The 57,671-nt window shown below is 32.9% G+C and carries 50 protein-coding genes (2 of these 50 only partly in view); 30 read left to right on the top strand and 20 right to left on the bottom strand.

Going from position 1 to position 57,671, the window contains the following annotated elements:
- From AB3G39_RS11030 to recG, 7 genes are all read right to left on the bottom strand, one after another.
- A protein-coding gene (locus tag AB3G39_RS11030; RefSeq protein ID WP_369765159.1) for a DUF1853 family protein crosses the window boundary here: on the bottom strand, positions 1-214 show its 5' end (the start). The gene continues 584 nt to the left of window position 1, outside the view; only the first 214 of its 798 coding nucleotides appear in the window; the start codon lies at positions 212-214; the stop codon falls past the left edge of the window.
- Between the two features lie 65 nt (positions 215-279).
- Complete coding sequence (locus AB3G39_RS11025) at positions 280-1,737, bottom strand: FAD-dependent oxidoreductase (protein WP_369765158.1); 1,458 nt, start codon at positions 1,735-1,737, stop codon at positions 280-282.
- A 562-nt stretch (positions 1,738-2,299) separates the two neighbouring features.
- Positions 2,300-3,157 (bottom strand): bestrophin family protein, encoded by an 858-nt coding sequence (locus AB3G39_RS11020; protein WP_367752828.1) that lies wholly within the window; start codon positions 3,155-3,157, stop codon positions 2,300-2,302.
- Positions 3,158-3,313: 156 nt separating this feature from the next.
- On the bottom strand, positions 3,314-4,618 hold the full coding sequence (locus tag AB3G39_RS11015; protein WP_367769609.1) for a TolC family protein: 1,305 nt from the start codon (positions 4,616-4,618) through the stop codon (positions 3,314-3,316).
- Between the two features lie 10 nt (positions 4,619-4,628).
- Entirely contained in the window at positions 4,629-7,724 is a 3,096-nt protein-coding gene (locus tag AB3G39_RS11010) for an efflux RND transporter permease subunit (RefSeq protein ID WP_367769612.1), read from the bottom strand.
- A 69-nt stretch (positions 7,725-7,793) separates the two neighbouring features.
- Positions 7,794-8,852: an efflux RND transporter periplasmic adaptor subunit gene (locus AB3G39_RS11005; RefSeq protein WP_369765157.1), complete on the bottom strand. Its 1,059-nt coding sequence runs from the start codon at positions 8,850-8,852 to the stop codon at positions 7,794-7,796.
- 281 nt (positions 8,853-9,133) lie between these two features.
- Positions 9,134-11,239, bottom strand: coding sequence for an ATP-dependent DNA helicase RecG (gene recG / locus AB3G39_RS11000; protein WP_367769616.1), 2,106 nt, complete (start codon positions 11,237-11,239; stop codon positions 9,134-9,136).
- Between the two features lie 178 nt (positions 11,240-11,417).
- Between recG and AB3G39_RS10995 the strand changes: the two genes are divergently transcribed.
- The 8 genes from AB3G39_RS10995 to AB3G39_RS10960 all read left to right on the top strand — a co-directional run bounded on the left by AB3G39_RS10995 (position 11,418) and on the right by AB3G39_RS10960 (position 19,393).
- Positions 11,418-12,611, top strand: a complete 1,194-nt coding sequence (locus tag AB3G39_RS10995; protein WP_369765156.1) for a hypothetical protein — start codon at positions 11,418-11,420, stop codon at positions 12,609-12,611.
- 103 nt (positions 12,612-12,714) lie between these two features.
- Positions 12,715-13,344: a hypothetical protein gene (locus AB3G39_RS10990; protein ID WP_367769624.1), complete on the top strand. Its 630-nt coding sequence runs from the start codon at positions 12,715-12,717 to the stop codon at positions 13,342-13,344.
- Positions 13,345-13,437: 93 nt separating this feature from the next.
- Positions 13,438-15,156, top strand: a complete 1,719-nt coding sequence (locus tag AB3G39_RS10985) for a serine hydrolase (protein WP_369765155.1) — start codon at positions 13,438-13,440, stop codon at positions 15,154-15,156.
- A gap of 56 nt (positions 15,157-15,212) precedes the next feature.
- The gene (gene bla, locus AB3G39_RS10980; protein ID WP_369765154.1) at positions 15,213-15,950 is read left to right on the top strand and encodes a BlaB/IND/MUS family subclass B1 metallo-beta-lactamase; all 738 of its coding nucleotides are present in this window, start codon (positions 15,213-15,215) and stop codon (positions 15,948-15,950) included.
- Between the two features lie 148 nt (positions 15,951-16,098).
- Positions 16,099-16,545 carry a YhcH/YjgK/YiaL family protein gene (locus tag AB3G39_RS10975; RefSeq protein ID WP_369765153.1) on the top strand — a complete coding sequence of 149 codons (447 nt, stop codon included), beginning with the start codon at positions 16,099-16,101 and terminating at the stop codon, positions 16,543-16,545.
- A gap of 150 nt (positions 16,546-16,695) precedes the next feature.
- Positions 16,696-17,241, top strand: coding sequence for a DUF1697 domain-containing protein (locus AB3G39_RS10970; protein ID WP_367752849.1), 546 nt, complete (start codon positions 16,696-16,698; stop codon positions 17,239-17,241).
- A gap of 78 nt (positions 17,242-17,319) precedes the next feature.
- The gene (locus tag AB3G39_RS10965; protein WP_369765152.1) at positions 17,320-17,748 is read left to right on the top strand and encodes a hypothetical protein; all 429 of its coding nucleotides are present in this window, start codon (positions 17,320-17,322) and stop codon (positions 17,746-17,748) included.
- Between the two features lie 160 nt (positions 17,749-17,908).
- Positions 17,909-19,393, top strand: a complete 1,485-nt coding sequence (locus tag AB3G39_RS10960; protein WP_369765151.1) for an aminopeptidase P N-terminal domain-containing protein — start codon at positions 17,909-17,911, stop codon at positions 19,391-19,393.
- A 59-nt stretch (positions 19,394-19,452) separates the two neighbouring features.
- Here AB3G39_RS10960 and AB3G39_RS10955 read toward each other — a convergent pair whose 3' ends face one another.
- Positions 19,453-20,190 carry a diphthine--ammonia ligase gene (locus AB3G39_RS10955; RefSeq protein WP_369765150.1) on the bottom strand — a complete coding sequence of 246 codons (738 nt, stop codon included), beginning with the start codon at positions 20,188-20,190 and terminating at the stop codon, positions 19,453-19,455.
- A gap of 101 nt (positions 20,191-20,291) precedes the next feature.
- On the opposite strand from AB3G39_RS10955, the gene AB3G39_RS10950 reads away from it, so the two are divergent.
- The gene (locus AB3G39_RS10950; protein WP_369765149.1) at positions 20,292-22,358 is read left to right on the top strand and encodes a M1 family metallopeptidase; all 2,067 of its coding nucleotides are present in this window, start codon (positions 20,292-20,294) and stop codon (positions 22,356-22,358) included.
- Positions 22,359-22,376: 18 nt separating this feature from the next.
- Positions 22,377-23,273: a patatin family protein gene (locus AB3G39_RS10945; RefSeq protein ID WP_369765148.1), complete on the top strand. Its 897-nt coding sequence runs from the start codon at positions 22,377-22,379 to the stop codon at positions 23,271-23,273.
- A 4-nt stretch (positions 23,274-23,277) separates the two neighbouring features.
- Here AB3G39_RS10945 and AB3G39_RS10940 read toward each other — a convergent pair whose 3' ends face one another.
- On the bottom strand, positions 23,278-23,799 hold the full coding sequence (locus AB3G39_RS10940; RefSeq protein ID WP_367769644.1) for a hypothetical protein: 522 nt from the start codon (positions 23,797-23,799) through the stop codon (positions 23,278-23,280).
- A gap of 146 nt (positions 23,800-23,945) precedes the next feature.
- On the opposite strand from AB3G39_RS10940, the gene AB3G39_RS10935 reads away from it, so the two are divergent.
- The 5 genes from AB3G39_RS10935 (at position 23,946) to AB3G39_RS10915 (ending at position 29,010) form a co-directional block, all read left to right on the top strand.
- Positions 23,946-24,716, top strand: a complete 771-nt coding sequence (locus AB3G39_RS10935; protein WP_367769646.1) for a sulfite exporter TauE/SafE family protein — start codon at positions 23,946-23,948, stop codon at positions 24,714-24,716.
- A 118-nt stretch (positions 24,717-24,834) separates the two neighbouring features.
- On the top strand, positions 24,835-27,171 hold the full coding sequence (locus AB3G39_RS10930) for an ATP-dependent helicase (protein WP_369753726.1): 2,337 nt from the start codon (positions 24,835-24,837) through the stop codon (positions 27,169-27,171).
- Positions 27,172-27,243: 72 nt separating this feature from the next.
- Positions 27,244-27,864: an L-threonylcarbamoyladenylate synthase gene (locus tag AB3G39_RS10925; protein ID WP_369765147.1), complete on the top strand. Its 621-nt coding sequence runs from the start codon at positions 27,244-27,246 to the stop codon at positions 27,862-27,864.
- 84 nt (positions 27,865-27,948) lie between these two features.
- Entirely contained in the window at positions 27,949-28,191 is a 243-nt protein-coding gene (locus AB3G39_RS10920) for a carboxypeptidase-like regulatory domain-containing protein (protein WP_367769655.1), read from the top strand.
- A 33-nt stretch (positions 28,192-28,224) separates the two neighbouring features.
- Entirely contained in the window at positions 28,225-29,010 is a 786-nt protein-coding gene (locus AB3G39_RS10915; protein ID WP_369765146.1) for a hypothetical protein, read from the top strand.
- A gap of 370 nt (positions 29,011-29,380) precedes the next feature.
- Here the strand turns inward: AB3G39_RS10915 and AB3G39_RS10910 are convergent, their stop codons facing one another.
- The 3 genes from AB3G39_RS10910 to AB3G39_RS10900 all read right to left on the bottom strand — a co-directional run bounded on the left by AB3G39_RS10910 (position 29,381) and on the right by AB3G39_RS10900 (position 31,735).
- Positions 29,381-30,211, bottom strand: a complete 831-nt coding sequence (locus tag AB3G39_RS10910) for a flagellar motor protein MotB (protein ID WP_367769660.1) — start codon at positions 30,209-30,211, stop codon at positions 29,381-29,383.
- Positions 30,212-30,285: 74 nt separating this feature from the next.
- Positions 30,286-31,272 (bottom strand): glycosyltransferase family 2 protein, encoded by a 987-nt coding sequence (locus tag AB3G39_RS10905; RefSeq protein WP_369765145.1) that lies wholly within the window; start codon positions 31,270-31,272, stop codon positions 30,286-30,288.
- Between the two features lie 13 nt (positions 31,273-31,285).
- Positions 31,286-31,735 carry a type I restriction enzyme HsdR N-terminal domain-containing protein gene (locus tag AB3G39_RS10900; protein ID WP_369765144.1) on the bottom strand — a complete coding sequence of 150 codons (450 nt, stop codon included), beginning with the start codon at positions 31,733-31,735 and terminating at the stop codon, positions 31,286-31,288.
- Positions 31,736-31,829: 94 nt separating this feature from the next.
- On the opposite strand from AB3G39_RS10900, the gene holA reads away from it, so the two are divergent.
- From holA to ettA, 7 genes are all read left to right on the top strand, one after another.
- Positions 31,830-32,834, top strand: coding sequence for a DNA polymerase III subunit delta (gene holA, locus AB3G39_RS10895; protein WP_369765143.1), 1,005 nt, complete (start codon positions 31,830-31,832; stop codon positions 32,832-32,834).
- A 43-nt stretch (positions 32,835-32,877) separates the two neighbouring features.
- Positions 32,878-33,060, top strand: a complete 183-nt coding sequence (locus AB3G39_RS10890; RefSeq protein WP_367752879.1) for a CAL67264 family membrane protein — start codon at positions 32,878-32,880, stop codon at positions 33,058-33,060.
- 93 nt (positions 33,061-33,153) lie between these two features.
- A complete protein-coding gene (locus tag AB3G39_RS10885) occupies positions 33,154-37,209 on the top strand; it encodes a response regulator (protein WP_369769349.1) in 4,056 nt (1,351 codons plus the stop codon).
- Positions 37,210-38,022: a protein-glutamate O-methyltransferase CheR gene (locus tag AB3G39_RS10880; protein WP_369753732.1), complete on the top strand. Its 813-nt coding sequence runs from the start codon at positions 37,210-37,212 to the stop codon at positions 38,020-38,022.
- A 1-nt stretch (position 38,023) separates the two neighbouring features.
- A complete protein-coding gene (locus AB3G39_RS10875; protein ID WP_367769675.1) occupies positions 38,024-38,581 on the top strand; it encodes a chemotaxis protein CheB in 558 nt (185 codons plus the stop codon).
- Positions 38,571-39,674, top strand: a complete 1,104-nt coding sequence (locus AB3G39_RS10870) for a response regulator (protein ID WP_369765141.1) — start codon at positions 38,571-38,573, stop codon at positions 39,672-39,674. The genes AB3G39_RS10875 and AB3G39_RS10870 overlap by 11 nt, the downstream gene beginning before the upstream one ends.
- Before the next feature lie 197 nt (positions 39,675-39,871).
- Complete coding sequence (ettA, locus tag AB3G39_RS10865) at positions 39,872-41,566, top strand: energy-dependent translational throttle protein EttA (protein ID WP_367769681.1); 1,695 nt, start codon at positions 39,872-39,874, stop codon at positions 41,564-41,566.
- Positions 41,567-41,618: 52 nt separating this feature from the next.
- Here the strand turns inward: ettA and AB3G39_RS10860 are convergent, their stop codons facing one another.
- The 3 genes from AB3G39_RS10860 to AB3G39_RS10850 all read right to left on the bottom strand — a co-directional run bounded on the left by AB3G39_RS10860 (position 41,619) and on the right by AB3G39_RS10850 (position 44,657).
- Complete coding sequence (locus tag AB3G39_RS10860; protein WP_367752891.1) at positions 41,619-41,747, bottom strand: hypothetical protein; 129 nt, start codon at positions 41,745-41,747, stop codon at positions 41,619-41,621.
- A gap of 74 nt (positions 41,748-41,821) precedes the next feature.
- Complete coding sequence (locus AB3G39_RS10855; protein WP_367769683.1) at positions 41,822-42,235, bottom strand: thiol-disulfide oxidoreductase DCC family protein; 414 nt, start codon at positions 42,233-42,235, stop codon at positions 41,822-41,824.
- 253 nt (positions 42,236-42,488) lie between these two features.
- Complete coding sequence (locus AB3G39_RS10850) at positions 42,489-44,657, bottom strand: DNA mismatch repair protein MutS (RefSeq protein ID WP_369753736.1); 2,169 nt, start codon at positions 44,655-44,657, stop codon at positions 42,489-42,491.
- Between the two features lie 70 nt (positions 44,658-44,727).
- On the opposite strand from AB3G39_RS10850, the gene AB3G39_RS10845 reads away from it, so the two are divergent.
- From AB3G39_RS10845 to ung, 3 genes are read left to right on the top strand one after another with little or no spacing between them, the layout of a single operon-like run.
- Positions 44,728-45,018: a nucleotidyltransferase family protein gene (locus AB3G39_RS10845; RefSeq protein WP_367752899.1), complete on the top strand. Its 291-nt coding sequence runs from the start codon at positions 44,728-44,730 to the stop codon at positions 45,016-45,018.
- A complete protein-coding gene (locus AB3G39_RS10840; protein WP_367752901.1) occupies positions 45,011-45,376 on the top strand; it encodes a DUF86 domain-containing protein in 366 nt (121 codons plus the stop codon). Before AB3G39_RS10845 ends, AB3G39_RS10840 begins: the two co-directional genes overlap by 8 nt.
- A 1-nt stretch (position 45,377) precedes the next feature.
- Entirely contained in the window at positions 45,378-46,049 is a 672-nt protein-coding gene (ung, locus tag AB3G39_RS10835; protein ID WP_369765140.1) for a uracil-DNA glycosylase, read from the top strand.
- 151 nt (positions 46,050-46,200) lie between these two features.
- Here the strand turns inward: ung and AB3G39_RS10830 are convergent, their stop codons facing one another.
- From AB3G39_RS10830 to AB3G39_RS10810, 5 genes are all read right to left on the bottom strand, one after another.
- Entirely contained in the window at positions 46,201-46,575 is a 375-nt protein-coding gene (locus AB3G39_RS10830; protein ID WP_367769691.1) for a DUF4258 domain-containing protein, read from the bottom strand.
- 36 nt (positions 46,576-46,611) lie between these two features.
- Positions 46,612-47,811, bottom strand: a complete 1,200-nt coding sequence (locus tag AB3G39_RS10825; RefSeq protein ID WP_369765139.1) for an alanine dehydrogenase — start codon at positions 47,809-47,811, stop codon at positions 46,612-46,614.
- 96 nt (positions 47,812-47,907) lie between these two features.
- On the bottom strand, positions 47,908-48,381 hold the full coding sequence (locus AB3G39_RS10820; protein ID WP_369765138.1) for a GNAT family N-acetyltransferase: 474 nt from the start codon (positions 48,379-48,381) through the stop codon (positions 47,908-47,910).
- Positions 48,382-48,391: 10 nt separating this feature from the next.
- Positions 48,392-48,799 (bottom strand): tRNA (adenosine(37)-N6)-threonylcarbamoyltransferase complex ATPase subunit type 1 TsaE, encoded by a 408-nt coding sequence (gene tsaE / locus AB3G39_RS10815; protein ID WP_369765137.1) that lies wholly within the window; start codon positions 48,797-48,799, stop codon positions 48,392-48,394.
- 286 nt (positions 48,800-49,085) lie between these two features.
- Positions 49,086-50,639, bottom strand: coding sequence for a response regulator (locus AB3G39_RS10810; protein ID WP_369765136.1), 1,554 nt, complete (start codon positions 50,637-50,639; stop codon positions 49,086-49,088).
- A gap of 562 nt (positions 50,640-51,201) precedes the next feature.
- Between AB3G39_RS10810 and AB3G39_RS10805 the strand changes: the two genes are divergently transcribed.
- From AB3G39_RS10805 to AB3G39_RS10785, 5 genes are all read left to right on the top strand, one after another.
- Positions 51,202-53,676 (top strand): hypothetical protein, encoded by a 2,475-nt coding sequence (locus AB3G39_RS10805; protein WP_369765135.1) that lies wholly within the window; start codon positions 51,202-51,204, stop codon positions 53,674-53,676.
- A gap of 181 nt (positions 53,677-53,857) precedes the next feature.
- Positions 53,858-54,994, top strand: a complete 1,137-nt coding sequence (locus AB3G39_RS10800) for a hypothetical protein (protein WP_369765134.1) — start codon at positions 53,858-53,860, stop codon at positions 54,992-54,994.
- A gap of 262 nt (positions 54,995-55,256) precedes the next feature.
- On the top strand, positions 55,257-55,805 hold the full coding sequence (locus tag AB3G39_RS10795) for a transposase (protein ID WP_367752927.1): 549 nt from the start codon (positions 55,257-55,259) through the stop codon (positions 55,803-55,805).
- Between the two features lie 114 nt (positions 55,806-55,919).
- Entirely contained in the window at positions 55,920-56,759 is an 840-nt protein-coding gene (locus tag AB3G39_RS10790; RefSeq protein ID WP_369769348.1) for a prolyl oligopeptidase family serine peptidase, read from the top strand.
- 93 nt (positions 56,760-56,852) lie between these two features.
- Positions 56,853-57,671, top strand: partial view of a serine hydrolase gene (locus tag AB3G39_RS10785; RefSeq protein ID WP_369769347.1) — the 5' portion only. The gene runs 741 nt beyond the window's last position; 819 of the gene's 1,560 nt are visible here — the first part of the coding sequence; its start codon is at positions 56,853-56,855; the stop codon falls past the right edge of the window.

Here is a 57,671-nt window from a genome sequence, read left to right as displayed (position 1 = left end):
AATTTTCATATAATACCTTATAGTTTGTAGACAATTTTATTAATTCAGAAACAATTTTTTCGGCTAAATGGCCCAATCTCACATTGGTTGGTAATTGGAAATCTTGGTCGTTTTGAAGGATTAATTCTGACAAATAAAAAGTAGGCATACCAGTAACCGTACTGTCTAAACAATCTGCTTTTAGAATTGAAGCTATCCTAGATTTAGTTTTCATTAAAATGCATTCAAGTTTTTTATACTACAATGAGTCTCCCGCTAAAATATTGAGCAGCTTAATTGTTAACTATCTTTTTTCTTTAAAATTCTGCCTCTAGGCTCATCACCTTCATGGAGGACTATTTCAGAATGCAGGAACTCTGCAGCCGAGGCTGAATCTTTGACTTTGATGGAAGAACGTTCCAGCATTTCGAACTCGAATTCTTTTAATACACTTTCTCTCAATCCTACTTTTCTCCATTGAGAAAAAGGTTGACATCCACTATAGATTCTCTTAGCTAAAGAAAGCGCATCCAGTAGTGCTTGATTTGCTCCTTGTCCTTTGAATGGACTCATTGGGTGTGCTGCATCGCCTATCACGGTTACATTTCCTGCCTTTTCTAATAATACTGTTTCTAGTAATTTTCGGTCGTACACGGGATAGCCAGAAACATAACTTTCTGGAGTCGCCGCTAAAATCTGTGGAATAGGATCGTGCCATTGCGTCCTGCGACAGGCTTCTTCCTTCAGTGCTCGTGGTCCTTGAGAACTTAATTCCTTCGCCTCTTTTTCTGACATGGGGAAACTCAATTGCCACATTACCGAGTCTGTTTTATAAGGCATCATGTAAATTCGTTCATGGCCATTGGCAGTTTGAAATACGGTGGCCGAGTCCAGCAAAGAACTATTTAGTCCTTCAAGATCCGCCAAAGGACAAATACCCAAAATCACAATACAATCTAGATAACGCAAGGGAGTACTGTTTTCACCAATCAGCAACTTCCTAACGGAACTACGAATACCATCGGCACCAACCACAAGATCTGCTGTTACATTTTTCTTCTCTCCATTTACCTCAAAGGTGAGATGAACACCACTCTCTTTTGATTCTTTAATATGGACCAACTGATGTCCCCATTGTACCGAATCATTTCCGCCAAGTTGCTCCAAGAGCGCTAAGCGCAAAGATTGTCTTGCGATGTGTACGTTGGTCCGTTTCGAAGATGTTTTCTCATCATTCTGCATCCGTTTTCTAATTCCCCACTCTCCAATTACTTTTCCTTCTGGAGTATGAACGAGATGTCGTGTTGAAAGTACCCCTTCTTTTAATGAGAAAATCCCCAATCCTTCGATCGCTTTGCTAGCTTGCTGCAATGTAAGTCCATAACCCTGAGATCGAGCATCAAAGTTAGTATCGCGTTCATAAAGGATAAAAGGGATTCCGCGGTGCAAGCAAGCCACAGCTAGAGCAACTCCACCTATACCACCACCAATAATAGCAACGTGTGGAAAGTTTTCTTTATCAGCAATAGGAGGGCTGTCAGAAGCAATCAAGCCAGACCCATTGCAGTTCATGCAGGTATATAAGTGCCCTTTTGGAGGGATAGGCGCTACTCCTTTACCATTTGTTTTTTCAAATAGATCAATTGCTATCTGGTAACGGTCTCGCAATTTCTTAGATAGTCCCCGACTTTTTTTGCCCCGACCTCTACAATCGGGACACAAAGTCCAGCTTGTTGCTGTATTTTCTACCTTTTTCAATTTCTCTTTATTTCACTTGATTTTAACCCAAATGGGTATTTATTTTCAACTACTTACTCCAGCCTCTAGCCAATTTAGAACTTATGAAAACGAGTGTTTTCAGTGGTACGAAAATACGATTAAAAACGATATTTCCAATAAGTATGTTACTGGATAGGGACTGCTGTTGCCTTTTTATAAATCTATATGACGATAATCTAGTTGCACGGTTTTAGTACTTAGGCAGGAGAATTTTATACACTTTGTCACTGCGAGGAACGAAGCAATCTCATCTAGTATTTCCGTTGTAATAGTTTTTTAGTTTTATTGTCGATGTTTGAGTGAGATAGCTTCGTTCCTCGCTATGAATTTGATTAAGGGAAACCGTAAACGTCATTATTTAGCACAGGTTTATTAGCCCCGGTAGTAGTGAAAGGCTTTGCAGGGAGAAAACCACTTTTTTCTGGTTGAGGCAGAGCGACCAAAGGAAGCTCCTGCAACAGCCTAGAAAAAGGGTTTTATTACAAAAAGACTGCAACGAATGACGGGATAAGCTCCTAAAAAAAACTAAAATGTATTTAATTTACAGCAATTCCTCGACGTGGCGCTTGATGTTTTCGGCAATTTTTTTGGTAGGTAAATCATTGTCGTCATGGCCAAAAGGATCTTCGATTTCTTCGGCAATTAACTCTAAGCTTGCCAAAACGTAGAATATGAAAACTACTACAGGAATCACATAATACCCCAAATTAAATACGTACCCAAATGGTAAGGTCATCACGTAAAAGAAAATGAATTTCTTGATAAAAGCACTGTAAGAATAGGGGATGGGCGTATTCTTGATTCTTTCGCAAGCGCCACAAATATCAGTCAAAGACTGGATCTCGTGGTTCAAAATAATGAGTTGGTCACCCGTTATTTTCTTAGAATTATAAAGGTCATTGATCTTGTGAAATAAAATTTTGGCGACTTGATTGGGTCTGTGTTTGTGGTGCTCGATGATGATATCTTCAAAAAGTTGCTTGCTGGTTTCTTCGTCTTTTAAATGTTTGTTCAAGATAGAAGCATAGCTAGGAATTAATTTCCTGAAAAAAGCACGGTCCGATTCTTCCTGTAAAATAACGGACAGTTTTATAGCTAGATTTCGAGAGTTATTTACTAAACTTCCCCATATTTTACGTCCTTCCCACCAGCGATCGTAAGCGGTATTGGTCCTGAAAACGAGCAATAATGAAATCACAAATCCCAGCATGCCATGCATGATAGAAATGTTCTTGACATGACTGTTTTCTGGCAATTCCCAATATTCGATTTCAAGATAGGCAATCCCAGCTGAATAGGTACCTATGAAAATCATCATGGGAATCAGCTGCCGAAAAGTGTCGGCTTTGTGAAAACGAAAAATAAACGTAATCCAGTCTTTTGGGTTGTATGAAATCATTTTAGTAAGTCGAAAGTTAAAAAGTCCTAAAGTCGTAAAGTCTGAGGATTGCACTTAGAAGTTATTTACCGAAAACCAGATGATTACTTTATCTAATTTCAAGAATTCTTTTTATAATGTCTATGTTCTATTCCTCAGATTTGCTACAAATCTAATTTAAAATTGGATAGCTCCCGCTAATTCTTTCAACGCAATTTCGGATAATTTTGCCTGAAACTGGGCATCGCTATAACGGACTTTAGCATTGACATAATTCAATTGCGCCGTTCTAAATTCGAGTGTGGTAATAGTACCAATATGGAATTTATCTAAGGTTATATCTAAATTTTGTTTGGCAATCGCTTCATTTGTCTCTTCCAAATCAATCAATTCTAAATTGGTTAAATAGGTTTGGTAGGAAGTAGCCAATTGCGTGTTTAAGGCTTGATTTTGTTGCTCTATTTGCAGGGTTGAATTTTCAATTTCAATGTTGGCAATGGTCTCATTTCTTTTTTGCGCAAAGCCATCAAACAAGTTCAAAGAAGCACTAAAACCATAATTTAATCCACGTGCCGATGATTGCGTAGTAAAACCAAGACTGGAATGACTTTCGGCAAAATTATAACCAGTATTCACTTTTACAGTAGGGTAGCGCCCTGATTTTACTTGTTTTAATTCGAGTTCAGCTACTTTTTTACTGATGACTAAAGCTTCTATTTGTGGGTTTTGCTTTTCGGCTAATGCCTTTAATTCGGCAAATTCCAGTTTGCTTTCCATCGTAAAATCTGAAACGACTTTAAAATCAATTTGGGTATCTCTAGCCAAAAGCTGATTGAGTGCGATCTTAGAATTTTTATATAATTCTTGTTGTCTTAGCAAAGTCACTTTATCCGTATTAATGTCTACCTGCGCATTTAAAACCTCCAGTTTAGATGCTTTACCAATAGTAAACCGATTTTTGGCCAGATTCACTCTTTGATTCGAAATAACAATAGTAGTGTCTAAAGCTGCCAATTGTTGCTGTTGCTGTACCAAATTGTAATAAGCGGTTTGCACATCGCTTATTTTTGTAATAATGGTGAGTTTCAACTGGGTTTCACCTAGTTTTTGTAATTCTTGCAATTGATCTTTTCTAGCAAACATTTTAAAGCCATCAAAAATAGTCCAATCCAGACCCACGCCATAATTTAAACTGTTGCTTTTGGCATTATTCAAACTGGTTGAAGTACCATCAGTACGGGTTTGTGACAAATTTTGCAGGTTGTTGTTTTGCGTTATAGAGGCAGTGGCTTTGGGTAACATTCCCGCATTTCCTGCTGTCACATTCGTTTGATCTATTTTTAAATCGTTTTTGGCAATCTTAATTTCGTAATTGTTTTCTAAGGCTATTTTTACAGCATCTTCTAATGATAATACTTCCTGTGCATTTCCTTTAATGAAACAGAAGAACAGCAATAGTACACTTTTGAATATTATTTTCATGTTCGTCTTTTTATTTACTTTCGTTTTCATATTCCTCAATGTGTTCAAATTCTGGGTAATGCTTGCGGGCTTTAGACCACATAAAATAAAGTGCTGGAATTACAAATAAGGTTAATACCAATGAGAAAATAGTTCCTCCTACAATTACAACTCCCATTCCAATTCTACTTGTCGAAGCGGCACCAAGCGACATAGCGATTGGTAAAGCTCCCAAGGAAATCGCTAAACTTGTCATTAAAATAGGTCTCAATCGTGCCTCCGAAGCTTCTAGAATGGCTTGTAGTTTTGGTTTGCCTTGTTCCCGAAGCTGATTCGCAAATTCGACAATTAAGATTCCGTTTTTGGTTACTAAACCTATTAGCATTACAGTTCCAATTTGGCTAAAAATATTCCAAGTTTGGTCAAATAACCATAAGGAAAATAAGGCTCCTGCCACGGCCATAGGAACGGTAAGTATAATGATAAACGGATCAATAAAACTTTCAAATTGTGCCGCCAAGATTAAAAATATTAATAGTAAAGCCAATCCAAAAGCAAAAGAAGTATTCGAACTACTCTCTACAAAATCCCTAGATTCTCCACCTAAATCGGTAGTAAAAGTATCGTCAAGTACTTTGGCTCTAATTTGTTCCATAGCTTCAATTCCATCATTGATACTTTTGCCTGGAGCGAGCGCCGCAGAAACAGTAGCCGACATGAATCGATTGTTATGATACAACTGTGGCGGTTTACTTTGTTCCTCGATACTCACAATATTATCCATTTGGATTAAATCCCCTTTGTTGTTTTTAACATACATTGAGGTTAAATCCAATGGTTTCGAACGGTCTTTTTGGTCAAATTGTCCAATAACTTGGTATTGTTTTCCTTTTTTCATGAAATAGCCAAAACGCTGTCCGCTTAAGGATAATTGCAAAGTTTGTGCAATATCAATTACTGAAATACCTAAACTCTCCGCTTTTTCACGGTCAATAGTTACGTTGATTTCGGGTTTGTTGAATTTCAAATTCACATCGGTCATGGCAAAAGTAGGATTGTTGGCCGCTTCCTCCATAAATAATGGAATTTTCTCTTCTAACTTAGCAAAACTTTGGGTTTGAATGATGTATTGAATAGGCAAACCACCACGTCTATTTACGGCGATGGTAGGCTGTTGTGTCACTGATGTTTTGGCATCCGGATATTGTTTGGTCCATTTGGTTAATTTTTCGGCAATTTCATCTTGGGATAGTTTTCTTTCACTTGGTTCTTTTAACGAAAGACGCATAAAACCACTATTCACTGAGGAAGATCCAAAACCAGGGGAAGTCACGACCAAACTTACTTTTTTCTCTGGAATAGAGTCATCTACCAATTGGGCGATTTCTTGCATGAATCGGTCCGTATATTCATAACTCGCGCCTTCAGGAGCAGTCATTCTTAGAATTAAAGAACTACGGTCATCATAAGGTGCAGTTTCTTTTTGGATCAAATTATAAAAAACAAAAATCAAAGCAAAGCAAGCAAATAAGATGGGGAAACTCCACCATTTTTTAGCCATAAAACGACTTAGCGCATCGGCATAATTAGTGTTTAATTTTTGGAAATACGGTTCGGTTAAAACGTAGAATTTTGATTTTTTTTGTTCGCCACCTTTCATTAAATAGGCATTCAACATGGGTGTAAGAGTTAACGATACAAAGGCCGAAATTAAAACCGCCGCACCAATAACGACACCAAACTCTCGAAAGAGTCGGCCCACAAATCCTTCCAAAAAGATTACTGGTAAGAATACTGCAGCTAAGGTGATAGAAATAGAGATTACTGCAAAAAAGATTTCGTTAGACCCTTTAATAGCTGCCTCGATAGGCGTCATACCTTCTTCTACTTTTTTGAAAATATTTTCGGTGACAACAATTCCGTCATCGACTACTAATCCTGTTGCTAAAACAATGGCCAATAAAGTCAAAACATTGATTGAAAAACCAAACAACCACATGATGAAAAAGGTTGCAATCAAAGAAACTGGGATGTCAATTAAAGGTCTAAAAGCAATAGCCCAATCTCTAAAAAATAAGTAGATAATTAAAATCACCAAAAGAATAGAAATCCCTAAGGTTTCGGCCACTTCCAGTACTGATTTTTTTACAAAAATGGTATTGTCAAGCGCAATGTTTAATTTGATATCCTTTGGCAAATCCTTCTTTAACGCTTCGAATTGCTCATAAAAAGATTTCGAAATATCTAGATAATTTGCGCCTGGACGAGGAACAATCGCAAGACCAATCAATGGTAAACCCGACTGACTTAATTTGGTTTCGATATTTTCAGGACCTAATTCAGCTCTTCCCACATCACTTAAACGGACAATTTTATCACCATTCGTTCGGATGATGATGTTATTGAATTCTTCGGCTGTTGCTAAGTTTCCAACCGTTTTTACGGTCAACTCCGTATTATCACCCGTTAATTTTCCTGAAGGCAATTCGACATTTTGTGCATTCAATGCGGTGCGCACTTCGGCTACTGTCAATCCGTAGGAAGCTAGTTTTACAGGATCAATCCAAAGTCGCATGGCGTAGCGCTTTTGACCCCAAATTTGAACACCACTTACCCCAGGAATGGTTTCTAAACGTTGTGAAATTACATTCTCCGCATAATCACTTAATTCTAGTGGACTACGAGTGTCACTTTGTACGGTCATCGAAATAATTGCATCACTATTGGCATCAGCCTTAGAAACTACAGGTGGCGCATCAATATCTTGTGGTAAGCTTCGAATGGCTTGAGATACTTTGTCACGAACATCATTGGCGGCTTCTTCTAAGTCTTTATCCAAGTTAAATTCTACCGTGATATTGCTACTTCCTTGTGCACTGGAAGAAGTGATATTTCTAATTCCGTCAATCGAGTTGATTGCTTTTTCAAGTGGTTCCGTAATTTGTGACTCTATAATATCACTATTAGCACCAGTATAATTGGTACGAATAGAAACTTGAGCGGGATCTATAGAAGGAAATTCTCGAACGCCAAGGTAGGTATATCCTATAATCCCAAATAATACTATTGTTAAATTCATAACAATAGTCATCACGGGTCTTTTAATACTTAGTGTAGATAAACTCATTTAGATTTTTTATTTTTTTATTGCTGATTTGAAGGCTAAGATTTCGACTTTGAATCGGATACCCTAAATCTATTTAACGGTTACTTTAACAGGAGCATCATTTTTTAATGCCATTACACCAGTTGTAATTACAGTATCACCCGCTTTTAATCCCGATAAAATTAATAGAGAAGCATCCGTTCTAGTGGCAGTTTCAACCATGATTTCTTTGGCTTTTCCCATATCAGAAATGAACACTTTTTTACCGTTTTGCACTGGAATCACCGCTTGGCTAGGAACAACAATAGCATCTTTAATGACATCTAGTGGTAATTCGACATTAGCAAAAGTTCCAGGTAACAATTTCCCATCTTTATTATCTGTTATCGCACGAACTTGTAATGTTCTGGTATCAATTTCTACAGCCGGCTCTATAGCATATACTTTGGCTGAATACGTATCAGAAGATCCCGCCACTGTAAAATTCAGATTGGTGTTATTTTTTATTTGATTGGCATATTTTTCAGGAATCGAAAAGGTGATTTTTAATTGACCAATGTTCACGAGTTTGGCTACTAAAACTGTAGGAGTAATATAGGTTCCTTTGGAAATCGAACGCAAACCAATTCTACCTGAAAACGGAGCTCTTACTGCTGTTTTAGCAATTTGGGCTTTAATCAATTGGCTTTGCGCGCGAGTGGATGCATATTCAGCTCTTGCTACATCATACTCTTCCTGGCTGATGGCTTCTTTTTGTAATAAAAGTTTAGCTCTTCGCTCGTTTTCTGAGGCTAAACTTTCTTTGGTATTGGCTTGACTTAGTTGCGCTCTTAATTCGGTATCATTAACTTTAAAAAGCAATTGTCCTTTACTGACATTGGTTCCTTCTTGAAAATTTATACTTTCTACAATTCCAGACACTTCAGATCGAATCTCTACTTGCTCATTGGCTTCAATTGAACCCGAAAGGGATAAATTGTTATCAAAAGTTTGCGGTTGAACCACAATTCCTGACAAACGCATGGCTTTTGGTTTTCCTGATTTATCATTTCCTGCTTCCGATTTTTCTTTATTTTCCATAATTCGATACGTGATAAAAGCACCGAAACCAACAATTAACAAAGTGTATATAAAGTATTTTATTTTCATAGTTATTGAGTAAAGTAAGGATTAGGGTTTTATAATATTATGTTAAAAAATCAAATTTAGGTTTTCATTTCCGAATCAGCAATTTGTTAATTTTTATTTAACGTTTGTCTATACAAATATTTTTAATAAATGGAAAAAAATGAATGAATCCTCAGAAATAGTAATGGAGAGGCTCATTTTTAAAATTCAGAAAAACAATTGATATCATTCTTAAATGGTAGTAGGACGTTAAAATGGTTAAAAGGTTTAAAGGAAAAGGGAAAAATATTTTAAAAAAAATACTAACTGATATAGTTCCAAATATTTTTCTTTTTGGTCAATTCAATATAAACTGCTCTTAGGGAAGCATGTTCTGGTTTTTGCAACGGAGCATCTTCTTTTAATATTTTCATAGCATGGTTTCTGGCTAACGCCAAAATGTCTCTGTCTTTTACAATATCAGCAATTTGAAGATTAAGTACACCACTTTGCTGCGTTCCCATTAAGTTTCCAGGACCACGAAGTTTAAGGTCGACTTCGGCAATTTCAAAACCATCGTTAGTACTCACCATGGTTTCCATTCGGGTTTTACTATCCGAACTCAATTTATGACTCGTCATCAAGATGCAATAACTTTGGTCGGCACCACGCCCTACGCGACCTCGTAACTGGTGTAGTTGTGAAAGGCCAAAACGTTCCGCACTTTCTATAATCATTACTGAAGCATTGGGTACATTAACACCCACCTCTATTACAGTAGTTGCGACCATTATATTGGTTTTACCTTCGGAGAAGCGTTTCATTTCAGCATCTTTATCGGCAGGTTTCATTTTTCCGTGTAAAATTGAAATGGCATATTGGGGTAGCGGAAAATCACGAGAAATACTCTCATAACCGTCCATTAAATCTTTGAAATCCATTTTCTCCGATTCTTGAATCAGCGGATAAACAATGTAAATTTGGCGTCCTATCGCAATTTCATCGCGTATGAATTTCCAAACTTTTAAGCGGTTGCTATCAAAACGATGTACCGTTTGAATGGGTTTTCTTCCCGGAGGCAATTCATCAATCACAGAGATATCTAGATCGCCATACAAACTCATCGCCAGTGTTCTTGGAATAGGAGTTGCGGTCATCACTAAAACATGTGGTGGAATCACGTTTTTCTTCCACAATTTAGAGCGCTGCTCCACACCAAAACGGTGTTGCTCATCAATTACTGCTAATCCTAAATTTTTGAATTTCACCTTGTCTTCTAGCAATGCATGTGTGCCAATCAGGATTTGCAAAGTCCCATTTTCTAGTTCTTCGTGAATGATTCTTCGTGCTGCAGTCTTACTTGAACCAGTGAGTAGTTTAATGTTAATATTCAGTTCCTTAGCTAATTCTGATAATCCTATAAAATGCTGATTTGCCAAGATTTCGGTAGGTGCCATCAAGCAGGCTTGAAAACCATTATCAAGCGCCAATAACATCGTCATAAATGCCACAATCGTTTTTCCAGAACCTACGTCACCTTGTAATAATCGGTTCATTTGGGCATTGCTACCCATGTCCGTTCTTATTTCTTTAATCACTCTTTTTTGTGCTCCCGTGAGTTCAAAAGGCAGGTGATTTTGATAAAATTCATTGAAAAATTCACCTACAACAGTAAAAGGATGCCCTTTGATTTTATGTTTCTGAATCAGGTTTTTAGTAATTAACTGCAACTGAATAAAAAACAATTCTTCAAATTTTAATCGGAATTGGGCTTTCGCCAAAGCTTCGGTGCTTTTAGGAAAATGGATATTGATTAAAGCGTCTTTTTTAGAAATCAGCTTTAGTTCAGCAATGAGATAATCCGGAAGCGTTTCGGTAAACAAAGTATGCGTTTCAAGAAACAACTGTTGCATGATTTTGTTAATCGTACGGTTTGAAATACCTCGATTTGTGAGTGTTTCTGTCGAAGGATAAACGGGTTGCATGGCGGAGCGTAAACTTTTTTCATGTTCGCTCAATAATTCAATTTCAGGATGTGACATATTGTACATACCATTGAACGACGTGCATTTTCCAAAAATAACGCAAACCTCATTGATTTTGAGTGATTCACGAACCCATTTATGTCCTTGAAACCATACTAGTTCCATTTGTCCAGTATCGTCGACAAACGTTGCTACTAATCGTTTCCTGCCTTTACCAAACTCCACCGTTTTGACATTGATAATTTTACCAATGATTTGAACTTCGGCTACATTATTTTGCAATTCATTGATTTTGTAATAACGGGTGCGATCAATGTAACGGTTGGGGTAAAAATTGATTAAATCGGCATACTTATGAATCCCCAATTCCTTACGTAGCAATTCGCCCCGACTGGGACCAACGCCTTTCAAATATTCAATGGGAGTAAGTAGGAGGTTATTCATTTGACTGTATTGGACGCGGGTAACACGGATTTGCAAATGCAAAACACAGATTAATGCGGATTTTTATTTTGATGAAGCGAAGATAGTTTTTTGTTTGGAAATTTGGAAATGGGACGGATGGAATGTGATGTAGGAAAAAAGTGTATATTTGATTAATTGTTAAAAATGTAAAAAAGATATGAAACAGGTTTTTACCATTCTATTGTTAGTTCTTTCCTTCAGTTTTAAACTGAATGCTCAAACTAAAAAAGAAATATATAAATTTTCAGAGGATATAAGTACTAAGTTGAAAAAGGATACAGTTCCTTGGCGATTTCAATCGGCAGCCGTGGATTACTCCATAAGTGGAAATTATAAAAAAGCATTGCAAGCTTATGATATGCAGGGAGCTGAAAGACAATCGATTTCTACAAAGGATAGCTTGTATTTTGATAATTTTAAACCAACAAATGCAAAAGATTATATTATAAATCGTTCCAAAAAAGAAAGAGTAATAATTATTAATGAGGCGCATAACAATTCGATGCATAGAGTTTTTACGACATCTTTATTGAAAGGTCTTTATAAGAATGGGTATCGTTATTTTGGGCTTGAAGTTTTATATGATACACTTATTAACAAAAGTAAATTTGTAAATCTTGAAAGTGGAAATATTTATTTACACGAATCACAAAATTCTAATTTAATTAAAGAAGCCTTGAATATTGGTTTTGTTTTATTTGATTATGAATATGATTATGTGAAAGGGATGACTGCAAAGGACAGAGAAATTATACAAGCTGAAAAAATTGCTAAAATGATGGAGCAACATCCTAAAGATAAGTTTTTAATTCATTGTGGATACGATCATCTTAATGAGGGAATTCCCGAAATTAAAAGTTGGGAGAAAGCGATGGCAGGACGATTAAGTGATAGGACAGGGGTAAATCCTTTTACTATCAATCAAATTCCCTGTTCTGAGAAAGGTTCTCCAGAGTTTAGTAATCCATACATAAGAATTGCCAATCAAAAGAAACCTGTGATTATGGTTAATGGAAATGCAGAAACATTTAATGGTCCGGAGGGAAATGGTGTTGCTGATTGTAGAATTATTCATCCTGTAACAGTTTATAAAAAGGGCCGACCAGATTGGCTTTATTTAGATGGTAGAAGAAAAGCATACCGAATTAAAACAGATTCTATAATTAATTTTCCAGTATTGGTTTTGGCATATCGAAGCAATGAATTTGAAAAAGAAGGAGTTCCTGCAGATGTTATTGAAATAAACGATAAGAATCAAGAAGCCAATTTAATTTTGGATAAAGGAACGTATCGAATACTTATAAAAAACAGGGACTATAAAACAATATTTGATTATCAAACAAAAATTTAAAGTAGCCCTAAAATATTAATTTAGTAGACTCTGTGTTTAAGTCTACTTCAAATGTTTTATTATATAGTCCTTTATTAAACTAGTATAAATATCTTTTTATAGTATGATAAAAATTGTTACTTCTTTTATTTTGTTGATCTCAATTTCCGTTTACAGTCAGGATTTTGAAGGTAAAATTGAATATAAATTATCGTATTATCAAACGGATAGTAAAGCGATTATTGATTCTCCTGAAATTATAAAATTTCTGGGAGGTACATCTACATTTATAACCAAGAAAGGATTTTATAAACAAATTACGAACTCGCAATATATGGCTTTTCAACTGTATGATCCCAAGGAAAATAGGTTGTACATGAAGAGTAAAATAGATTCGGATACGTTATTTTATATCGTTGCTTCAAAAATTAAAAACACCAAGTTCGAGTATGAAATTATTAAAAATGCCGATACTATCTTGGGACATGTTTGTGATAAATTAAGTGTTCGAGACAGTGTAGGAAAACAAGACTATTATTTTGCAAATGATTTGAAAGTAAGTCCAGAATATTTTCAAAATTTCACCGCTTTTAATAAAAATAAAATTACTGATATTATGAAATCAGTATTTCTTAGAGTTGATTATTATTTTATCGATTTTATTGCAAGAATGGAAGCTACAGCTATTATCGAAACTAAAGAAAATAATGAAGAGTTTCTTTTACCTCCATATAAAATTTTACTTGAAAAATAAATACTTTTTATTTAAAGAAACTTATAAATTTACTACTTGAAAAAACTTTTCAACCTTCAAATTATTAAAATATAAATTCAGACAAGTCCCAAAATGAAGAAAACAACAACCCCATTTTTATTCAAATTAGTATTTCTAATTTTCACTATTCTATTGATTAGTTTACCACATGCTGTAGCGCAAAATAAAACGGCACAACTAGATAAATTAATGAATCAAGCTCATGCAAATGGTGTATTTAATGGAACTGTTTTAGTTGCTGAAAATGGAAAAGTGATTTATCGCAAAGCTTTTGGCTATGCCAATAAAGAAACAAAACAGTTATTAAAACCAGAATTTTGTTTTGATTTGGCATCTGTTTCTAAGCAATTCACTGCTATGGGAATAATGATTTTAAAAGAAAGAAATAAGCTTTCGTACGATGATAAAATCACCAAGTATTTCCCTGAATTCCCTGTTTATGGGAAGGATATTACAATACGGAATTTACTAAATCAAACATCGGGTATGCCATTATATCAGCCATTCGCTAAGAAATATAACCTGACGAATGCTGAAATTTTAAAAATAATAGAAGAAAGAGAAGCGTTGGACGCTGGCATTGGAGAGCGCTATGTGTATAATAATGCTGGTTACGTTATGTTGGGTTTAATTGTAGAAAAAGTTTCGAATAAGTCCTTAGCAGCATTTTTGAAAGAAAATATTTTTAAGCCATTAAAAATGAAAAATACTTTGGTTGGGGATACACCAAAAAATGATTTAAAAAATAGAGCTATTGGTTATACTGTTATTGGTGAACTTGACGATTATGTAGTTTCACACACGGGTTCTACAAGTATGTTTTCAAATGTTGATGATTTGTTTTTATGGGATCAAGCTTTATATACTGAAAAGTTAGTTTCTAAAAAAACTATGCAAGAAGCGTTTACTCCTGTTGTTTTAAATGATGGTTCAGTATCTAATTACGGATTTGGATGGTTTGTTACTCCAGAAAAAAAATCAGTTAACCACTCAGGAAGTGATTTTGGTTACCGTGCGTTTATCATGAGGGATTTAGAGAAAAAAAGCACTTATATCTGGCTTACGAATGCTGGAAATGCTATTAATAAAGATGAGATGAATGTGGCGATAGAAAACATATTAGCGTCTAAACCTTATGAAATTCCTAAGATTACCGTTTTTTCAGAATTACAAAAAGCATTAGAAGTAAACTCGGTAGATGATGCTATTGCAAAAACGACTAAATCTATACAATCGAAGCCAAATGAGTATGCAATGGACGATGCTGCTATTAATGAATTGGGTTACAAATTCCTTAACGAAAAGAAATTATCGGAAGCCTTTTCGATATTTAAATTTAATGTTCTAATAAATCCAAACTCTTCAAATGTTTATGATAGTTTAGGAGAGGCTTATCTATTGCAAAAAGACACCGTCAATGCTATCGAAAATTATAAAAAATCAGTGGCACTAAATCCAGATAATGCAAATGCAAAAAACGTTTTAAAAAAATTAGGGATTGCGACAACTGATTTAATTACTGATGTTACAGTTGCTCCAGAAGTTCTTAAAAGCTATTTGGGTAAATATCAGTTAAATGAAAATTATTCTTTTACAGTAACCGAGGATAAAGGGCAATTATATATTCAAGGAACTAACGAAAAAATTACAACTGTATATCCAATGGCGCAAAATAGATTTTATAGTAAAATAATTACAGCTCAGTTTACTTTTAATAGCGATAAAAATGGACATGTTGATAGCTTGACATTAAATATGGGAAAAGATATGAATGCTAAAAAAGTGGAATAAGTCCCTATTAAAATATTTGTCTTAGAACTTTTAATAAATCATCGATAGCAATACTAATGAAAAAACACATTCTTCTAACAACCTTATTTTTAATAGTCAGTTCTACTTTTTCTTTTGGGCAAACCGTAAAAAACGAATTAAAAATTAGCCCAATTACGACTAATTTTTATGTTTACACTACCTATAAAATGTTTGGCGCTAAAAAACAAGATGCCAATGCTATGTATGTGGTTACTCCAGCTGGTGTTATTCTTTTTGATTCCCCTTGGGATGATTTTCCATATCAATTGTTATTGGATAGTATTGAAGCAAAACATCATAAAAAAGTAGTTTTGGCACTATCCACACATTCTCATGAAGATAGAACTTCAGGAATTGATTTCTACAAACAACATGGAATAAAAACCTATACCACTAAGAAAACAGATAAAATTTCGAAAGAAAATAAAAGACCAAGGGCTAAATTCCTAATGACTAAAGATTCTGTTTTCAATATTGGTGGATTTAAGTTTGAAACCTTTTATGGCGGTGAAGGGCATACAAAAGATAATATTTTAGTTTGGTTTAATCAACAGAAAGTGCTTTATGGGGGATGCTTAGTAAAGAGCATAGATGCTACAGACTTAGAATATGTTGGAGAAGCTAATATAAAGCAATGGCCAAATACAATTAAACGGGTGCAAGCTAGATTCAAAAACCCAAAATACATTATTACAGGACATCATGATTGGACAAGTACAAATGCTTTAAGTCATACTTTAGATTTATTGGAAGAAAATAAAAAAACAAAGTGATCCATGATTGATCTTAATTATTTCGACAATTTCTAACCCTATTTTAGAAAAGCAATAAAATAAAAAAAAGTTGATTTTTGAATTAGAATATTATATTTCCTCAAATTTGCAAAAGCATTACTACAACGTAAAATATAAAATATAAAAAATGATAATTGATAAAATTGAAAATTATGGCCTTTACGCTAACCTTACCGAAAGATTAGCCAGAGGATTTAAATTTATTAAAAACACTGATTTGGATCAAATAGAGCCTGGGACTTATGAAATTGAGGATAAAGTCGTATTTGCTATTGTTCAGGAATACGATACAAAAGAAATCAAAGATTGTGTACTCGAAGGTCATACAAAATATATCGATATTCAATATGTGATTGAAGGGTCTGAATTAATTGGGGTAAGTACCAAAAATGATCAAAAAGTAGTGACTAGTGATTTAGATAAAGATTACACTTTTTATGAAGGGGAAACAACATATTTAAAACTGGAGGCAGGAATGTTTACGGTGTTTTTTCCAGATGATTTGCACAGACCAAGTGTAAAAGATGGAGAAAGCGCCAGAGTTAAAAAAGTAGTTGTTAAGGTTTTGATTTAAAAAGTAAAAATTAAAAGTTATTTATCCGAAAGTGCTATCACTTTCGGATTTTTTTTGTGCTTAAAACTAAACAGTATTTTCTAATTTAATAAAATTGTGAATTCTACTTTAAACACAATATCTTTGGAACAATAACAAAAACTGTAAAAAATGACAACGCATCTCGCACTCCTTCGTGGTATCAATGTTTCTGGACATAATATGATGAAAATGGATTTATTAAAAACGACTTTGGAGAAAATAGGCTTTACCAATGTGGCTACCTATATTCAATCAGGTAATGTTTTTGTAGATTCTGAAGAAGAAAGTGCTGCCAAAGTTGGTTTTATCATCAAACAAGAAATTTTTAAAGCATTTGGACATGATGTACCAACGATTGTAATAGGAATAGAAGATTTAAAAAAATGTTTTACCAACAATCCTTTTTTGAAAGAGAAAGAATTGGACATCAAAAAAATATATGTGGCTTTTGTTTCTAAAGAATTGCGTTCTGAAAACATCAATGATTTAAAAATTAGTCAGTTTAAACCTGATGAAGCCCAAATTGACGGCAACAGAATCTTTATTAAATATGCCGTAGGTGCAGGAAAAACTCGATTAGACCAAAAATACATTGAGAAAAAATTAAGTCTTACTGCAACGATTAGAAATTGGAATACAGTAACGCAGTTGTTGAAAATGTATGAAGAACGATAAAAGAATTTAAAAATGATTAAATTGAAGCAACCTTTACTATCAAATAGCATCTTGTAAGAAATTTAAACGTTGATAAAAATGAAAAAATCAATTATTTTTTGTGCTTTGCTAGCCCTTTTTTGTTCTTGTTCCAATGACAATATAAAAGCGATCACAACCGCGTATCATGGAAAATGGGAATTATACAAAATGTCTGGAAACTTGCCAAATTCTGAAACTACTGGTACAGGAATGGAGTGGCAAGAGAGTTACACTTTCAAAACTGATGGTAGCTTTACTAAATCCAGAACTAGAAATGGAGAAAAAACGGAACTGTCTGGAACCTATGTTTTTTTAAAAGTGCAAGAGGAGTCTTTTCTGGAATTAACCTATAAAATCGATAGTGATATAATAGGGAGTTGTTATGGAAATAATAAGGAAGAGCTTTATATCCTGCCCAATTCAATTTTGTCAAGTACTTGGAGAAATTGTGATGGTCCAGGATTAGAATATAAAAAAGTAAACTAGGAAGTTGTTTTAATACGAAGCTACTATTGTTTAAAGATAAAAAGAACTTCTCTTTTAATCTTTAAACAATATTTTTTTTGCAAAAATAAATCGGTTATATTTACTACTTAATACTAATTTTCATACCGTTTCTTTAAGCTCATTTTATATTATAAAAATTATGTCTTTAAAACTATCCGTTATTATCAGTTTGTTTTTTGCCTCATTTGCATTTGCACAAACAGGAACTCCCACAGATTATCTATCATCACAATTTCATAAAGAACGAAGAGTAGCACTACGTGCTAAAATGCCCAATAATAGTGTGGCGGTTTTTTTTGGAAATCCAGTTCGCAACCGCGCTAATGATGTTGATTATGTGTACCATCAAGATCCTGATTTTTATTACTTAACGGGATATAAAGAACCCAATTCAGTTTTAGTAATTTTTTCGAATGATCAGACCAATAAAGAGGGTAAAACCTACAACGAAATGTTATATGTGCAGGAAAAAAATCCAAAAGCAGAGCAGTGGACAGGTATTCGTTTGGGCACCGATGGAGCCAAAAAAGAACTGGGGTTTGATGTAGCTTTTAATGGAAAAGATTTTTTGAATTCAGGGATTGACTATGCTAGTTTTTCGACAGTGCAATTCAAGGAATTTAATGATGACTATAGAAATTCAAAAAAAGAAGAGGCCGATTTATACAAGTTGGTTGCGGCATTTAAAAGTCAGGTTGGATATGATGTGAAGACTGTACCACAAACAGATTCTAAATTACAAACAGAATTGGGCTTAAAGAAAAATATAACCACTAAAAAGGCTGTTTTAGATACAGAATCTATTAAAACGTATATGGCTAGTTTGCGAGAGAAAAAAACCAAGGAAGAAATGGTTTTACTTACGAAGGCAGTGCGTATTTCAGCTATGGGACAGCGTGAAGTTATGAAAGCCATGCATCCTGGAATGTCAGAAACTGAGATTCAGGGACTTCATGAGTTTGTCTATAAAAAATACGGAAGTGAGTTTGAAGGATATCCTTCTATCGTGGGTGCTGGAAACAATGGATGTGTGTTGCATTATATTGAAAACAGCAAAACAAAAGTGGAAAACGAGTTAATTTTAATGGATTTAGGAGCGGAGTATCACGGCTACAGTGCCGATGTAACGCGAACTATTCCAGCAAATGGTAAATTCTCTCCTGAGCAAAGAGTGATATACGACTTGGTTTATGATGCACAAGAAGCGGGTATTGCTACAGCTGTGATTGGAAATAGTATTAGTGCTCCAGATGGTGCAGCTCGTAAAATTATAAGTCAAGGTTTAGTAAAATTAGGAATTATAAAAACAGAAGGAGATTCCAGAAAATATTTTCCACATGGTACTTCGCATCATATTGGTTTAGATGTTCATGATCCAGGATTGTATAATAATTTTGAGGAAGATATGGTTCTTACAGTTGAGCCAGGAATTTATATCCCTGTTGGTAGTAACTGTGATAAAAAATGGTGGGGAATTGCAGTTCGTATTGAAGATGATATTTTAATTACAACAAATGGTCCTGTAATATTATCGGCTGAAGCGCCTAGAAAATCTTCAGAAATTGAAGCATTAATGAAAGAGAAAAGTGTTTTTGATACCTTATCACTGCCTAATCTAGATTGATATTTTATTTTTAGAATATAAAAAGCTCCGAAATGATAATTTCGGAGCTTTTTGTTTTATTATTTGCTGAGTAAATCACAGTACCAAAAACCAAAATCAAATGCATCTGGTGCACTTGTATCGCAGGCTGTGTCAGAGGACTCTTCTTTTTCGGGTCTTTCATATTTACGGTACACAATTTCACCAATTTCAAAATCAATAGGTTTACTAAATAAGGGACCATCAAAAGTAAAAGTATGAAATTCTCCATTTTCACCACATACATCCACATTTTCAGGCAAATCATTGATGAAATCTTGGTCAATTACCCGACCTACAAAGCTTTTATCTAAATAGCGTTCGTTCACGCAAACTACAATCGTTTTAAAACCTAAATGGATGAATTCTTGAATCAAATCTTGTGTTGGGACTTTCCATAGCGGAAAAGCACCTTTAAAGCCTATTTCGGCTAATTTATCTTCCCGGTATTTACGCAAATCTTCTAGAAATATGTCTCCAAAAACAGAATGGGTTACTCCTTGACTTTTCAATTTCTCCAATGTTTCCTGCATTACCTTTTCGTACACTTCCATAGTTGGCATTTCGGGAATTTGCATTATTTCTAATGGTAATCCCATGCTACTTGCTTGTTGTTGTAGTAATTCCACTCGAACACCATGCATCGAGATACGTTGGAATTGTTGATTAACACTAGTGAGCAAGCAACTAATTTCAAAATTAGGATCTTGCAGTATTTTGTATAAGGCCAAAGCAGAATCTTTACCGCTGCTCCAGTTAAATAGGGCTTTCTTTTTCAATGAGATTGTATTGTTTTTTCAGGTAGTAAACTTACAAAATTAGTTCTATTAGTTCGAGAAACCTTCGTAACTTTGAAAGATAGATGCATTAATTTTTTAAAATGAAATACCTTTTATTATTTATATCCACATTTGCTTTTGCACAACAAACTAAATCCGTTGACTTTAAAATAGTTCAAGGTCAAATTACGGTTAATCCTATTGAAAAATCAGTTTCAGGTGCAGTCAGTTACTGGTTTGAGGTTTTAAAACCTATTGATACCATTAAAATTGATGCACAAAATATGGAATTTTATGAAGTAGAATTAAATCAAAAAGGAATCCAATTTATTAATACCAAAAAACAAATTGTATTGATTTCCGATTTCAAAAAAGGAAAAAATAACATTAGTTTTAATTATACAGCTAAGCCAAAGCAGGCGTTGTATTTTATAGGTTCAGAAGAAAAAGATAATGTGCAAATTTGGACACAAGGGCAAGGAAGATACACCAGTAATTGGTTTCCAAGTTTTGATGATGTAAGCGAGAAAGTTATTTTTAATCTGGAAGTGGTTGTGGATTCTAAATATCAAGTAGTCGCTAACGGAGTTTTGACCAGTAAAATCAATAACGATTCAATGACCTATTGGAGATTCAACATGCAAAAACCAATGAGTTCCTATTTGCTAATGATGGCTATAGGTAAATTTGAAAAGCAAACCCTATATTCCAATTCAGGAATCCCTTTAGATTTGTATTTTGAGTCCAAAGACAAATCTAAGTGGGAACCAACTTATCCTTATTCGAAGGAACTATTTGATTTTTTAGAAAATGAAATAGGAGTGAAGTACCCTTGGAGAATATACAGGCAAATTCCTGTTCGAGATTTCTTGTATGCAGGTATGGAGAATACATCGGCTACTTTGTTTTCCAGCAGGTATGTAGTAGATTCTATCGGTTTTTCAGATCGTTCCTATACCAATGTCAATGCACATGAACTAGCACATCAATGGTTCGGAGATTTGATAACTGCCGAAAGTGGAAAGCATCATTGGTTACAGGAAGGATTTGCGACTTATTATGCGTTATTAGCGGAACGAAAAATATATGGCGACGATTATTTCTATTCCAAATTATATGAATCAGCCCAACAAATAAAATATGCGTCCAGAACAGATACGATTCCGGTTTTGAATGCCAAAGCAAGTTCTTTGAGTTTTTATCAAAAAGGAGCTTGGGCACTTTTTGTTTTGCATGAATCTGTTGGGGATAAAGCCTTCAAAAAAGCAGTTTGCAGTTATTTAAATACCTATAGATATAAGACGGTAACAACCGAAAATTTCTTTGATCAAATTCATAAATTTTCACATTTCGACACAACTAAATTTAGTAAAGTATGGCTAGAATCAACTGTTTTTAACACTAAAGAAGCTAATGAGTTACTGTTAAAAAACAAAACAGTTCAGTTGTTGTTTGAAGTCGAAAAAGTAAAGAAAAATGTATTGGCAGATAAAATAGAATTCTTTGCTAAAACACTTCAATCAGATGCCTATTATACGGTAAAAGCAGCAATTGTCAACCAATTGAAAAATGAAATTTTTGAAAATAAAAAAGGATTATTGGAAATGGCTTTAGCTACAAATAATGTTCAAGTTCGACAAGAAGTTGCTGTTTCATTGCCTAAAATTCCTGAAGAATTTAGAGAAGAATATGAAACACTATTAAATGATAAATCCTATCAGACTCAAGAAATTGCATTGTATTATTTATGGAATTCCTTCCCTGAATATCGTATTAAATATTTAGATTTATCAAAGGATTGGATTGGTTTTAATGACTATAATTTAAGAACATTATGGTTGTCATTGGCTTTGTCAACTCCAGATTATTCAGTCGATAAAAAGGCTTTAATTGAGGAATTAATCAATTATTCTTCTACCAATTATGAAGCCATTACAAGGCAAAATGCATTGGAAAAACTGATTGCTTTTCAATTATTAAATGATGATGATGTATTAAAAAATTTAATCAATTCAACAACACATCATATGTGGCAATTTTCTAAATTTGGAAGAGATAATATTCGATTACTACTTAAAAACCCAAAAATGAGAGCTTCATTTGAAAAGGTTTTACCAAGTTTAAATGAAAGCGAGTATTTTCAGTTGAACAGGTTGTTAATAGAGTAAAATATAAAACAGTTTCCTATGAGAGCATTAGTAATTTCAGGAGGAGGAAGTAAAGGCGCATTCGCAGGTGGTGTTGCTGAGTATTTATTGGATAAAGAAAAAAATAAATATGACATTTTTATTGGAACATCTACCGGAAGTTTGCTGGTTACTCATTTGGCTTTAGATAAAATTGATGCAATAAAAAAGGTATATACATCAGTTACGGAGGAGAATATATTTAACAGATGCCCATTTAAAATAAAAAATAAAAATGGCGTTGATATTATAAAAATAAACCATTTTAATGTTTTAATTAATTTTCTAAGAGGTTCAAATACATTTGGAGAAAGTTTTAACTTAAAAAAATTGATAAAAAAAACGATTACAAAAGAGGATTTTTATCAATTAAAAAGCGGAAATAAAATTGTTGTTGTTACCGTTACGAATTTAAGTAGTAATAAAGTAGAGTATAAAGCGCTTTCTGATTTTGATTATGATGATTTTTGTGATTGGATTTGGATTTCTTGTAATTATATTCCTTTTATGAGTCTTGTTATTAAAAACAATAGCGAATATGGTGATGGAGGTTTTACTAGTTTGGTACCTATTCGAGAAGCTATTAATCGTGGAGCAACTGAAATAGATGCCATTATTCTGGAGACAGAAGTTCATATTTCACCCAAATTCACTGGGAAAAACCCATTTTCATTATTAGTAAATCTTTTCGGAACATTACTCGAACAAGTTCAAAAAAACGATATTACTATCGGGAAATTAACTGCAATTAATGAAAATGTAAAACTCAATTTATATTATACACCCACACAGTTAACAAGTAATGCACTGGTATTCAATAAAATTCAAATGGAAAAATGGTGGAAACAAGGATACGAAACCGCTAAGGAACGGAATGGAACCAACAAAGAAAATTAACTTTTTACCATAACTGACTCACTTCATTTCTAAGATAAGCTAATGCAGTACTACTTGGAGAAGCTTTTTGTAATAAATCTGAGATTACTAATTCACGTAAACTATCGGCATTTGTTACTTTTTCATGTTGTGCTGCCAAGCGAATCATTTGGATAGTCGCATTTTTGGCGGTTACTATGACAGACCAACCTTCATTAGAAATATAAATTTGTTGTGCTAAATTGTGTTCAAACTCTTGTTCAATTTGGGCAATTACAAAATTTCTGTATTCATTTTTATCTTCAGAAATTGGATTGATACGAACCATTAACTGTGATGGATTGATGCGTTCCATAAACAAAGTCATACGTTCATAAGCTTGCAAACGAATTGGTAATGATGCTGATTGATTGTCTTTTTGCAATAACCATCGTCTGGTGTTTTGTTGGTCTTTGAAGTGCGCATCAAACAAATAGTAAGCCACCGCTCCAGTAATAAGTGAAGGAAGTGTAAAAGCAATTATTTCAGTGATTGTAGTCGAATCCATTATTAGTATTTTATGATACGCAAAAATATACTTTTTGATTATAATTACCCTTCAATTATGGTGTAATAAATCCAAGGTAGTAGTATTTTTACAAAAAATATTAAAAACGAAAGTACGATTGTCTTACCTATAACTACTGCTACTAAATGGAAACATACATTATTATTTTACTTTGTGTAGCTGCATTTGCTGCTGGGTTTATTGATGCAATTGTGGGTGGCGGTGGCTTGATTCAAACGCCAGCAGGATTAATATTATTGCCAAATTTACCGGTTTCAACTGTTATTGGAACCTTAAAAATACCTGCTTTTAGTGGAACCTCTTTTGCGGCTTATCAATATTTAAAAAAGGTAACTATGAACTGGAAGTTATTGCTGATAATGATGGGATTGGCTTTACCTTCGGCTTTTTTGGGTTCCACATTATTGACATATATGAGTAATGATTTTATGAAACCATTATTGCTTTTTATATTGTCATTATTAGCAATTTATACGTATGCTAAGAAAAATTTCGGGCAATTAGTCGAAAAAAATATTTCTGAAAGAACTCAAATTCTTAATGCAATGCTGATTAGTTTTATCGTTGGTTTCTATGATGGTTTTATAGGTCCTGGAACGGGTAGTTTTCTTGTAGTCGCTTTTATTGCATTAATGGGTTTTGATTTTCTTCATGCTTCCGCAAATGCTAAAATGGTCAATTTAGCAACTAATTTTGGTTCGATTTGTCTGTTTGCTTTAAAAGGAAAAATCATTTGGGCAATCGCTTTGCCAATGGCTGCCTGCAATGCCTTTGGAGGCTGGTTAGGTGCAAAACTAGCAATCAATAAAGGAAATGGCTTCATTCGTATTTTCTTTTTAGTGGTTGTGGTTGGTACTTTAATTCGTTTTGCCTATGATGTTTTTTGGAAAAAATAAATGGAGTTCTTTTCTCAAATGTCATTTTTCAAGTACTTTACTTTAGTCCTTTAAAATTGTAGTACTTGCAACAGTATTAAATCTTAAATTCTTATTTTTGCATAAATAGAAAATTTTCATGCAAAAATACATTTCCCAACTTAACGAAGCACAACGCGAACCTGTTTTACAAAAAGAAGGCCCAATGATTATTATTGCTGGTGCTGGTTCTGGTAAAACACGTGTTTTGACGATAAGAATTGCCTATTTAATGAGTCAAGGTGTTGATTCATTTAATATTTTGTCGCTGACATTTACCAATAAAGCGGCACGTGAAATGAAAAAACGGATCTCGGATATTGTAGGTTCTGGTGAAGCTAAAAATCTTTGGATGGGAACATTTCACTCGGTTTTTGCTCGAATTCTGCGCTCTGAAGCTGATAAATTAGGTTATCCTTCAAATTTTACTATTTATGATTCTCAAGATTCATTGCGATGTATATCAGGTATTATAAAAGAAATGCAGCTAGATAGAGATATCTATAAACCAAAACAGGTTTTAGGCCGAATTTCGAACTTTAAAAATAGTTTAATAACTGTCAAAGCCTACTTCAACGATCCTGATTTGATGGAGGCTGATGCTATGGCCAAGAAACCAAGGATGGGGGAGTTGTACCAAAAGTATGTAGAAAAATGTTTCAAGTCGGGAGCGATGGATTTTGATGATTTGTTGTTGAAAACCAATGAATTATTAACCCGTTTTCCTGAAGTATTGGCCAAATATCAAAACCGTTTTCGTTATATCATGGTGGATGAGTACCAAGATACGAATCATTCTCAGTATTTGATTGTAAGAGCATTATCGGATAAATTCCAAAATATATGTGTAGTTGGTGATGATGCACAAAGTATTTATGCTTTTCGTGGGGCAAATATCAATAACATCTTGAATTTTCAGAAAGATTATGAAGGAGTAAAAACATTCAAATTAGAACAAAATTATCGTTCGACAAAAAATATTGTTGAAGCGGCAAACACGATTATAGACAATAATAAAACCAAACTGGATAAAATAGTTTGGACAGCCAATGATTTTGGTCCAAAGATCAAAGTACATCGTTCTATGACCGATGCCGAAGAAGGGCGTTTTGTAGCGAGTACCATTTTTGAACAAAAGATGCAAAACCAGATGAATAATGGTCAATTTGCTATTTTATATCGTACCAATGCACAATCACGTGCTATGGAAGATGCGTTGAGAAAAAGAGATATTCCATACCGAATTTATGGCGGCTTGTCTTTTTATCAAAGGAAAGAAATTAAAGATGTTTTGTGTTATTTACGTTTGGTGATTAATCCAAAAGACGAAGAAGCATTGATGCGAGTAATCAATTATCCAGCAAGAGGGATTGGTGATACTACTGTCGAAAAATTGACTGTTGCGGCCAATCATTACAAGCGTTCGATTTTTGAAGTCATGCAAAATATTGATAAAATTGATTTGAAATTAAATTCAGGTACAAAACAACGACTGAGTGATTTTGTCACTATGATTCAAAGTTTTCAAGTGATTAATGAAAATCAAGATGCTTTTTATATTACCGATCATGTCTCTAAGAAAACCGGATTAGTACAAGAATTAAAAAAAGATGCTACGCCGGAAGGAATGGCTAAAATCCAGAATATAGAAGAATTATTAAACGGTATTAAAGATTTTACCGAGGGTCAAAAAGAGATTGATGGTGCACGTGGCGCTTTATCAGAGTTTATGGAAGATGTGGCCTTGGCTACGGATTTAGATAAAGATACGAGTGATGAAGATCGGGTAGCGTTGATGACGATTCACCTAGCCAAAGGTTTGGAGTTCCCGCATGTATTTGTGGTAGGAATGGAAGAAGATTTATTTCCAAGTGCGATGAGTATGAGTACTAGAAGTGAGCTGGAGGAAGAACGACGTTTATTTTACGTAGCCTTAACAAGGGCGGAGCATCAAGCGTATCTTACGTATGCGCAGTCTCGTTACCGCTGGGGAAAATTAACGGATAGTGAGCCTTCACGATTTATTGAGGAAATAAATTCACAATATTTAGAGTATCTTACACCTGCAGAAAGTAATTATCGTTACAAATCTATGATTGATAAGGATATTTTTGGAGATGTAGATAAATCAAAAATGCGTTTGGCTAAGCCGTCGAATGGAACTCCACCAGCTAATTATACTAATAGTAGTGTATCCAAACCAGAGATAAATGTTCGTAAATTAAAACCTGTTTCTGGAAATGTTCCCACAGGTGGTGCTAATTTATTTGATAATAAATTAGTTCAAGGAAATTTGGTCATGCACGAGCGTTTTGGTAGAGGGCAAGTTGTGAACATTGAAGGAGTGGGAGCTGATAAAAAAGCCGAAATTAAGTTTGAGGTAGGTGGAATTAAGAAATTATTATTGCGTTTTGCAAAGTTGGATATTATTGGATAAAAAAAGTTTAAAGTTTCAGGTTTAAAGTTGTTTAAACCTGAAACTTTAAACCAGAAACTTTAAACTAAAAAAATGGCTCAATTTATAAAAATATACCCTGATAACCCTAACGAATCTGCTATTGCCAAAGTAGTGAAGGTTTTAAAGGATGGCGGATTGGTAATTTATCCTACAGATACTGTGTATGGGTTGGGATGTGATATTACCAATACAAAAGCACTAGAACGCATTGCGAAGATTAAAGGAATTAAATTAGACAAAGCTAATTTTTCATTTATTTGTCATGACTTAAGCAATATTTCTGATTATGTAAGGCAAATTGAGACTTCGACTTTTAAGCTTTTAAAAAGAGCTTTGCCAGGTCCCTATACTTTTATTTTACCAGGTAATAATAACTTACCTAAAGAATTCAAGAAGAAAACAACAGTGGGTATTCGTGTTCCTGATAATTCGATTGCACTTGAGATTGTTCGTCAATTAGGAAATCCTATTGTTTCTACATCCATTCATGATGATGATGATGTAATTGAATATACTACTGACCCGGAGCTAATTTTTGAGAAATGGCAAAACCTAGTAGATATGGTAATTGATGGTGGTTATGGAGATAACGTAGGGTCAACAATTATTGACTTGTCTGGTGATGAGCCTGTTATAATTAGAGAAGGAAAAGGGAGTTTGGATATTTTATAAAAAAAATAGTACAAAATAATTGAAATTGTTAAGAATAATGGTCTAAATTAGATTGTAATAATTAGTTTTTAATCAATTCAATTTATGAAAAATGTAATGGTTTTGTTTTTTTTGACAGTCGCTTTAAATTGTTTTTCTCAAAATAGTATTAGAGGAAAAGTACTCAATAAAGCAAAAGTACCATTGTCGGGTGTGAATATTTATATCGATGGCACTACAATAGCTACTATATCAGATGAGAACGGAAATTTTGATTTGCATTATGAACCTAAAACAAATAGTATTTTAGTAATAAGCTTTATGGGGTATCAAACTGAATATCTTTAAGGACTTGATGTTACAAAAGAGCTAACTATTACTTTGACTCCTTCGTTAAATTCTCTAAAAGGAGTAGTTGTAAAAAGGAAAGATCAATTTACTAGAAAGCAAAAATTACAAATATTTAGAGACTGTTTTTTAGGGCAAACACATAATAGTAAACTATTAAAAATACAAAATGAAGATGATATTTATTTCAGATATGACAAAGTAAATTTTGTTTTAAAGGCATTCTCAGATAAGCCATTACTAATTTCAAACCCTTCCTTAGGATATAAAATAGATTACGAATTAACCAATTTTGAAGCCACTTTTAGTAAATTAAGTGTAACCAAAGAGGATTTAGTTGAAAGCTATTATAGTGGATTAAGCCGGTTTGAAGAAATTGATAATTCGAATGAAATTCTAGCACTTCGAAAAAAAGCGTACGAAGGTTCTCAAGTTCATTTTTTTTTAAATTTGGCTAATAATATTTGGGATAAAGAGCAATTTTTAATTATTCACAATAAGAATGTTCTTGACCCTAAGAACTGCTTTAAAATTGAAAGGGAAAAAGATTTTGTAAAAGTAGAAGTGCTGGCAAAGGAATATAAAAAGGAGAACATAAATGAGGTCGCATCTTATGATCTAATATTTAATAAAAATGAGCATTCAGGAATTATTTTTGAAACGGATGTTTTTTATGTTTATCCAGATGGTAATAATTCTAAAATAGAAAACATTGTTTTTTCGGGGAAACTTTCAGAAGAAAAAGTGGGAGATATGCTACCTTTAAATTATGTTTATGTTCCCGAAAATGAAATATACAATACAGGTATTTTAAAATAAATTTTTGACTGTGTTTAAATGGAGAAATCTGATTTATCTGGTGATGAGCCCGTTATAATTAGAGAAGGAAAAGGGAGTTTGTAAATTTTATAAAAAAATTAAATAAAACTGCAAAAAAACGAATTGTGTTGAATTAATATTTACATTTGTATAAGAATGATGAAGATTTACTAAGTATAAGCATGTTATTCTTAATTATATTTAATTGGTTATTAAAAAAGGTTAAGGATACATTAAGGCAGGTCTAACGACCTGCTTTTTCTATTTTTCATACTTTTTCTATTTTAAACATACAAAAATAAATTCCATAAAAAAGCGCCTTGATATTTCAAGGCGCTTTGTCTATGTTTTAAAAGAATTTTTTATAAAACTATTGTTGTTTTTTCATTTCTTTTTCAATCATTTCGTAGAACTGATCAATTTTAGGTAAAACTACAATACGAGTTCTTCTGTTACGAGCTCTGTTTTCTGCAGTATCATTAGCAACTAATGGTACGTAAGAACTTCTACCTGCTGCAATTAATTGTTCTGGTTTAACACCCAATTGGTTTGTCAATACACGGATTATTGAAGTAGAACGTTTCACACTTAAATCCCAGTTGTCAAGTAAAATACCGTTTCCAATGTAAGGAACGCTATCAGTATGTCCTTCAACCATACATTCGAAATCTGGTTTGTCATTTACTACTTTAGCTACTTTAGCTAAAACTCCTTTTGCTTTATCAGTAACTTCGTAGCTTCCTGATTTAAATAATAATTTATCAGCAATTGAAATGAATACAACCCCTTTTTCAACATTTATTTCGATGTCTGGATCAGAAATTCCAACGGCACTTTTTAAACTAGTAACAACAGCTAGTGTAACACTGTCTTTTTTAGTTAATGCATCTTGCATTCTACTAATTTTTAAATCTTTTTCTTTAATTGACTCTAAAGCTTTTTCAATATTTTCAGCTCCTTTAGTAGTCAAAATCGTCATGTCCTTAGACGTATTGATCAAAGTTTGATTGTGATCTTTTAAACCAGCAACCGTAGCTGTTAAACCTGCTTTTTCTTCTAGGCAAGAGTTTAATTTAACGGTACAAGAATTTAATAGATCTTGAGTCTCTTTGTTACGAGCTTCTAAATCGGCATATTTCTTCTTAGACACACAAGATGTTAAAAGAGCTAGAACGGATAATGCAATTACGATTTTTTTCATAAAATTTTTAATTAGGGTTCAATTACAAAGTTAGTTTTTAATGATTAGATATTATATATAAAATAGTGTTAAAATTAGCTTACAAATACCTTGCCACCATTTACATAATAGTTGTAAACGATACTTTGTGTTGTATAGTATTTTTTTAACTGGAAATCGCTTCTTTTTTTGTAAGTATTTGAAAATAAACGATAAAAGGAAAAATGAGCTTTTAAAATAGCGGTAAAATGTGAAAACTGACCTTTAAAAATAAATTGTATCCCTGCTAATCCATCTAATAGCATACGGTAAAAGAGTATAGAATATAACTTTTCTTTGGGCAAATTTTTTGTTAACATTAACAATGAATTTCTGAAATTCAAGAAAGTTTTCCTCGGATTTCCTTGTTGCAAGGTAGCTCCTCCCACGTGATAAACCACCGATTTGTAGTTGTAGACCATTTTATATCCCTTATTAAACGCACGCCAACACAAGTCAATTTCTTCTTGATGTGCAAAAAAATCAGCGTCAAATCCATTTAATTCATGGTAAACGGAACTACGAATAAAAAAACAAGCACCTGAAGCCCAGAATATTTCACATTCGTCATCGTATTGACCGTAGTCTTTTTCAATCGTCTCAAAGATGCGTCCCCGACAATAAGGATAGCCATATTGATCAATAAAACCGCCAGCAGCGCCTGCATATTCAAAATTCTCTTTATTCTTGTAGTCTAAAATTTTAGGTTGAATTATGGCTGTTTGTAGTTCTTTTTCGAAAGTCTCTATGATGGGTTGTAACCAATTTTCAGTCACTTCAATATCTGAGTTTACTAATGCATAAATTTCGGCATCAATATGCTTTAATGCTTCATTGTAACCGCCTGCAAAACCCAAATTACTATCATTTTTTATGATTTTTACAGAAGGGAAATTGGCTAATACAAATGAAATAGAATCATCCGTTGAGGCATTATCTGCTAGGTATACGGTTGCTTCGGGTGAATTTTTCACTACAGAAGGTAAAAATTGTTCTAATAATTGTACTCCGTTCCAATTGAGTATGACAACAGCTATTTTCATCTAAATGATTTAATTATTGGACTTTATACATGGGTAATTCAGCTAAAAACTGATATTTTTCATTTTCAAAATCCATTTGACAAAAGTAATGATTCAATCCATTAGTTACCATCAAATATTCCGCTTTCATTGTCATATTATATCGGGCTATTTGGTCAAAAGTAGCTTGTGCTATTTTTATTTCAGGGGCTTTGCATTCAATTAAAATGAAAATAGAACCATCAGTATTAAAAACAACCACATCGTATCTTTTTCGTAAGCCATTGACCATTAATACTTTTTCAACGTTTATTAATGATTTTGGGTATTTTTTTTCTTCTAGTAAAAACTGTACCACATGTTGTCGAACCCATTCTTCTGGAGTAAGAATGATAAATTTTTTCCTGACTTCATCAAAAATGGAGACTTTATTTTCGCTATTTTTGAACCGAAAGTTATAAAGTTGAAAATTTAGTTTTTGCATAAAGCAAAAATAGTTATTTAGTTTAAAGTTTAAGGTTTAAAGTTGTACACGATACGACAAACTTTAAACCTTAAACTTTAAACCCAAAAAAAGCATGGACGAGGTTGTAAAAATTGTAAATGATATAAAAGCAGGAAACATCAAGCCAATTTATTTTTTGATGGGGGAAGAACCGTATTATATAGACAAACTCTCCGATTATATAGAAAAGAATATCCTCACGGAAGAAGAAAAAGGATTTAATCAAACGGTTTTATATGGTAGAGATGTTTCTATAGAAGATATTATATCTACTGCAAAACGGTATCCTATGATGGCCGAACGTCAAGTTGTAATTGTCAAAGAAGCGCAAGATTTAAGTCGTACTATTGATAAATTAGAAAGTTATGCCGAAAACCCCATGCCTTCCACAGTATTGGTTATCTGTTATAAATATAAAACACTGGATAAACGAAAGAAAGCCACCAAATTATTAGCGAAAGCAGGAATTGTTTATGAGAGTAAAAAATTATATGAGAACCAAGTTGGTGACTGGATTAAGCGCGTTTTAGCAGGAAAAAAATATAATATTGAGCCTAAAGCTTCGGCTATGCTAGTCGAGTTTTTAGGAACAGATTTAAGTAAAATCAATAACGAACTTGAAAAGCTGCAGATTATTTTACCAAAAGGCAGTTCTATAACGCCAAAAGACATTGAGGAAAACATTGGTTTTAGTAAAGATTTCAATGTTTTTGAATTGCGAAAAGCAATAGGGGAACGCAATCAATTAAAAGCGTATACAATTGCTGAAAATTTTGCAAACAACCCAAAGGAAAATCCAATGGTTGTAATTACAAGTTTAGTTTTTGGTTTTTTTATTCAATTATTAAAATACCATGGTTTAAAGGATCGAAATCCCAAAAATGTCGCTACAGTTTTGGGTGTTAATCCCTTTTTCTTAAAAGAGTATGATTTAGCCATAAAGAACTATCCGATGCGAAAAGTAAGTCAAATAGTAGCCTCGTTGCGAGATATTGACGTAAAAAGTAAAGGAGTTGGTGCAAATGCGATGTCAAATTCTGATTTATTAAAAGAAATGCTTTATAATATATTTAATTAGCCGCTAAAATTCACGATATTTGTTTTTTAAATATACCACAATTATGGGAATGAATAAGAATACCATCCTAGGATGGGCAACTTTAATTATGATAGTAATGGGATTACTTTTAATAGGTCTTGGCGCCTTTAGATACCGCGATGTTTCGGGCTGGGGTTTTGCCGCTGTTGGAGTTGGGTTTTTAGCAAACGCTTGGGTTTTTAGTTCATTAAAAGGGAGGTTGTAATTAGGGATACTATATAAAGACAAAAAAAACACTATGTAAATAGTGTTTTTTTATTTATAATAATATATTTATAAAATAAAATTAGAAGTAGCTATGTGGAATAAATTATCAATTAAATCTCAGTTAATATTAATTCTATTAATTCCTTTTTCAGGGTTAATTTATACTACTGTTTCAAATATAAACTTCTCTTTAGAACACTATAAAAACATAGATGAAAGTTTAGATAACATCAAAAACATCGCTACACTTTCGGAAGGAATTGAGCTGATTGGTACCGAAAGGGGGTTGCATAATTATTCCCTTTTTGATGCATCTATTAAAAAAAAATATTTAGAAAGTAAGCAAAAAACAAATGAGTGGTTTTTTAAAAATAATTTTAAAGACACTTTAATATCAAATGATTTTAAAAAATTATATACAACAATAATAAATCTTCATGAGAGTATTGAAAACAAAAAGGAAACTGCTATAACATCCTTTGTGAAATATACTATTATCAATGAAAATCTAATAAATTTAATTGATAGAGAAGTGGTGTATTGTAAATATCCTAAGATTACTACTTTGGCCAATAATTATACTAATTATGTGCTATTAAAAAGGGCAGCTTTATTAAAAAGAGGGGTCGTTATACAGAGTTTAATTGATAAAAAAAATGATGACACCTTATTAGATTTGTACTTTCAATCAAAAGTATATGTACGAAGTGTTGAGTTTAAATTATCAAACTATAGATTGGATTCAATTAATAAAGATCTTTTAAAATTTCAAAAATCCAATTCCTATACTACTTTCAGTGGTAATGCACAAAATGTAATAGATAATAAATTAAAACTTTCACCTAGGGAATGGTGGATTAATTCTACTTTAATAGTAAAAAACATAGCGAAATTAGAAAAACAAAATTTAAATTATATTGTAAAATTTGCTAGTAAAGAAAAAGCGGACGCATTAAAAAGTGTACTAATTTTAGTTTCAATTCTTTTACTGTTTTTGACAATCACTTTTATTTTATTATATAAATTAGTTAATCAATTATCTGGTTCTCTAAATGTTATGTCTAATACGATTAAGAAAATATCGCAAGGTAAAATTATACGTAACCCTGCTTTTTTTGGAAATTCAGAATTTGTAGATATTAGTAATTCTTTCAATCAGTTATTGGAAGGGATGAAAGAACAGTTTCATTTGGCCTCTAAAATAAGTTCTGGAGAATATGGGACAAAAATTAACTTAAGAAGCCCAAATGACACTCTTAATAAGTCAATGAATGCAATGTCTCTTGAATTGAAGCGGATGGAGGATGAAACATCGGAGATTAATAAAATGAAAGAAAGGATTAGTGCAATAAATTATTCTATTTTAGATTCAAAAGATTTAAATGAGTTTGGAAGGAATATTTGCCTTACACTTGTGGAACAGACCAAAGGATGTCAAGCTAATTTTTATATTATTAATTCAGCTGAGGATAACAAACAATTGAATAAAATAGGAGGATATGCAGACAACAAGAATACTCCTGAAATTATTATGTTTGGAGAAGGTTTAGTTGGCGAAGTGGCTCAAATAAACAAACAGAGATGCTTGAATAACTTGCCTAATAATTATTCTTATTTGGCCTCTTCTTTAGGGGAATCGCCATTTTTTAATGTTTTAATCACACCTATTTCTTATAGAAACGAAGTGATTGGAGTAATAGAAATAGGATCTCTTACAAATTTTAGTGAAGATCATGAAACTTTTCTGAACACTGTTTCAGAATCTATGGGAAGTGCCATTGAAGTTTATATTCGTAACGAAGAATTGAAAGTTTCTGTTAATGAAATTAAACTTAAAAATAATATTTTACAAGTTCAAGAAGAAGAACTTCGACAAAGTAATGAGGAGTTGAACAAACAGTCTATGTTGTTACAGCAATCTGAGGAAGAACTTAGAAATCAAGCTTCTGAATTAGAACAAACGAATGCGTATCTTGAAGAGAAAGGGCGTGAACTTGAAAATAAAAACCATGAAGTTCTAATTAAAAATGAAGAATTGGTTATTGCTCAAGAAGAATTAAGTATTAAAGCGGATGAAATTGAACAGGCAAGTAAATACAAGTCGGAGTTTTTGGCTAATATGTCGCATGAATTACGAACTCCTTTGAATAGTATTTTAATACTTTCGGATCTTTTAAAAGAAAATAATTTAGGCAATTTAACAGATCCACAAATTGATAACCTTTCAGTAATCAACTCTTCAGGTAAAGATTTATTGAACCTGATCACTGATATTTTAGATATTTCTAAAATTGAAGCTGGTAAAGTCGAGATTTATTCTGAGGACTCTATCGTTGAACGAGTTTATTCGGATATGGATGGCTTGTTTAGAGCTCAAATGGAAAAGAAAAAAATAGAATTTATAACAACCATTACTGAAGATTGCCCCAGAAAATTGCATACAGATATTGGAAAGCTAGAACAAATTCTTAAAAACTTTTTGTCCAATGCATTAAAGTTTACACCTGACAGCGGGACCGTTTCTTTGCGCTTTTCATCAGGTTCAAATAAGACTGATTTTACTTCTGAAATATTGGCTAAATTGAAACAAGATGAAATTTTGTCAATCTATATTGAAGATAATGGAATTGGAATTTCAGAAGAAAACAAAAAGAAATTATTTCAAACATTTCAACAAGCGGATAGTTCTACTAGTAGAAAATATGGTGGTACAGGTTTAGGATTGTTTATATCTAAAGAATTAGCATTATTACTAGGAGGGGAAGTAGCATTTGAAAGTGAGCTAAACAACGGAAGTGTTTTTAGTGTTCATATTCCAGTTACTTTTCAAGATAATAAAGTGGAACGTATAGAACCAGTACCTATTACTGATCCTAAAACAGAATCGAAAAGAGTAGAAACTTCTCGACCTTTGGAAGCAGTTTTAGATTTATCAGAAAATCTTAATGATGATCGAAATTTTGTTTCGGTAGATGACAAGACTATATTGATTATTGAGGACGACGCTTCATTTGCGGATGTATTGTTACAAGTAGCTCATGACAATGGTTTTAAAGCAATTGTTGCCTATCAAGGAGAAACAGGTTATCAATATGCCAAAAAATACAAGCCCAAAGCGATTATTCTAGATATGAAATTACCTGGAATTGATGGCTGGACTGTTTTAAAATGGCTAAAAGAAGATAAAGAATTACAACACATTCCTGTTCATGTGATGTCCGGAATGAATAGAGAGAAATTAGCCAAAGAAATGGGAGCTTTTGATTTCTTAATTAAACCTATAACTACGGATAAATTAAAAAGTGCTTTTGAGTCAATCGATATTCAAATAAATAAAGTATTTAAAAAAGTATTGATTTTAGAAGATGACGTGAGCCTTAATTATTCCATTAAAGAATTAATTCATAATTGCGACAGAAACGTAATTTGTGTTCAGGCACATACTTTTAAAGAAGCGGAGCATATCTTAATGAATGATGATATTGATTGTGCGATTATGGATATCGGTTTGCCTGATTCTAAGAACATAGCAAATATAGCTGCGCTTAGAAAAATATCTAAAAATGATCAGATTAATATAATCGTAAATACAGGACAATCTTTAACAGATGAAGAGCAATTAGAACTGCAAAATAGCGCAGATGGAGTCGTAATAAAAACCAGCAATGTTACAGAGAGATTAAAAGATGAATTACTGTTATTTCTTGATACTGTGGAGACTTCTAATAAAAAGGTAAATAAAACAGTCCAAAATTTATTAGGAGGTGAAGTGCTTAAGGATAAAACAATTTTGATTGTTGATGATGATATTCGAAATATTTATGCCCTTTCGAGTGCATTAACTACTAAGGGAGCTTCTATTTTAACTGCTTTTAATGGTATTGAAGCGCTTGAGGTTTTAAAGAACAACGCAACTATAGATATTGTCCTAATGGATATTATGATGCCTGAGATGGATGGTTTTGAAGCAACTAAAAAAATACGAGAAAATCCTAAATGGAAAAACCTTCCTATTATTGCACTAACAGCAAAGGCAATGAAAGGAGATCGTGAAGAGATATTAAATGCAGGAGCATCTGATTATCAATCGAAACCAATTGATATACAACAGCTTATTTCTTTAATTAGTATATGGGTATATAAATAAATGATAGAATTTAGCGACATAGATGAAATAGTTTTTTTAATAAAAAAACAATATGGTTACGACTTTGAAGGGTATTCTAGAGCTTCCCTTTTGAGACGTATCAATCGATTTATGGAACTATCTGGCTTGGTTACAATCGTTCATTTAAAGAATGAATTAGTGAACAATCCTGAAAATTTTAATACTTTCATAAATGAAATTGTTGTGAATGTAAGTGAGTTTTTTAGAGATCCAGACTTTTTCAAATCCTTAATAAATAATGTGTTTCCTTATTTAGAGAGTTACCCTAAAATCAATATATGGAGTGCAGGTTGTTCTTTTGGTGAAGAAACGTACTCTTTGGCTATTCTGTTGAAAGAAATGAATTTACTGTGTAAATCAAGATTATACGCCACTGATATCAGTACAAATGCTTTAGACAAATCAAAAAAAGGAATTTATTCTAATAAGGATTTCAAAGAATACTCAAAGAATTATTTTTCATGTGGAGGTAAAGAATCTTTGAATCAATATTTTGTTTCTGATGGACAGAAATCGATAATAAATACCGAACTAAAAAAAGACATTTTGTTTTCTCGACACAATTTAGTGACCGATGGTGTTTTCAAAGAATGTCAGCTTATTTTATGCCGTAATGTTTTAATTTATTTCAATGACGAATTACAAAATAAAGTTTTAAAACTGTTTTATGATAGTTTACCTGTTCATGGGTTTTTGGCACTTGGAAATAAAGAAACACTACGATTCAGCACGATTCAAGATAAATTTAGAATTATTGATGGCAAGGAAAAAATTTATCAAAAAATAAAATGATATGAAAACGATAATTATTGGGGGATCAGCAGGTTCTTTTAATCTTATATTATCCATTCTAAAAGGATTGGATAAGGAGATGAATATACCTATCGTCATTATTTTACATAGACTGAAAAACACAAAAACTATTTTAGAAGATTACTTACAATTAGAATCACATTATATAGTAAAAGAGGGAGAGGATAAAGAATTTATAAAAGCTGGATATATTTATACGGCACCATCCGATTATCATTTGTTATTAAATGAAAACTTAAGTTTCTCATTGGATGCTTCAGAAGAAATTAATTATAGCAGGCCATCAATAGATGTCAGTTTTGAGTCTTTTTCTTGTGTTTTAAAAGAAAATTGTTGTGGAATACTTTTATCAGGAGCAAATCAAGATGGAGCAAAGGGATTGAAAATAATTGCAGAGAATAGGGGAGAGACAATTGTTCAAGATTGTAATGAAGCCGAATTTGAATCCATGCCCCGAGCGGCAATTGAAATATATAAAAATCATACAGTGTGCACACTTAACACTATTATTAAAAAAATGAATAGCTATGCCAAATAAAAAACATACTCTTTTATTAATTGATGACAAACCAGAAAATTTGATGGCATTAAGTAGTATTCTTGACCTTCCGGATAGAGAAATTATATGCTGTTTATCTGGAAATGAAGCCTTGCAAGTTTTACTTAAGAAAAAAGTTTCATTAATTCTAGTAGATGTTCAAATGCCTGATATGGATGGGTATGAGTTTGTAGAAATAATAAAGAGCCACCCCGATACAACCTTTATTCCTACTATTTTTGTCACTGCAATTAGCAATGAACAAAAATATTTGTCTAAAGCCTATGACTTGGGTGCAATCGATTTTTTATCAAAACCTTTAAATACAGAAATTACTCGAAAAAAAGTCGAATCTTTTTTGAAAATTTGGGATTACGATCAAGAATTGAAAAAATTAAATGGAACTTTAGCACAAAAAAACGAGGAATTAGAACAGTTTGCTCATATCATTGCGCATGATTTAAAAACCCCATTAGGAAACATACAAACGTTAATAAATTTAATTGAAGAGGATCATATTCTTGACCTTCATGGGGATGTAGCCGATTTGTTTGACATGGTAAAAACTTCTTCAAAGAGTATGTCTAAACTAATTGAAGATCTATTGTATTACAGTAAAAATGTTCAAAATAACGAGGGAAAAGAGGAAGTAAATATTGCGTTTGCTCTTGATCAAGTTTTAAAATTGATAAATCCACCCGCAAATGTTCAAATAGAAAAAGTAAATTTGAATCACACTATTCTATTTCAACCTTTGGCTTTTCATCAAATTGTATCTAATATATTATCGAATGCTATTAAATATAACGATAAGGAACTGACGCTAATTAAAATTTATTTTGATCAAGAAAATGCTACTTTTTCAATTAAAGACAATGGTCCAGGAATAGATGAAAAGTATCACACTAAAATCTTCGAAATGTTTCAAACATTAGGAGATAGCTTTAATGGAGAAAGCAGCACAGGTATTGGTTTAAATTTAGTAAAAAAACTAGTGGATAGAAATAATGTAACTATCGATGTTAAAAATAATACGGATGTAGGATGTGAGTTTGTAATTTCAAATATTGAAATTACAAGTAAGAATGTATAATGCATATTAATTTTCGAGTAATTAATATTTTAATGATGCAGTTATTCATTCTAGTTTAAAGGGATTTAGTTAACAAAAATATAATACCTTTGCACTTTAAAATTTTACTAATTTTGTGTGTTGTAATAGTGATTGAATAGTCTTTAAAAGACTATTCCAATTGTATTATAACTTTAAAAACAATTAAATAATAATTTATGTCAGACGATAAAAAAGTAATTTTCTCAATGTCAAAATTGAGTAAAACTTATACAGGAGCAGATAAACCCGTTCTTAAAAATATCTATTTAAGTTTTTTCTACGGTGCCAAAATTGGTATTTTAGGTCTTAACGGATCAGGAAAATCTTCTTTGTTGAAAATTATTGCAGGAGTAGATAAAAACTACCAAGGAGATGTAGTTTTTGCTCCAGGATATACAGTAGGTTATTTAGAACAAGAGCCTATTTTGGACGACAGTAAAACCGTAATCGAAATTGTTCGTGAAGGGGTTGCTGAAACGATGCAAGTGCTTGAAGAATACAATAAAATCAACGACTTATTTGGTCTTCCTGAAAATTATGAAGATGCAGACAAGATGGACAAATTGATGGATCGTCAAGCAGCGCTTCAAGATAAAATTGACGCATTGGGTGCTTGGGAAATTGATACTAAATTAGAGATTGCCATGGATGCTTTGCGTACTCCAGATGGTGATACTCCAATCAAAAATCTTTCCGGTGGAGAGCGTCGTCGTGTCGCTTTATGTCGTTTGTTATTACAACAACCTGATGTATTGCTTTTAGATGAGCCTACGAATCACTTGGATGCCGAAAGTGTCCTTTGGTTAGAACAACATTTAGCACAATATGCAGGAACAGTAATCGCTGTAACGCACGATAGATACTTCTTAGATAATGTTGCAGGTTGGATTCTTGAGTTGGATAGAGGTGAAGGTATTCCATGGAAAGGGAATTATTCTTCTTGGTTAGACCAAAAGTCAAGCCGAATGGCATTAGAAGAAAAAGTAGCTTCTAAGCGTAGAAAAAACTTAGAACGTGAGTTGGACTGGGTTCGTCAAGGAGCTAAAGGACGTCAAACAAAACAAAAAGCACGTTTACAGAACTACGATAAGTTATTGAACGAAGACCAAAAAGCATTAGATGAAAAGTTGGAAATCTATATCCCGAATGGTCCCCGCTTAGGTACCAATGTAATTGAAGCCAAAGGTGTTGCTAAGGCATATGGAGATAAATTATTGTATGATAATTTGAATTTTACTTTGCCGCAAGCAGGAATTGTTGGAATCATCGGGCCCAATGGTGCTGGTAAATCTACTATTTTCAGAATGATAATGGGTGAGGAGAAACCAGATGCTGGAGAGTTTGCTATTGGAGACACAGTTAAGATTGCATATGTCGATCAGGCACACTCTAATATTGATCCTAATAAATCAATTTGGGAAAACTTCTGCGATGGGCAAGAATTAATTATGATGGGTGGACGCCAAGTGAATTCACGTGCTTATTTAAGCCGTTTCAATTTTGGTGGAAGCGATCAAAACAAAAAAGTGTCTACACTTTCGGGAGGTGAACGTAACCGTTTGCACCTTGCTATGACTTTGAAAGAAGAAGGAAATGTATTGTTATTGGATGAGCCTACTAATGATTTGGACATTAATACACTACGTGCGTTAGAGGAAGGATTGGATAGTTTTGCAGGTTGTGCAGTAGTAATTTCTCACGACAGGTGGTTCTTAGATAGAATTTGTACGCACATTCTAGCTTTTGAAGGAGATTCTGATGTGTATTATTTTGAAGGTGGTTTCTCTGAATACGAAGAGAACAAGAAAAAACGTTTAGGTGGTGATTTAACTCCAAAACGTTTGAAATACAGAAAATTAATTAGAGGATAATTAGTCTAATAATCTATATTAAAAAGGATATCTAAATTTAGATATCCTTTTTTTATTTCTTTTTCTTATCGTTTTTCATTAGTAAAAGTACTGTGGCCACCAAAGCAATGCAAACAAACCCAAAGACAAAAACGATAATAATGGAACCACTATCCCAAGTAATAAGTGCTATATTTTTCATGTTTCTTTATTTTAAATCAAAAATAGAAATTGAGACTTTAATTTAATATGATAAAAGTCATAAACCAACAATAGTTATAAAAATTTTGATTTCAATTCGGGGGTAGGGATCATGCAGCTGTCTTTTTTGCCAAACCATTGGTATCTATTTTTAGCAATGTAATCGTATATATTGTTCGTTAGAGAAGTAGGAAGAGCCTTAAAAATGGATAGTATTGCCATTCCACCACTTAGGTGTTTTGCTATTTCTAAAGCCGCTTCCCCTTTGATGTAATAGGCGATTCCAGGTTCGTAAAGAACAATACTATCTGTTTTTTGGATGTCAACACCAATATGTTTCATAATTTCTTGTCCAATTTCCGATTGCAAAGCCACAAAACGGAAACGGTCTTTTTTGTCATGCCTTATAATAAACTGCACCGCTGTATTACACAGATTGCATGCCCCATCAAAGATGATAATTTTTCTATTTTGTGGGAGTTCAATCATAAGCTATTTTTACAATTTGTCTTGTTGAGTAATTTTATTTATAGTTTTTATCTTAATGGGACTCGATTACTTGAGTCATTGCGAGGAACGAAGCAATCTCATCAAGTATTTCCGTTCCAATAAGTTTTAATTTGTACGTCGACGTATTTTAGTGTGATTGCTTCGTTCCTCACAAAGACTCTGTTTGTATTTTCTGTTTGTCGACGTATTTTAGTGTGATTGCTTCGTTCCTCGCAATGACCCTATTTATCGATTACTTCTTCTTCATTGCTTCAACTAGTTCTAGTTCGTCCATACTTACTTTGGAAGTAAACATACCGTAATTCACCGTTGCTTTATTTTTCTCAATACTGTCAATTGTTCCAACTGCTTTACCGTCGAGCATGCGCACTCGGTCGCCTAAGCGTATAATAGCTTTGGGTTTTTCTATTATGGGTTTTAGTTTCTTTTCCTTTTTTTCTTTGCGAATTTCCTCTACATGAACTGTAACCTCCTCAATGACTTCTTTTTTCTTGGCTACAATAGCTTTGGCTTCTTTTGGCGTTGCTTTCTTGCGCTTCGAATTTTCTATTTCTATAATTTTCAAAAATTCCCCTATCAGGTCTTTTTTGTTTTTGTTATTGAAATACTTCTCGGCAATATCTTCTATTTTCTGGCCAATGTAAATGGTCTTTTGATTGCTATCATACAATTCTTGATAGCTCTCTAATTTTTGTTTTATTTTGACATTGATCGTCTCCATTTTCTTGCCTTCTTCACGCGCTTTAGTCTCTTCTTCCTTTAGCGTTTGAGACGTTTTTTCCATCTTAGAACGTTCTTTTTGAAGAGTAGCAATCGTTTTGTCAAAACGTACTTTGCCCACTTCAATTTTCTTTTTGGCTCTATTGATTAAACTAAACGGAATTCCGTTTTTCAAAGCGACTTCAAAAGTGAACGAACTTCCTGCTTGACCTAAAGCCAATTTATACATGGGTTCCAATGACTTTTCGTCAAACATCATGTTGGCATTAGTAGCATAAGGCAACTCGTTGGCAAGGATTTTCAAGTTGGAATAATGCGTTGTAATAATTCCAAAGGCTTCTCTATGGTAAAACTCTTCCAAGAAAATTTCAGCCAATGCACCTCCTAATTCAGGATCAGAACCGGTACCAAATTCGTCAATCAAGAACATCGTTTTGCGATTGCACTTCTTGAGAAAGTAGTTCATGTTCTTTAGTCGGTAACTGTAGGTACTAAGATGATTTTCAATAGATTGATTGTCACCAATATCTGTAAGTATTCTATCGAATAAAAAGGTTTCTGAACGCTCGTGAACCGGAATCAACATCCCTGATTGTAGCATTAATTGTAATAAACCAACCGTTTTTAAAGAGATGGTTTTCCCACCTGCATTAGGTCCAGAAATGACAATAATTCTATTTTCCTGTTGCAGCTCGATAGTTTGCGGATGCGTTATTTCCCTTTTCTGTTTGTTATTCAAATACAAAATAGGATGATACGCATCTCTAAAAAAGAGTCGGCGATTGTCCGTGATTTGAGGCATGATTCCGTTGATTCTATCGGCGTATTTTGCTTTGGCAGCAATCACATCGATATCACTAAGGAAATCTTGGTATTGTTTCAATAAGGGCAAATACGGACGAATATCATTTGATAATTGTTTTAGAATCCGAGTGATTTCTTCCTTTTCTTCATATTCCAGATTACTTAGTTCCCGTGAATATTGTAAGGTAGCCTCGGGCTCAATATAAGCAATGCTTCCTGTTTTAGAACTTCCAAGTATTGATCCTTTTACTTTACGGCGGTACATGGCTAAAACAGCCAAAACGCGGCGGTTTTGTACAAAACTCTCTTTGATGTCGTCTAGGTAGCCTAAACTATTGTATTGCGTTAATGCTGATCCAAAACTTTGATTTACTTTTCCGCGTACGGAATTCATACTTCTACGAACATCTAGTAATACGGGGGAAGCATTGTCTTTTATCTCTCCATATTTATCAACGATTTGATCAATTTGAGTGATAATATCTTTAGTCAATTCTACTTGATTGGCTCTGGTGTTTAAATGCGGGTAATAATCATCAAACTTTTTAAAAAAATTCAATAAAAAATTCACTGTAGAAGAAAGCGTTGCTATCTTTCTAAAACTTCCTACTTCTAGAAAACTATCCTCAATGGCTAGAAATTTAATTTCGTGTGTGATGGCATCAAAACCATGATTGGGAATTGCATTATTATTTTGAAAAGACGAAACATACTCTGAAGTTTGCATTAAAGCCTGCATCAAAGTTTCTTTATCTTTAAAGGGAGTTATTTCTAAAGCTTTTTGTTTTCCAATGTCAGTATTGCAGATCGTTGAAATCGTTTCTAGAACAGTTGGAAATTGTAAATCTTGTAATGTTTTTTCGGTAATGGATATCATTTTTTGAGATAAGTTGCAAAGTCACAAAGTTACAAAGTAATTTGAATGTATTATTTTTTATCTTTGTTTAATGAAAAAAGATGAAATTATTAACGTCCTTCAAAAAGACAAGCAGTACCTAAAAGAAAATTATGGTGTTGTGACGATTGCTTTGTTTGGTTCTTATGCTAAAGGATTAGAAAATCCGGAGAGTGACGTTGATTTTTTTGTTGAATTTAATAAACCCTCTTACAGTATTTTAATGGGGTTGTATTCTTACTTAGAGGATAAATTAAATTCTAAAATTGAAATTGTTAGAAAGGGGCCACATATTTCGGACCGTTTTTTTAATAGTATTGAAAAAGATTTAATTTATGTATGATGACGTTTATAAATATTCGTTAGAAACTATTTTAGAACACATCACTATTTGTAATAAAAGATTTACTGAAATCAATGTGGCATCCGATTTTGTAGCTACTGAATACGGTAAAATTTTATTAGACGCAATTGTAACCCGACTTCAAGCAATAGGAGAGAACGTTAAAAACAGTTCGAGAAAACATAATTTATTACAGGATAATTATCCAGAAATAGAATGGAATAAAATTATTCGATTTCGTGATTTTATCTCCCATCATTATGAAATGCTGGATTTTGAGGTGATTTATGAAATAGGTGAAAATTATTTACCACAATTAGAAGTAGCAATTAAAACCGAATTAGGGAAATTCAAATAATATGCAAATTAATCTTAATCCGGAGTGGGAGAGCATTGTATCGGAAGAAACGCAGCAACCGTATTTTAAAGAATTACTTTTGAATGTGGAGCAAGAATATCAAAATAGCGTTTGTTATCCACCACAAGAGTTGATTTTTGCCGCTTTTGACTATTGTAGTTTTGCTGATTTAAAAGTGGTTATCATTGGTCAAGATCCCTATCATGGAGAAGGGGAAGCGAATGGGTTGTGTTTTTCGGTTAATGATGGTGTGCGTATTCCGCCTTCTTTACGCAATATCTACCGTGAAATTAATGATGATTTGGATACGATTTTCATGCCTAATTCAGGGAATTTAGAGTCCTGGGCTAGGCAAGGAGTATTGCTTTTAAATGCTTCGCTAACCGTGAGAAAAGATACGCCCAATAGTCACAAACATTTAAAATGGAATCTTTTTACGGATGCAGTAATCCAAAAGATTTCAGAGGAGAAAGAAGGTGTTGTGTTTTTACTTTGGGGTGCATTTGCCCATAAAAAAGGATTGAAAATCGATCGTACAAAACATTTGGTTTTAGAATCGGGGCATCCATCACCTATGAGTGCCAATCAGGGGAAGTGGTTTGGGAACAAACATTTTAGCCAAGTAAATGCGTATTTAGAAAAAGCGGGAAAGACTGTAATTTCTTGGTTTTAGAATAGATGCTAGTCGATTGCAGTTTGCGTGAGGGATAATAGCTAGCTACCAAGTAGCGCGGATAGCCCGACAGCACTAAAAAAAGAGGCTCATTACCGTACTGATAATGAGCCTCTTTTTTTAGTGGTGGCACGCCCAAATAAGGGACGTACTAGTTTTTTATAATTTCCTCTAAGGTAGCTTTGTCCTCGCGGTTGCTGATTTTAAGTGTTATAGGAATATTTTTCATTGTCTTTCCTTCAATAACGTATAGTTTGGCTTTATGAAATTCGGTGTTGCTTTTATCAAAGTCAACATCTCCATATTGCAAAGTGTTTTTGATATCAATGGTGTCAATCCAGCCTTCGGCTAAAACTTTGGACGCTTTTTCGGAATAATCGAAAGGTTTGTTTCTTAAGTCGTTTAAAACTCTAGAATTTGGAAAATAATTACAACGGGTGTCTTTACCGCTAAAAACTAAGGCTACGAAAAACAGACCCATAACTAATCCCACTAAATAGTAGGCAAAACGTTGTGCAAACTTCATGAATTATTTTTTTGGCAAAGGTAAAGGAAAGATTTCTTAAAACACAATTAAATTAATATCGTTATTGGGTAAATCGAACCAGTCGCCAATGGCTTTATTGGTCAGAATTCCATGGTACAAATAAACGCCATGTTTCAAGCCCATATCACAACGAATGGCGCTTTCAATTCCGCCATCTTCGGCGATTTTCATTAAAAAAGGAGTGATAATATTACTGATGGCTAGGGAAGCGGTTTTAGAATAGCGCGAAGGAATATTGGGAACACAATAGTGTAATACGTTGCTTTTTATAAAGGTAGGCCTTTCATGCGAAGTTACTTCTGATGTTTCAAAACAACCGCCTGTATCAATGCTCACATCCACAATAACAGCTCCTTTTTTCATGTGCTCGACCATGGTTTCAGTAACAATAACGGGACAGCGATCGATACCGCGCATGGCGCCAATAGCGACATCACAACGTCTAAGGGCTTTTAACAACCCTTTGGATTGTATGGTGGAAGTAAATATTCGTTGGTTTAAACTGTTTTGCAAACGACGCAATTTTGTAATTGAATTATCAAATACTTTTACCGTTGCCCCAAGACCAATAGCTGTTTTTGCAGCAAATTCACCTACTGTTCCCGCACCTATAATCACTACTTCAGTGGGTGGAACTCCGGTAATATTTCCAAATAATAGCCCTTTTCCAAATTCATTAGTAATCATCAATTCGGCAGCGATTAATATGGAAGCAGTACCTGCAATTTCACTCGAGGAACGTACTGCAGGGTAAGAACCGTCTTGGTCTTTTATGTATTCAAAGGCTAAAGCTGTAATTTTTTTCTTGGTTAACGCTTCAAAATAGGCCTTGCTTTTTGTTTTTAATTGGATAGACGAAATCAAGATGGTTTGTGGATTCATCATTTCAATTTCTGCTAGTGTAGGCGTTCCTACTTTTAGAATCATAGGGCAACCAAATACTTTTCGGGTATCATTGGTTATTTCTGCTCCAGCGTCACTGTATTCTTTATCCGAGTAACTGGAATTTTCTCCAGCTCCTGCTTCAATCATTACACGATGTCCCTGAAAAGTCAAAGAGTTTACCGCATCAGGAGTAAGGCAAATGCGACGCTCTTGGTAACTGGTTTCGTTAGGAATACCAATAAAAAGATCGCTCTTGCGTCTTGCTACCTCCAGTTTTTCTTCCTGTGGTAAAAGTTCTGCTTTCGTGAATGGATAAAAAGATATTGACATTGTTGTTGTGATGATTAAAGAGTAAAATTACATAAAAAAGTTTAAAAAAAAACTGATTTTTATCAATTAGCAATCAATAAAAAAGGTTAGTAGTAATTAATTAATAATTCGTTCCATTTTTATATCAGCTCTTTCGTACACGCCATCTTCTAGGGCGACTTCAACAAATCCATACTTTTCATATAAGTGGATTGCTGGAGTCAGTTTTCTGTTAGAATATAAAATTAGCTTTTTCATTTGTTGATTGTTGGCTACTTGAATGCAGTGATCTAATAGCTTTTTTCCTATTCCTAAACCTTGAACACCATCCGTAACTGCCATTTTGCTTAATTCAAAGTCGGTTTCATTGATTTTTATAAGCGAGACTGTACCCACAATTTTATTGTTGTACTGCGCATAAAAAATCATTCCACCTGGTTCGATGATGTATTTTTGTGGATTGGAGAGTACTTGCTCGTCTTTGGGCTCTATTTTAAAATAACGCTTCAGCCATTCCTCATTCAAGGTTTTTATGGCTTCCTTTAATTCATCCGAAAAAGGAATAATAACAACAGTATTTTCTGAACTCATTGTAGTGGTATTAACTTAAATGCAATAGACGTTTGCCGTCAGGAAGGACTTCAATTTTAATAACAGAATGTTCCTCCGGAATCAAATTCGGAATCTGTTCGGCCCATTCGATAAAACACCAATTCCCTGAATAAAAATAATCATCGGCTCCCATGTCTAGCGCTTCATTTTCGTTCTTCAATCTATAAAAATCAAAATGGTAAACAATTTGATTATCAATAGTATGGTATTCGTTAACTAAAGAAAAGGTTGGACTGCTTGTCGCTTCTGTAACACCCAGTGTTTTGCACAGTTGTTTGATAAAAGTCGTTTTTCCAGCTCCCATTTCCCCATGAAAAAGAATTATTTTTTTGGGTTTTTCGGCCACTACTATTTCCGCTACGGAGGCGATGTCTTCTAATGAAAAAATAAATTCCATTTTTTATTATTATTTTAAATTCTGAATTATAAATTTTGAATTCAATTCTCTCTTCTATTACAATAGTATAAACCTGAAACCTTTTTTATATTAACAATCAAGGCAACCTTAAACTTGAAACAAAAGAAACCTTAAACTATATTTTCAAACTACGTCAAACCTGAAACCTTTTTTATATCCACAATCAAGGCAACCATAAACTTGAAACAAAAGAAACCTTAAACTATATTTTCAAACTACGTCAAACTTTAAACCTTACACAAAAAAACTTTAAACAAAGTTTTTTCTACTTCGGATTAAACACCAAACAAGGTATAATCATTTCTTCTAGCGAAATTCCCCCATGTTGGTACGTATTCTTATAGTAACTCACATAATGATTGTAATTGTTGACATACGCCAAGAACAAATCATTTTTTGCAAAAATATAAGAACTACTCATATTTATGGCAGGTAAACCTATTTTTTTTGGTTCTTTTACTGCATATACATCTTTGTACTCGTAGGTTAAGCTGCGACCGGTTTTATAACGCAGGTTCAAACTCGTGTTTTTATCCCCCACCACTTTCGATGGATTTTTCACATTGATTGTTCCGTGATCCGTAGTTAGAATCAGTTTAAAACCTAGTTTTTGTGCTTGCTGAATAATTTCTAACAAAGGAGAATTCTTAAACCAACTCAACGTCAAGGAGCGATACGCCTTATCATCGGAGGCTAATTCTTTTACCACATCCATTTCGGTTTTCGCGTGAGAAAGCATATCTACAAAGTTGTACACTACCGTAACTAGGTCGTTGTCTTTTAATCCTTTGAAATTCTCTACCAGTTTTTTACCCGAAGCCAAATTCGTAATTTTAAAATAATCCTCTTTGATTTTCAAGCCCAAACGCTTCAATTGCGCCGACAAGAATTCAGCCTCATACAAGTTTTTTCCGCCTTCCTCAGGATCATTTTTCCAGTATTGCGGAAACTGTTTTTCCATTTCTAGTGGCAATAAACCAGAGAAAATTGCATTACGAGCATACTGCGTCGCCGTAGGTAAAATAGAGTAGTAGGGTACCTCTTTTTCTAGTTTATAATGTTCAGCGACAACACTTTCGAATGTTTTCCATTGGTCGTAACGCAAATTATCAATTACGACAAACAGCACCGGTTTGTCTTTTTTAACCAACTCCGGAACCACTAATTCTCTAAATAAGGTATGTGATTGCACCGGTTTATCGGCTTTTGGTAAAAACCAATCTTCATAATTACGTTCTATAAATTTCCCAAACTGCGAGTTGGCTTCCGCTTTTTGAGATTCCAGTATTTCCACCATGCTTTGGTCGTTGATGGTTTCCAACTGCAGTTCCCAAAATATCAATTTTTTGTACAACTCAATCCAGTCTTCATAGGAGTTCACCATCGCCATTTCCATCGTAATTTTTCTAAACTCTTTCTGATAATCCAGCGTTGTTTTTTGCGAAATCAAGCGCGAGTGATCCAAGTTCTTTTTCAAACTCAGCAAAATCTGGTTGGGGTTCACTGGTTTTATTAGGTAATCGGCAATTTTAGACCCTATGGCTTCCTCCATAATATACTCTTCCTCACTTTTGGTAATCATAATCATGGGAACCGTATTCTTTTTCTCCTTCATTTCCGACAGCGTTTCCAGCCCGCTCATACCCGGCATATTCTCATCCAGAAAAACGATATCAAAATTCTCATTTTCAAAAATATCAATCGCATCCCGACCGTTATTACAAGTCGTCACACTATAATTTTTTTGTTCCAAGAAAAGGATGTGTGGTTTCAAGTAATCAATCTCATCATCCACCCAAAGTATTTTTATCTTATCCATATCGTAATTTATCAAGAATTAAATGCGCTAGCAAGATGCCAAATTACATTTTTTTAAAAGGTCTAGATATTAATATTATTATAAAATTTACTGTTAAAACGCTATTGGGTGCGGATTAGTACTTTTTTCTGGGCGTGCCCTCCGCCAAAGCTCCGGTCGGGCAGTCCACTGCAAGTCCTCGCCCCGCCAAAAAAGCGGGACTGTGGGCTTTCCGTTTCCGTCCCTCACGCGAGATTATGGTAGTTAGGAACATTTTTTTCATAATTACGGGCAAAATGAGGAAAACCGTAAAAAGATTGATTTTCTACAACTTACATTTGGAATATTGGTATTTTAATAAAAAAAATCATACATTTGAAAACCACGTAAAAACAAAATTAATCCACAATAAGATGAAAGTATACTTTCCTTTTGTTGTGGATTTTTGTTTCGAGTAAAGAGAGAGAATTTAATTAAAAGAGGTATAAACTTTATGTTATATACAAGTTATGCGAGATTATAACACAACATTAGTAGTTAAAGACAAAATTTGAAATAAAAACAATATCGAAATTAATATCAAATGACAGAATACGACAAATCATTTCAAAATTTATTAGAATTCGAAAAAATATATACTGAATTTAGGCAACAGGATTTGTCTGAATCAGATACAAGAAGCAAAATTTTAGATAAAATTCTAATTGATGTTCTTGGTTGGACAGAATTTGATATTGAAAGAGAGGGTTGGGTTAGATCTGGTTTTTTTGATTATGAAATGAAAACAGCATCTTTTCAATTTGTAATTGAAGCAAAAAAAAGTTTCGTAGATTTTAAACTTCCTTCAAAAGGCAATGAGGTAAATATCAAAACTATTTATACAGGAAATAAAGATGTAATCGATCAAGTTAGAATGTACCTATTTGAAAGAGGATTAGGTTTTAGTGTTATCACTAATGGAACTCAATTTATCATTGGTCAATTTGCAAACACTCAAGGTAAGGATTGGAAAGACCAAAAATGCTTAATTTTTAAAAGCATCGAAGATATCAAGAAAAATTTTGACAAATTTTACGATTTACTTTCGAGAGAATCAGTTTGTAAATACGGGAAAATTAAAATAACTAAGACTTCAAATATTGGAAAAACTATCGTTAAAGACTTTCCACTAAAACGAAAAAAAAACGAATTAGTCAGAAATCAAATTAGTCAGCAATTAATTCCAATAATAAATCAAGTATTTGAAGAAATATATAATATTGATTCTTTAGAAGGGAGAAAAATACTTTCGAAATGCTATGTTCAAAATAAAGATGTAAAAAAATATAATTCAGAATTAGGTTTTATTTTTTCTGATGAACCTCCAACATTTGACGGACGGATTGTGCCTGTTCAAAATACTCAAAACACTCAAAATCAAATAAAAGAACAGATTTTTAGTGAAGTAGGAATTTTACCAGACCCAATCATTTTAATTGGAACAACTGGTGCTGGTAAAACAACATTTATTAAATATTTCACAGAAGTCTTACTAAACACTAAAAGTAAACTTAACAGACCATTAGTTTATATAGATTTTAGATTATATACAAGTCAAACCATTAGAGATACAAAATTCATTTATAAAAGTATAATAGAACAACTTGAGAATAATTATCCTGAATTAAACTTGTCAAAATATAATATTTTAAAAACTATTTATAAAAGTGAAATTGACAAGAAAAAAGAAGGTACCTGGTCATATTTTGTAGATGACGAAAATAAATTAAATGACGTAATCTCAAAACTTATTGAAGAAAATCAAAATGATTCCATAAATCATTTAAAAAGAATTTCAGATTATCTTTTGCATAAATGTAGAAAGAGAATTTGCGTACTTTTTGATAATGCTGACCAATTAGATGAAGTAGATCAGAAAGAAGTATTTCTATTAGGTAATGCGATTAATCGGAATTTAAAATCAATTGTAATTATATCATTAAGAGAAGGTTATTTTTACAAATGGAAAAACAAACCTCCATTTAATGCTTATCAATCAATTGTTTATCATATTACTGCTCCACCATATAAAGATGTAATTGAGAAAAGAATCAATTATGTAATGACCCAATTTAATTTTCAAGAATTAAGTTTAAGAGCGGAAAACAAGCTTATAACATTTCAAAATGGGAGCTTAGAACATCTATTTAAAAATTTATATGACACACTATTCAATTCTAAAAACTCTGATGTAATGGAGTTTTTAGAAGAGACTTCATACCCTAACACAAGACAAGGTTTAGAAAATTTTAAAAGCTTTTTGCTTTCGGGGCATTCGAAAATAACTGAATATATGGCTTTTGAATATGGTTTTGGGGATGGTATTCCAATTTGGGAGTTTTTTAAATCTGTTGCGTTAGATTCAGACTATTATTATGAAACAAGTAAAAGCAAAGTAATTAATTTATTTTACCCAAGTATTTCAAATAAAAATCACTTTACAAAAGTGAGATTATTAAATTATTTACTTTCAAAATTAAAAAATTCTTCAAAAAAGAAAGATTATTTTTTAATTTCAGAGATTACAAATGAATTCATTAAAGCGGGGTATTCAATTGATATTATAGAAGAAGAATTACAAGCATTATTTGAATACAAATTAATTTCTACTTCAGAATATTCTGAAGATGTTGAAGAAGAAATAAAAATTGATTCAAATTCTATGATTTCGATTACATCAGTAGGTGTTTATTACATTAAATCTCTTGTAGGACGTTTTCATTATATTGATTTAGTATTACAAGATACACCAATCTATGACGAACATTTTTATGATGAACTAACTAGAAAGTTCCCTGATTCAGACGAACAAGGAAACCGTAATCTTAAGGACAGAAAAACAACATCCGAAAAATTTCTTGAATATTTGAAATCTCAAGAATTAAATGATAAAAAATTTATCGAAAATTTTGAAGATAAAGACATAATGTTAGATGTTTCAGCGTTAATAGCTCATAATATATCCAAAGATTTCGAAAGAATCGATAAAGTACTAAAAAGAGAGAATAACCTCGCATAACCGCCATTTAGCGAGATTGTGGGTTTAGTGGAATTGCCGTTTTTAATGACGTTTACGTTCAACCGAAAGTACCCGTTTTCAAAAGGCCACAACCTCGCTAAGTGGCATAACGTTGTACGTTATTATACCTCAGAGTCAGGAATCTAACGCAATTTTAAGACAAAAAATAAACAAACACAAAATGAAAAAAATAACATTCTCACTTCTTACATTATTCATTACAAGTTTTAACTATGCCCAAAATATAGTACTTGACAGTTTAGTTCAAAAGAATAGTTTTCCTTTCCAAATTGATAAAAACATTTCATTTCAGGGAAAAGGATGGAATGTTTTGCTAGACGAAATAAAACAATCAAATTCTGTTTTGTTGGGAGAAACTCATTTTACAAACGAAGTTCCGTATTTTACAAACGCTATTATCAATGAGGTTCAGTTTGATAACTATTTTCTTGAGGTTGATCCTTATTCGGTAGATTTAATCGAAACAAAAATTAAATCGTTATCTGACGAACAGCTTACTGCTTTTGTTAAACAATACAGTACCAACTTTTCTTTTTTGGAGCTTGAACCCGAATTTACTTTGTTTAAAAATTTAGTAAAACGCAATACCAAAATATATGGTGTCGAACAAATGAGCGTTTCTGCAGATCAAATGATCATTTCGAGTTTAAAAGAAACTTCGAAAAATAAAAAAGTGATTGAGATATACAACCAAATGCTTCATAATTCTAAACTAGCTGTATCTAAAGAGGGTTTAGAAAAATACTATATGCTTTCTGAAGATTGTCTTCAAAAAATAGATTTGTTGTTGAAGTTGAAACTTTCTGACAAAGAGCGAAAACAAATTGAAGCATTAAAGTTAAGTAGAGAGATTTATACTAAAAGAGGTCATCTCTTAAGGATTCAATTGATGAAAAACATCTTGCTAACCCAAATGCCGGATTGGAATAACAAAAAAAATCTTTTCAAATTTGGTGCGAATCATTTACCAAAAGGTGAAACCATATTAACAAAAACCGATATTTATGATATCGGCAACTTAATTTCTAATATTGAAGAGGCAAATTTCAGGAAATCGCTGCATATAATGATTGTAGGAAAAGGAGAAGACGAAGATGATAACAGTAGTTTTAAATCTTTTCTAAATGTGGCAAAAGACGAACAATGGTACTGTTTTGATTTAAGACCTATAAAGAAATCAATTTTACAAAACAAAGTAAAAGTTGATGATGTATACCTATCGAGAGTTATAAAGGGTTATGATTATCTTATTTATATTCCTAAACTAACTAAAAGTAAAGAAATCTCGATAGAATAACAACGTACAATCGCCAGCTAGCGCGAGCGTCTCGCTCGTGCCCACAAACTAAATATAACCAAAGTTGTATGAAAAAATATACATTTTTCTATTATAGCAGTTTATTTTTTTAATTTATTTATAAAATAGTTCATTAATAAATTATCAAAATAATGGTTTACTTTATTTTAAATTGCTTTTGATAATGGGCACGAGCGAGACGCTCGCGCTAGCGGTCTTTAGCTACGATGAGCTTAACCATAAAGCAAATACTGTAATAAATATGAGTACAAAATATAAATTTGGTGAAAGTACAGGTGCTTATTTTGTAAGTTTTGCAACCATTAATTGGATTGATGTATTTACACGAGATACTTATTTTGGGAATATCATTGAATCCTTAGATTTTTGTAGAAAAAATAAAGGAATGGAAATTTATGGTTATTGCATTATGCCAAGTCATGTTCATTTAATTTTTCGTTCAAGTAATGGAGATCCTTCTGGTTTGATGAGAGATTTTAAAGGTTTTACATCTAAAAAAATGCTCAAAACAATTGAAGAAAATGTTCAAGAAAGTAGAAGAGAATGGATGCTTTGGATGATGGAACGTGCAGGGAAAAAGAATAGCAATGTAAAACACAGACAGTTTTGGCAACAAGACAATCATCCAATTGAAATTTGGTCTTTAAAAGTTTTTGAACAAAAACTTAAATATATTCATCAAAACCCTGTAGAATCTGGTTTTGTAACTGATTCAATTGATTGGAAATACAGTTCAGCTAGAAACTATGGAAATAATGATCATACAATTTTAGAAATAGATATGAATTGATTTTTATTGTGGGCACGAGTGAGATGCTTATGCTAGCAGTGGGCTCGTGAAAAACAAAACCTATTACCTACATTTATAATCCCAGAATGTTTGTCGTAATTTTAGAAAAAAAGTATGTATAAAAGAAATTTAAAAGAAAATCTAACAATAATTTTTTTGATTTTAATTGCAAATTCCACTTTTGCACAGAAAAAAGAATTCCGAGAAGCGGTTGTTGATAGTTTGGCTTTGGTAAATAACAGAAAAATAGTAAACGGCCTAAATACTGATGTTTATCTAAAAAAAACATTTACTAAAGAAAATATACAAATTCCGTATCGGCTTCTAAAGCCAAAAAATAATAGTAATAAACATAAATATCCTTTAGTAATTACCTTTCACAACTCTACCCGAATTGGAAATGATAATGAAAATCAACTCGAACCATTTGCGAAAATTTGGTTAAGACCTGAAATTTATAATAAATATCAATGTTATGTAATTGCACCCCAATTCAGTAAGCGTTCTTCAAATTATGAAAAGAATATTGATGGTATTCAAATTTCAAAATCTTCAAAAGATGTTTTTGCGGTATTGGAATTAATTAAAAATGTTGAAAAAGAATATCCAAACATTGATAAAAATAGGATTTACTTAATTGGTTATTCTATGGGGGCATCAACTGCACAAAACGTACTGAATATTGCGCCAAACATATTTGCGGCTACCGTTTCTGTTGCAGCCGTTCCTGATTTTTCAAATCTTAAAAAATTAAGCAAGAAAAATTTATGGCTTATACATGGGGAAAAAGATGACGAGAATCCCTATATCGGAAGTGTTGAATTGTTTAATAAATTACTTTCAAACAAAAATTTGATTTTTACGACTTTTAATAACCTCAATCATAATACTATTGTCATTCCTTTTTTAATAACCGAGGAAATTCCTAAATGGTTATTTGATAAGCATAAATAAAAAACATCTCTTACCTACATTTATAATCCATAGTCACCATAAAATTGGAAAACTAAAAAACTATAATTATCGAAATCTAAATCACAAATCAATATGAAAAAAAGGTCAAAATCATTTTTAGCAGTACTATTTATTTGTTTGACATCAACCGCAAGTTTTGCTCAATTGTCATCGACCAAAATTGACTCTTTGATGCAAGATGCATTACAAAAGTTTAAGGTAGCAGGTGCTGCCATCGCTATTGTTAAAGACGGCAAAATTATCCATCAAAAAGGATATGGAGTTAATTCTATTGTAACCAAGCAAGCGGTCAATGAAAATTCTAATTTCCAAATTGCCTCCAATACTAAAGCATTTACAACGGCTGCTTTGGCGATTTTAGAAGACGAAGGCAAATTAAAATGGACCGATAAAGTGATTGACCATATTCCCGAATTTAAAATGTATAACGATTATGTTACGGCCAATTTTACCATCCTAGACTTGTTGACACACCGCAGTGGCCTTGGTTTGGGTGTTGGGGATTTAATGTTTTTTCCTGATGGTTCTAACTTTACGGTTAACGATGTGGTGACTAGCTTTCAACATTTTAAAGCGGTTTCGCCCTTTAGAACACAATTTGATTATGATAATTTACTGTATATCGTTGCCGGAGAGGTTATCGCTAGAGAGAGTGGCATGAGTTATGAGCAATTTGTGCAACAACGCATCATCACTCCATTAGAAATGAACCGTACTTATGTGGGGAGCTTACTAAAAGACAAAAGTAATCTAGCGGTTTCGCACTCATCAGAATCAGGGACTATAAAAACCATTGAATCGTATGCTATTAGTACAGCAAGTGCAGCGGGAGGTGTATACTCAAATGTAGCCGACTTGTCAAAATGGATGATCACACAGTTGAATAAAGGA

The sequence above is a fragment of the Flavobacterium sp. WC2416 genome (assembly GCF_041200095.1).
Lineage (GTDB): Bacteria > Bacteroidota > Bacteroidia > Flavobacteriales > Flavobacteriaceae > Flavobacterium.
Note: the sequence above shows the minus strand (reverse complement) of the source record. Positions and strands in the feature narration are given on the sequence as shown.

What these genes read in the sequence shown, in the direction of transcription:
- AB3G39_RS11020 (WP_367752828.1), bottom strand. Translation starts at nt 3,157, where the DNA reads ATGATTTCATACAACCCAAAAGACTGGATTACGTTTATTTTTCGTTTT.
- AB3G39_RS11015 (WP_367769609.1), bottom strand. Translation starts at nt 4,618, where the DNA reads ATGAAAATAATATTCAAAAGTGTACTATTGCTGTTCTTCTGTTTCATT.
- AB3G39_RS11010 (WP_367769612.1), bottom strand. Translation starts at nt 7,724, where the DNA reads ATGAGTTTATCTACACTAAGTATTAAAAGACCCGTGATGACTATTGTT.
- AB3G39_RS11005 (WP_369765157.1), bottom strand. Translation starts at nt 8,852, where the DNA reads ATGAAAATAAAATACTTTATATACACTTTGTTAATTGTTGGTTTCGGT.
- recG (WP_367769616.1), bottom strand. Translation starts at nt 11,239, where the DNA reads ATGAATAACCTCCTACTTACTCCCATTGAATATTTGAAAGGCGTTGGT.
- AB3G39_RS10995 (WP_369765156.1), top strand. Translation starts at nt 11,418, where the DNA reads ATGAAACAGGTTTTTACCATTCTATTGTTAGTTCTTTCCTTCAGTTTT.
- AB3G39_RS10990 (WP_367769624.1), top strand. Translation starts at nt 12,715, where the DNA reads ATGATAAAAATTGTTACTTCTTTTATTTTGTTGATCTCAATTTCCGTT.
- AB3G39_RS10985 (WP_369765155.1), top strand. Translation starts at nt 13,438, where the DNA reads ATGAAGAAAACAACAACCCCATTTTTATTCAAATTAGTATTTCTAATT.
- bla (WP_369765154.1), top strand. Translation starts at nt 15,213, where the DNA reads ATGAAAAAACACATTCTTCTAACAACCTTATTTTTAATAGTCAGTTCT.
- AB3G39_RS10975 (WP_369765153.1), top strand. Translation starts at nt 16,099, where the DNA reads ATGATAATTGATAAAATTGAAAATTATGGCCTTTACGCTAACCTTACC.
- AB3G39_RS10970 (WP_367752849.1), top strand. Translation starts at nt 16,696, where the DNA reads ATGACAACGCATCTCGCACTCCTTCGTGGTATCAATGTTTCTGGACAT.
- AB3G39_RS10965 (WP_369765152.1), top strand. Translation starts at nt 17,320, where the DNA reads ATGAAAAAATCAATTATTTTTTGTGCTTTGCTAGCCCTTTTTTGTTCT.
- AB3G39_RS10960 (WP_369765151.1), top strand. Translation starts at nt 17,909, where the DNA reads ATGTCTTTAAAACTATCCGTTATTATCAGTTTGTTTTTTGCCTCATTT.
- AB3G39_RS10950 (WP_369765149.1), top strand. Translation starts at nt 20,292, where the DNA reads ATGAAATACCTTTTATTATTTATATCCACATTTGCTTTTGCACAACAA.
- AB3G39_RS10945 (WP_369765148.1), top strand. Translation starts at nt 22,377, where the DNA reads ATGAGAGCATTAGTAATTTCAGGAGGAGGAAGTAAAGGCGCATTCGCA.
- AB3G39_RS10940 (WP_367769644.1), bottom strand. Translation starts at nt 23,799, where the DNA reads ATGGATTCGACTACAATCACTGAAATAATTGCTTTTACACTTCCTTCA.
- AB3G39_RS10935 (WP_367769646.1), top strand. Translation starts at nt 23,946, where the DNA reads ATGGAAACATACATTATTATTTTACTTTGTGTAGCTGCATTTGCTGCT.
- AB3G39_RS10930 (WP_369753726.1), top strand. Translation starts at nt 24,835, where the DNA reads ATGCAAAAATACATTTCCCAACTTAACGAAGCACAACGCGAACCTGTT.
- AB3G39_RS10925 (WP_369765147.1), top strand. Translation starts at nt 27,244, where the DNA reads ATGGCTCAATTTATAAAAATATACCCTGATAACCCTAACGAATCTGCT.
- AB3G39_RS10920 (WP_367769655.1), top strand. Translation starts at nt 27,949, where the DNA reads ATGAAAAATGTAATGGTTTTGTTTTTTTTGACAGTCGCTTTAAATTGT.
- AB3G39_RS10910 (WP_367769660.1), bottom strand. Translation starts at nt 30,211, where the DNA reads ATGAAAAAAATCGTAATTGCATTATCCGTTCTAGCTCTTTTAACATCT.
- AB3G39_RS10905 (WP_369765145.1), bottom strand. Translation starts at nt 31,272, where the DNA reads ATGAAAATAGCTGTTGTCATACTCAATTGGAACGGAGTACAATTATTA.
- AB3G39_RS10900 (WP_369765144.1), bottom strand. Translation starts at nt 31,735, where the DNA reads ATGCAAAAACTAAATTTTCAACTTTATAACTTTCGGTTCAAAAATAGC.
- holA (WP_369765143.1), top strand. Translation starts at nt 31,830, where the DNA reads ATGGACGAGGTTGTAAAAATTGTAAATGATATAAAAGCAGGAAACATC.
- AB3G39_RS10890 (WP_367752879.1), top strand. Translation starts at nt 32,878, where the DNA reads ATGGGAATGAATAAGAATACCATCCTAGGATGGGCAACTTTAATTATG.
- AB3G39_RS10885 (WP_369769349.1), top strand. Translation starts at nt 33,154, where the DNA reads ATGTGGAATAAATTATCAATTAAATCTCAGTTAATATTAATTCTATTA.
- AB3G39_RS10880 (WP_369753732.1), top strand. Translation starts at nt 37,210, where the DNA reads ATGATAGAATTTAGCGACATAGATGAAATAGTTTTTTTAATAAAAAAA.
- AB3G39_RS10875 (WP_367769675.1), top strand. Translation starts at nt 38,024, where the DNA reads ATGAAAACGATAATTATTGGGGGATCAGCAGGTTCTTTTAATCTTATA.
- AB3G39_RS10870 (WP_369765141.1), top strand. Translation starts at nt 38,571, where the DNA reads ATGCCAAATAAAAAACATACTCTTTTATTAATTGATGACAAACCAGAA.
- ettA (WP_367769681.1), top strand. Translation starts at nt 39,872, where the DNA reads ATGTCAGACGATAAAAAAGTAATTTTCTCAATGTCAAAATTGAGTAAA.
- AB3G39_RS10860 (WP_367752891.1), bottom strand. Translation starts at nt 41,747, where the DNA reads ATGAAAAATATAGCACTTATTACTTGGGATAGTGGTTCCATTATTATC.
- AB3G39_RS10855 (WP_367769683.1), bottom strand. Translation starts at nt 42,235, where the DNA reads ATGATTGAACTCCCACAAAATAGAAAAATTATCATCTTTGATGGGGCA.
- AB3G39_RS10850 (WP_369753736.1), bottom strand. Translation starts at nt 44,657, where the DNA reads ATGATATCCATTACCGAAAAAACATTACAAGATTTACAATTTCCAACT.
- AB3G39_RS10845 (WP_367752899.1), top strand. Translation starts at nt 44,728, where the DNA reads ATGAAAAAAGATGAAATTATTAACGTCCTTCAAAAAGACAAGCAGTAC.
- AB3G39_RS10840 (WP_367752901.1), top strand. Translation starts at nt 45,011, where the DNA reads ATGTATGATGACGTTTATAAATATTCGTTAGAAACTATTTTAGAACAC.
- ung (WP_369765140.1), top strand. Translation starts at nt 45,378, where the DNA reads ATGCAAATTAATCTTAATCCGGAGTGGGAGAGCATTGTATCGGAAGAA.
- AB3G39_RS10830 (WP_367769691.1), bottom strand. Translation starts at nt 46,575, where the DNA reads ATGAAGTTTGCACAACGTTTTGCCTACTATTTAGTGGGATTAGTTATG.
- AB3G39_RS10825 (WP_369765139.1), bottom strand. Translation starts at nt 47,811, where the DNA reads ATGTCAATATCTTTTTATCCATTCACGAAAGCAGAACTTTTACCACAG.
- AB3G39_RS10820 (WP_369765138.1), bottom strand. Translation starts at nt 48,381, where the DNA reads ATGAGTTCAGAAAATACTGTTGTTATTATTCCTTTTTCGGATGAATTA.
- tsaE (WP_369765137.1), bottom strand. Translation starts at nt 48,799, where the DNA reads ATGGAATTTATTTTTTCATTAGAAGACATCGCCTCCGTAGCGGAAATA.
- AB3G39_RS10810 (WP_369765136.1), bottom strand. Translation starts at nt 50,639, where the DNA reads ATGGATAAGATAAAAATACTTTGGGTGGATGATGAGATTGATTACTTG.
- AB3G39_RS10805 (WP_369765135.1), top strand. Translation starts at nt 51,202, where the DNA reads ATGACAGAATACGACAAATCATTTCAAAATTTATTAGAATTCGAAAAA.
- AB3G39_RS10800 (WP_369765134.1), top strand. Translation starts at nt 53,858, where the DNA reads ATGAAAAAAATAACATTCTCACTTCTTACATTATTCATTACAAGTTTT.
- AB3G39_RS10795 (WP_367752927.1), top strand. Translation starts at nt 55,257, where the DNA reads ATGAGTACAAAATATAAATTTGGTGAAAGTACAGGTGCTTATTTTGTA.
- AB3G39_RS10790 (WP_369769348.1), top strand. Translation starts at nt 55,920, where the DNA reads ATGTATAAAAGAAATTTAAAAGAAAATCTAACAATAATTTTTTTGATT.